Here is a 57,671-nt window from a genome sequence, read left to right on the forward strand (position 1 = left end):
GACTAAGGTCTGGATTGAAATGAACGAACAGATCAGTAACTATATTCGAGGCAAAGTCGTTGAGATATTGATTGTTGGTGGGGTGAGCTATATAACCTTCTTTATTATGGATTTACGTTATTCTTTACTATTAGCAGTAATGGTCGGTTTCTCAGTACTTATTCCGTATATTGGAGCCGCCGCCGTCACTGTACCTATTGCGATTGTCGCCTTGTTTCAATGGGGGTTAACGCCTGACTTTTATTGGCTAGTTTTAGCTTATGCAATCATTCAGGCTTTAGATGGTAATGTGTTAGTACCAGTACTCTTCTCTGAGGCGGTTAACCTTCATCCTGTGGCTATCATTGTGGCTGTCTTGGTCTTTGGTGGGCTATGGGGTTTCTGGGGAGTGTTCTTTGCAATTCCATTAGCGACGTTAGTTAAAGCAGTATGGAAAGCATTACCAGCCACTGAGATTTCTCTAAAAGAAAACGTTTAGTGGTCTCGGTATAATAAAGATAAACAATAAAAGGCGGGCTTTAGAATAAGCCCCGCCTTTATTTAAATACTGAACATTATTTCTCGTTTAAATAATCTAAAACGACTTCATGATGAGTTTTGGTTTTAAACTTATTGAATACGTGCTCGATAATACCTTCTTCATTTATCAGAAAACTAATACGATGTAGGCCATCGTATACTTTTCCCATGACAGAGCACCCTTGAAGATATTCTAAGACGATAACTTTGACAATTTCATAGAAAAATCTTCTTTAACAGTGGTTTAGGTTGATATTTTTCATTTATCAACTACAAATATAGCAGTTGTCATAATTTTTGTAAATTTGGTTATATTTACCGACTTTCCAAGATGAAAATCTGTCATAAAAATCTTAGGAGAGGTATGAAGTGGAGCCACTAGGCCATACGACTGAATCGCTTGGTGATTACACCTGTATGATTGAACTTGTAACTCACTTCTGGAAAAAGATGAGTTGGCGACTCTCATGTTCTCATAAGTGCATTAAATATTGTCTAATATATTACACATTACGGTCATATAAGCGACACTTCGTGATGTTTAAATTGATTTATGTTACTAATAGCAAGAGCCACCTAACTGCTAAATTTTGGTGTGAGCCTTTAGCCTAAAAGAACGGGCATAGAATATATTACTATCTCGTTAATTAAGGTTTGATAAAGGAACACCAAGCCTTAATTCATTCGAGGATAGTTACTGTTGACTATTACTATACTCTGTAAACTTTTTAATACCTTTCTTATTCAACTCTAAGGCCCAGTCGTATTCTCCTTCAGTTGGATTATAATTATGTATGACCCAGTTTTTATGAATACCTACCTGGAACCTGCTACCTTTTGATATAAGGGTCTAACAATGTATATAAATACTCTAGACAACATTGAGTTCAATTTTAATGATTATGAGCGAGGACTAGAGCGAATCATTCGTGCTTATTGGGAACTTCAAATGTTGAGGTTTCATATTGTTACTGATGAATTAGACTCTTCCTTAGTTCATGAAATGAATCGAATTAACAAGTCACTTGGTATTACAGTTATAAGTATTAATCTAAATGATTTTTACATTGAATCTGATGAGATTAACAAGGCAATTGAACAAAATGAATACCCTAAATGGATTTGGTTTTATGGCATTGATGCTTTGAAAGACACTCAATTTTCAGGATGGCTAAGATCACGGTTGACAGTTAGGGCTATAGAAAATATACGAGTTGTATTTGTTGCTGATTCTAAAGAAGATCTTAGTAAGGTATTTGGAGATATTAAAAAGCCGTTCTACCATTCAACGATGCCTTTAGATATCAATTTTAATACAAATATATAGTAAGGCTTCTAAGTTATCTTCACTGCCCTTGATGGATCTGTTTTAGATTGTTCATACTAAGGCGTTTCCGCCTCAGAGCTACTCATGCAATGCCCTCATTACTATTCAGTAACATCTTACTTCAATTGATTAAAAAAAGAGTACGACACGAGAGAAATCAGAGCAACCACTGGCGACAATTGTATGTAGTGGTGTAGGGGCTAGAAGCGGGTTGTTAAGGCAGCTTAAAGTTTGTTAATAGTATTAACTTTTAGCAAGCTAGATACAGTTTCTTGTCCATATTTTGTAATCATTTTTTCTAGGAAATCAGATTCGATAAATGCTGCATGAGCTAATTTCCCGCTCAGCTTTAATGCATCTTCACTCTCTAGAAGATTAAGCGAAAAATGGTGAATTCCTGCTGATATTTTACGTTTTTTCTCTCTACCTAGACTAATGTTGCCGTCATTTGAAAGAGTTATACCTGTAACATGTCGATTATGCCCTTTGGAGGACAAGACCGTTTTTCTTAAGTTAACTTTAAAATTTCCATCATAAAGAATCCCGATAATTCTTCTCACCTTTGCCTGATAAGATAAAAGTACGCCTTTTTTATTTGTTGAGAAAGTAAGATCATCTGCATAACGAGTATAAGTTACTCCCTCCGCATGGCATGCCTTGATTATTTCTTCATCAAATCTATATAAGATAAAGTTAGAGATTAAAGGAGAACTTGGAGCTCCAATACTCAACTTAAGCTGATTTGAGCGTCTTGTTTTCCAAAAAAGAAATCCTTCTAATAAATTCTTATCAATATCTGAAACTTCAATATTATGGTATCGACATTCTTTAAAAAATAGCTCAGGTTTTATGCTTGGGAAAAAATTTTTCAAATCCATTTTCAGTAAATACTTCTTACTAGCATGTGGTAATGCATTGTCTTTGATACTTTTTCCTTTTATATACGCAGTAGCTGCAGAGTGAATAGGAAGGTTTGGTGCAAGCAGAGCTATTATTAATCTTTGGACAAACTTAAGCTCTTTTGAGGGATGAGCGATGAGCCTTGTTTCATCTGAATTTCTCTTGGCTATAGTATAAACTTTGTAGCGATAAGGAGCGGTAGTTGCAAAAGAACGGAGCTCTTTTTCATCCATGAGTAGTATTGTAGAAAGTGACTTGAATAAACTCATTTCTGTGCCTCCTCAAGGATAGTATGAATTTCTTTACCTGCAGCGATTCGTTTTCGAGAAGCGCCATCTGAAATATCCGTGACGTATGACATTTTTAGACTCATCTGTAACTTCTTTTCATCGAATGGAATACCTGTTTTACTTATACCAAATTTAACTCGTGGTTTGTCTCTAATTATCGGGTAGTAATACTTATAACCGCTGTATTCATAAGTATCCAAATAACCAAGTTTGTTCAATAAGTACAGTAAACGTGTCACTTTAGATTTATCTTCATCCAAGTTTAGAGACGCAAGTGCTAGCTCTATCTCAGTCAACAATATAGGGTAAGAGAGTCGAACTACTTCTAAGATCAACAGAGCAACATGCCCTGAGTTGTCAGGAGAATATTTAGGGTGTTTAGGAATATTATCTCGCTTTTCTAGTAGAGAAGCGCACAAATCTTGTAGATGTATATCTGGGTATTCAAGTACTGCTGTGGATGGCCAAGGATATATAGCAACTGACGATGGTTCTTTGCTTCGGATGTGATAAAGAGGACCGAGATAAATGAAAGAATCTTCTTCTTCCGTCTCTTTTCTTGGGGCAATGATAAGTAATTTTTTATAAAAATTTGGTTTGGTACAGAACATACCGAGTTCAACTAGAGACCCTGGGCTTTCAAGAAAAATAACAACGACAGAAGCCACTTGTGCTATGTCATCTTCAAAAGTCAATAAATCACGATATGCGTGTTCTTTAAAATAATCCTTAAATGATTCCGCAAGAATAATTTCGCTTTCAATATGTGGGTGTTTTACAGCAAGATCGCTGATGAAACGCTGACGGAAGCTAAGTGGTATGGTTTCTCTGATGTCAATTTGTCCACCACAAACAAAAATTCGATGGTCTGGATAATTAATTTTAAAATTATTTACATCAAATGACTCAAATGCATCAATTACCGCATTTTCAAATTTTTTGCTCACAGTAGTCCTGTTTTATCAAAAAAGATAGACGGTTCCAAATGAAGAACCGTCTATTGCTTTTAACTCTTTACTCAGAGGCTAGCGTTAGAACTTTTCTGACGCTCCTGAGGCACGAAGGATCGTTAGAAAAGTTCTAACGCAACCCTAAATGCACTCAATAAGTTAGTGTCTGGCGAATCGCCCGACAAGGTGTGATATTTATCAACCCAAACGCTAAAGAGTGATTCGATTGTATGTGACCTGATTACTTATAGCAAGAACTAACAATGGGTTAAGAGAAGCAAGGAACAACATCATGGGATGAATTCAGATAATTCTAGCAATAAAAATCTCATTAGTAGCGTGTGAATGAGTATTTTCCATAGCTGATAAATAGGGTAAAACTATTGTAATTTACCTTGCTTCAACTAATTCATATTTTGAATCACAACGTAAACGATGTCGTTTAATCTGATATTATCGAATATTGTTCTTAATACGCTATGCATATACACGTGCAATTCTTGCGTCAAACCATGAGAGCCGTTAACGAAATGAATAAACACCTCAACCTTTTTAGAACCTACGCAAAGAAAGAACGTACCTACCAATTAGAGAACGACTTAACCCGGGCTCTGGCAATTTGTCTTCAAGAAGATGCTTTATTTCTTCATGAAGTTCTCCAGTTTATTTTTGATGGGGATGCACGCTACAACAAACTTTTTCAAGACATAAATAAACAGCCAGAACTTAATATCTCAATTCAAAAAAATGCCCAAAGTATTGAGGGCTATAAGCACATCTATGCAGTTAGTTTGAGTCAAGCGGAGATGGTTAATTTCTGGGATCAATCGCGAGTGGATGAATATGATCCAATATGTGATTTAGTACTTACTATTAACGATGTTTGTATAGTAGTTGAAGCCAAAAGAGACGGTATTGATTGTACGGCTCAGCTGTATAACCAAATCTTTAATATCCTCCGTAAGGACAATTTATCTCTAACTGAATGCAAAGATATGGTTACAGACAGGGATCTAAATTGGAAGAGGTTAATGACAATTGCTGTGAAAGTATCTAGCTTTGAAAAAATGAGTGGCAACAAAAACCGTTTCTTAGCTGATTTTATTCAATTGGTGCGAGATCATAACCCTGAGTGGCTTCCTGCAACGCCAATTGCTTCTCTAAGCCCTAAAAGTTGTAATGCGATATATAGACGAATTCGTATTGCTGTAGAGGATTTTGAAGCAGCTAGGGGGAACTTGAAGCTCTTAACCTACAATGACCGCCTTGGGACAAACTTTTCTAAGGGATGGGCAGATGAAGTACTTTATGAGGCTTGTCCAGAAACAGGTGATTTGGTGGCCTCAATCTATCCTGGAAATACTAAAACACAGGGATGGCATATCTTTCACAAAGATCCCGAATTTAGCACAGATATACTTTTAAATGGTCAATCTTACCCTCTATCTATTGGCTATCACGTTAAATTTTCAGGGCAGGCTTATGTAAGCGGCCTATGGTTTGATGATCGTAAGATGAAAAAGAACCTATACACTCATGAAATTTTCAAAAACAAGACTGGTCGGTACATGAAAGAAATTTGGTCTGATATTGAAGAATTGCTTGATGAGCATTTATCTTACGATTGGAGAAAGCAATGTGAGTGGCAGACGAAGATTCTAGACTCAAATCGCACGGTTATAAATATGGCGATTGGCTACGTAATTACATTAACAATACCTAAAGAAGCTTTGGATAAGCTCGATACACAAATTCATGATACAACGCAGTTAACAAAGATTGTTGGCGATATCTATGATGCCTTTGAAAATGATTTGATAAAAGACTAGTAGATTATTTCGGCAGTATATGACCAGCTTTCAGGTGTGGATAAATACTGCCGAGTATCAGACGATAAAGATGAAAGTATCGTTTTGACTCTTTGAGTAATGCGTCTAACTTTATTACATGGTAGAAAACGCCGAAATAACCCTCTGCCTAAAAGCTCCAAGCCGAAGCTCATCAAACGTCCCTAGAGTCCCATAAAGAGTGCTTGTACTGCCTGTACCACTTCCCCAAGATACTTTTGAACCAGTATGACTTTGAGGCTCAAACAAAGGCTTTTTATCATTCAAGCTATTTCGTTTATTGGGGAGTTCGGTTTCGATTGGTTTTCCCATATACGCATAAAGACATGACTCAGGAATATCGTGTTCAATTCGTTCTGCAAACTGGATAAGGTTTTGCTCCGCAAACGTAAATAACCATGCGTGTTGAGCCGTGGAAGAGTCGACTCGCAAAATACGCCCTAGCACTTGCCTGAAATACAATTCCGTCTTTACAGAGCTCATATGGCAACACACTTGAAGTCTAGGGATGTCTGTCCCTTCACTTATCATACCTACGCTAACGATCCATTGAGCGTCGCTTTGTCGATAACGATCTATTTCTGCAAGCGGTTCTTCATGTCGATAAGTAACAATCGAAACGGTTTGGCCAAACTTTTGAGAGAGTACTTCTTTGATAGCTTGTGCATGCTGAACTGATGCAGCGACAACGAGTCCACCGGCATTTGGAGAGTCTAAGCGCACTCTTGCTAGTCGCTCACACCCTAAACTTAGTAGATATTCCATCGCTTCTTGGTTGTGAATTACACTCTGGTAAGATGCTTTTGTCTGCTTAAGCATCTCTAATATTGATGAAAAAGATTCCACTTTTTCGCTACTACTAACAGACAAGTGTTCATTATCAATTAACACGATTTTAGGCGATCTACAGACACCATCAGTAATCGCTTGTTTAAGAGTATATTGGTAATCGACAAGAAGCTGTCCGTCTGGATCGCTGTATTCACCCATCACAATAGGTAAAGAGTCTGAGCGCCATGGTGTTCCTGAAAGTGCAAGTGTAAAAGTAGCAAGCCCTTGAATCTTAGTTAGAACTTGCTGCCCCCAAATGTTCGCATTTTCAACCTCAGAGCCAGAGCAGTGGTGTATTTCATCAAAAACAACAAAGACTCTGTGATTGCGTAATGTTTGCCAAAACTCATCATTGAGGAACTGGATAGATTGGTAGGTTAAAGATTGCCCGATAGCTCCCATCCCACCATTAAATGTGCAATTAAGGAATGATGAAAAGGTTCTTTTAATACCATCAGAAACCGTCAACGATGGTGAAAAACACAATACAAGATCCACCATGTCGTTTTGTAGCAGTCTTGATGCAATATTAGCAGCAAGTACCGTCTTTCCAGCCCCAGGTGTAGCTTGGCAAAAAAAATGGGAGCAGTTAGATTGGTATTTCCCCAACGCTCTGTCAGAACATTCACTTTGCCACTCTCTTAACATGCTTCATTTCCTTCATAAAGAGTGTTAAGAACCTTTGTTAAAACGTTCACTTTACCGAGTAATAAAGCTGCGCGCTCCTTAGTCTGCTGATGCAAAGGGGCCAGTTTATTTTCTAGCTCAGGAAATCGGGATATGATCGACTGATACTCGTCAACCTCCCCAAGCACTATCTCTAGTTCGCCCTTGTATTCATTGCGCTCATTGTTCAAAACAGAATAGTCTTGAACGAGTACTTGAGATTTTTTAATCACTTGATTATTCGTGGTTACATTTTCATGTAACTCTTTAAATTGATCAGTTTGAAAGTAACGTTTTGCCCGTCCAGAGCCCTCCGTTCGCAACCAACTTTTCTTTTCAAAGTGAAAAATTGCTCGATATACTTTTTTACGAGCTTCAGTAGAACTGGAGTTTACGTTATTAAGTGATAGCCACAAATCCCTAGCTTCTAGTACGGTGAACCCATTTAACCCATTTTCTATTAATAACTTGTGCATCACCGCACCAATTCTTCGAGATTGTTTCATTTTCAAAATCACACCAACTAAAAACTAAGTATTGCTTAGTATACAAGAATCAATAAAACTAAGACAATCTTAGTTATTAGAGTCTACCAAAATGAAATTTAAGTGTTATTTATTAATCCAATCCCAGAGCGACTCAAACAAGCTCGTAAAAAAGCGAAACTCTCTCAAAAAGCATTGGGAGTGTGCATAGGTATGGATGAAAGTTCAGCAAGCCCTCGAATGAATCAATACGAGAAAGGCAAGCACACCCCTGATGTTCAAACCTTAAAACTCATCGCTGATGAACTAGGTGTGCCGCTTAATTATTTCTTTTGTGAAGATGAAAGCGCAGCCGAGTTAGCGTGCTTAATTTCTCAAATGACTAAGAGCGAAAGAAAAAAACTTATTGCATCACTAAATCAAAGTAAAGACTAAAGAAAAAGGGTATATTCCCCCTAATTTCATAATTCAATTTGCTATGGGTTTCTCTGGAGAATATTAAGCCTCCTTCCCATAACTTAGCCGCTATCAGGACATTCAAAACATGTTTGAACAAGTATTCAAGAACGTTGATGACATCTTCCATAAAGATGCAGGTTGCTCTTCTGAGCTAGATTACACAGAACAATCCTCATGGATGCTGTTTTTAAAATACCTTGACGATCTTGAGTTCACCAAATCCCAAGAAGCGGAAATGATGATGGAGACTTATGAGTACATCATCGAAGAGCAATTCCGTTGGAGCAATTGGGCTGCGCCTAAAGATGCTGATGGTAAGTTTGATCACAACAACGCTTTAACGGGTGATGACCTGATGGATTTCGTTGATGGTCAGCTTTTCCCATACCTAAAAGGCTTTAAGCAACGTGCTGATAGCGCAAACACCATTGAGTACAAAATTGGTGAGATTTTTAGCGAGATAAAAAACAAGATTCAAAGTGGTTATTCACTGCGTGATGCACTTGAAAAGATTGACTCATTACGTTTTCGCTCACAGCAAGAAAAACACGAATTAAGTCATTTATATGAAGCTAAAATTAAAAACATGGGTAACGCCGGTCGTAACGGTGGTGAATACTACACTCCGCGTCCATTAATCCGAGCGATGATCGATGTTGTTCAGCCTAAAATCGGTGAAACCATTTACGATGGCGCAGCAGGCTCGGCGGGGTTCTTGTGTGAAGCCTTTGATTATCTACGTCAAGGTGGTCGCGAAAAAGTGAAGCTTAGCACCACTGATTTAACGACACTGCAAAACGATACGTTTTATGCCAAAGAGAAAAAATCTCTGGCGTATGTTATCGCTATCATGAACATGATTTTGCACGGCATTGAAGCGCCTAACGTATTACACACCAATACACTTTCTGAAAAGCTACAAGATATTCAACCAAGCAGCCAACACAGCATCATCCTAGCTAACCCACCGTTTGGTGGTAAAGAACGTAAAGAGGTTCAAGAGAACTTCCCTATCCAAACGGGTGAAACAGCATTTTTGTTCTTGCAACACTTTATCAAAATGCTCAAACCCGGTGGTCGTGCAGCGGTTGTTATTAAAAATACCTTCCTAAGTAATACTGATAAGGCGGCAATTGCACTTCGTAAGGAACTGCTTGAAAACTGTAATTTACACACCGTGCTTGATTGCCCAGGTGGTACGTTCTTAGGTGCGGGTGTAAAAACGGATCGTGCTCTTCTTTACTAAAGGCGAACCAACGCTTAACACTTGGTTCTATGAGCTAAATGTCGGTCGTAATATGGGCAAAACAAACCCACTAAACGACAAAGATTTAGAAGACTTTGTTAAGCTGCAAAAAGCCGCGATGGGTGATTTGAAAAAAGGGGTTTCAGATAAATCATGGTCATTAGCCATTAGTGATATTGATGAAGCCACTTATGACCTATCGGTTAAAAACCCGAATGTTGAAGAAGCGGCACCACTGCGTGAGCCTAAAGTAATTATTGAGGACATTATTAAACTCGACAAAGAATCTGAAGCAATTTTGGCTAAGATTCAGGAGTTGTTGTAATGATTGAAGCTGTTAACGAGTTATCAAATGGCTGGTTGGAGTCTACTTTAGGGGATGTTGGTAAAGTATCGATGTGCAAGAGGATTTTAAAAAAACAAACCTCTGCTACTGGTGATATTCCATTTTTTAAAATAGGTACGTTTGGTAAAGAGGCAAATGCCTTTATTACTGATGAGATCTACCAAGACTTTAAAGAAAAATATTCATTTCCTAAGAAAGGCGATATCTTAATTTCAGCTTCAGGAACGATTGGACGCAGAGTTATTTATGATGGGAAGCCTGCTTATTTTCAAGATTCAAATATCGTTTGGATCGATAATAATGAAAAAGTAGTATTAAACGAATATTTATATATGTTTTATGGCGCTTGCGACTGGAATCCGTCAAAAGGAGCAACTATTGCAAGGTTGTACAATGATGATTTGCGACGGATTAAAATACAATTTCCTGAAAGCCTAGAAGAACAAAAACGCATTGTGGCATTACTCGACACTATATTTGCCGACTTAGAACAAACACGCGCTAAAACCGAACAAAACCTAAAAAATGCCCGTGAGTTGTTTGAAAGCAAAAAGCTTAATTTGTTTGAAAGTCTTGGTGAATCTTCGAATTTAAGTTCTTTACCATTAGTTTGCGATGATATATTTGCAGGTGGCGACGCCCCTAAAAAAGGTTTATTTTCAAAGGAGCAAACCAAAGAATTTAATATCCCTATCTACGCCAATGCAGTGAAGAATAATGGCCTCTATGGATTTACTGATTACTCTAGAGCCGATGAACCGTCAATAACTATTGCAGCCAGGGGAAGTGGTACTGGTCATATCGAATTGAGAAAAGAACCATTTTTTCCAATTGTGCGACTAATTGTATTAACACCAAATAAAGAAATTATTGGTTTAGAGTATTTGAAGCATGCCCTACAAACACTAGATATTTTAAGAAGTGGGTCGGCTATTCCTCAATTAACAGTGCCTATGATCAAAGAATATTCGGTCCCCGTACCAGATATGATTACTCAGGAAAAGATAGTCAGCGAACTACAAAGTTTGAAGCGATATATTGACAAGATAGAGGTTATTTACCGTAAGAAAATCTTAAAGATAGACGAACTTAAAAAATCCATCTTACAAAAAGCCTTTAGCGGCGAGTTAACGCACGACTAATAGTCGGCCTAAACAGTATACACAAGGTAAGTGTCATGAGTAGAAATGAATCTGAAACCCGTGCTGAGTTAATCTCGCCTAAATTAACGGTAGATGGTTGGGGTAAAGCTGATCACAGCATTATTCGCCGTGAGGTGAGTATTACTGCTGGACGTATTTTAGGTGGCGGTAAACGTGGCTCAAAACTCAGTGCAGATTACGTTTTAGAGTTTCAAGGCCGTAAACTTGCTGCCGTTGAAGCTAAACGTGAAAGCCTAAGTTACACCGAAGGTGTGCGCCAAGCCAAAGACTACGCTCAACGTTTACAGTGCCGTTTTGCTTATGCCACAAATGGTCATGACATTTACCAAATAGACATGCTGACGGGTGAAGAACAACTCGTTGAACGCTATTTAAGCCCTGAAGAGATGTGGGCGATTGCCTTTAACGGTGATGATGGTAAAGCCGAGCCAGCATTTACGAGCACTTGGCGTGAAAACTTTGCAAAAATTCCGTTTGAATGTAAAGGCGATTGGCAACCACGTTATTACCAAGAAAACGCCATTAACCAAGCGTTAGAGGCAATAGCAAAAGGCAAAGACCGTATTCTACTCACACTTGCAACAGGCACGGGTAAAACCTGCATTGCCTTTCAACTGTCATGGAAGCTGTTTAAAAGTCGTTGGAGTTTACAAGCAGCTAAGAATCCAAGTAACGCTAAAAAACGCCCACGTATTCTATTTTTAGCCGACCGAAATGTATTAACCAAGCAAGCCTTTAATGATTTTGGCGCTTTTGGTGAAGATGCCGTCGTGCGTATTACCCCAAGTGAAATCAAAAAAGCTAAGGGTGTGCCTAAAAACGCCAGTATATTTATGGCAATTTTCCAAACGCTAATGACCGATTCTGCAAATAAACACAGCTTAAATGCAGAAGAAGTTGAAGATGAAGAGTTTGAACAAGCGGTAATAACAGATACAAGCAACTGTAACTTCAGACAATACCCAGAAGACTTTTTCGATTTTATCATTATTGATGAGTGTCACCGAGGCGGTGCGAATGATGAGAGTTCATGGCGAGATATTCTGGATTATTTCTCTCCTGCGGTGCAGTTAGGTTTAACAGCAACACCAAAACGTACTGACAATGCTGATAGTTATAAATACTTTGGTGAGCCAGTTTACAGCTATACCTTGAAACAAGGCATTAACGATGGTTTTTTAACGCCATTTAAGGTGTATCCGATAGTCGGCACCATGGATGAGTATATCTATACACCGGGCGATGCTGTTACGTTTAAAGGCAAACCAGAAGTAGGCAAAGTTTACAAAGAAGGTGACTTTAACCGCATCATTGTAATGCCGCAGCGTGAGCAAAAGCGTGTGCAGTATTGGATGGACCATATCAATCCACGTGAGAAAACCATCGTGTTTTGTGCCACACAAGAACACGCAGGCATGGTACGTGACTTAATCAATCAATACGCGGTTAAAAAAGGGTGGACGACTAACCCAAGCTATTGTGTGCGTATTACTGCAAATGATGGTGCAGCAGGCGAAAACGATCTTCGTACATTCTGTGATAATGAAAAAACCATTCCGACCATATTAACTACTTCACGCAAGTTATCGACAGGTGTAGATGCCCGTAATGTGCGAAACATTGTGTTAATGCGTGAATGTAAAAACATGATTGAGTTTAAGCAGATCATTGGCCGTGGTACGCGGATGTACGATGGAAAGTCATTCTTCACGGTGTATGATTTTGTCAAAGCGCATCATAACTTTTCTGATCCTGAATGGGACGGAGAGCCGTTACCGCCAGACGAAAAACCAGAGCAAGAGCCATGTGATATCTGTAATAACAATCCATGTAGTTGCGTATGCGAAACCTGTGGATTTAACCCATGTAACTGTGTCATAGAAGATCCTGACGTGCTTTGTGGCAAATGTTTTCACTCTCCTTGTCAATGTGTTGTAGAGCCTTGTAATAACTGCGGAGACTCGCCGTGTAGTTGTCCTATAGGTGATAATGAAGACGATACGGGTAAACCAGAGAAGATATTCATTACGTTAACCGATGGGAAAGTGCGTCAAATACAGCACATGAAAAGTGTGTTGTTTATGGGAGCCGATGGCGCAATGCTGACAGCCAAACAGTTCGTAGAGCAATTGTTTGGGGACTTACCAAGGTTTTTTGCTAATGAAGATCAGTTACGTGAGATATGGAGTAATCCAAATACCCGTGAAAAACTATTAGCTGATTTATATGAAGCTGGGTACGACGATGAAAAACTCGATAGTATGAAAAATATTATCGATGCCAAAGACAGTGACGTATACGACTTATTATCTTTTGTGGCTTACGCTAGAGATACGCATACACGTAAAGAGCGTGTCGCAATTGCAAAACCTGCTATTTCAAGTCATTTTGACGATCACCAAGTCGCGTTTATAGAGTTCATTCTAGATAAGTATGTTGACGAAGGGGTTCAAGAACTAGCCGCACAGAAAATGCTTCCCTTAGTCGAACTTAAATACAACACGATAAGTGATGCAGCAGAAGTGCTTGGATCACCAATGGCGATACGAGATACGTTTATTGGATTTCAACAGTATTTATATGAGTAGGAGCAATTCTGCCCCTATTCAGTATTGAACTTAATACTAGCTATTTAACCGTTGACTCAATGTCTCGTAAGGTCTTATTGAGAATAGTCATAACATTGGAGTCACTTTGTCCTATATGGGCGATTTTCTGGATAAAGGCCTGTAGATATCCGATCTCATCCTTGACGACTTTTTTGAAAATAGTAATCCGAAGGGGACTAGCTACGGAGCCAGCGAAAGGGCACTGGCTCTATTTGACTTTTAAATACTATTTGTTGTTGAGGTAATCTAGAACAACTTCATGATGGTCTTTGGTTTTGAACTTATTAAATACATGCTCAAGATTCCCAGATTCATCGATAAGGAAGCTTGTACGAACCACGCCCATATTCTCACGCCCCATGAACTTCTTAAGTTGCCAAACACCGTACCTCTCACAAACTTCGTGTTCTTCATCGGCTAACAATGTGAAGTTAAGTTCTTGCTTATTGATAAAGTTAGTCAGTTTTTTTGGTGTGTCAGGGCTCAAACCTAGTACAACGACGTTATGAGCCTCTAGTTCCGCTTTTGTGTCACGAAGCCCTTGAGCTTGGACTGTACAGCCAGGCGTTGAAGCGCGTGGGTAGAAATAGAGTAGTACTTTTTTTCCTTTCAGCTCAGAGAGGGTTACTGGGTTGTTGTCTTGGTCGTTTAATGTGAAATCTGGAGCGATTTGTCCTGCTTCGATAGCCATAGGTTATCCTTACTTTCTTTAATTTACTCTGAATCGAGCTTTCTTATTATTTCAGTGTGTAGTTTTATCTATGCTTGGTGGTGTTGTCTAGTGGTAATTCTAAACTAGGTCTAGTTACTTTCTGAAGTAGCCTTCAACGATGTTATCGGGCCTAGTGTTAACGACTTTATCCATGGCTTTCTCACGCTCACTTTCAGGTAGCATTTCTATTAGTTCTTGAATCATCTTGATGTGATTAGCTGCTTGGGTAGCTAATGCTTGCTCATGACTGCGAGCTAGGTCGAGATAGTTTTTTTTCTTTTTAGTTGCTTGAGTCTTCTCTTGCTTTAATTGCTTAACCTCGGCTTGTAATACATTAATAGGTGACTGGCTTAAATCATCTTGTGCGGCACGAAATTCCAGTGACTTATTCTTCACCATATCCTGAACATCTTTATGTCTGCGCAATGCACCAACAGAAAGCCCCGCTTCTTTCTCGACGCTAAGGTTATTGATTTTTAACTTATTTTCTCGGGCTTTTTTCCTTAGCTCTCGATTTTCTGGCTTACCATCTAACAGTCGCTCTAGGGCTTTTACTAGCTTGCTTTTAGTCGCTTGTGTCATTACGCAGTTACTCCGCAAGGTATCAGCAGCTCTTTAACTTCTTGTGGTAGCTCAATAGGCTCATAGCTGATACCTAAGTCATTCATAATACGCTCAGCAGCTGTTATTTTGATATACGCTTCTGACGCTGTTTGAGGTGTCAATTCATCATGCTCAATATCCCACAGCATATTGATCTCAGCTTCTTTGCGTTTAGCCTCTGCAAAAACGGTATCGACAATGTAGTCGTTCTTACAGTCCACACATTCTAAAAGATTGACTTGTGTGCGCAAGCTACAACCTGTTGAAGTACAGTAAATCCCAGGTGCGACGACATGAATATGGCGCTTTTGATCGCGAACTTGTTTTTTCCAGTAATTGAGCGATAGCATGTCGTAGTCGACTTTATCTTTGAACAAGTTGCGCTTAGCCTTCATCATTTTTTTAGCGAACTCTTTACCCTTACCGCCAGCGACACGCTCTTTATTCGCCAGTTTCTTATAGATGTTTAGGTAGATTTGCGCTTTTTGATCAATTCTTTCTTCATCAATGGCGTGAAGCAAGTTTTGTTTTTGCTTTCTGATTTTCTGGAATTTACTGGCATTCTTGGCGTAATGCCTTGTCATCGCCATCGATACATGGCTGAACTGCTGTTTGAGTTGTGGATACGCGCAAAGTTCAAAGCCGATAAGGTAGTAAGCAAACGATCGCCGAAGTTGATGTCCTGAGAATTTATAGTCATCACCCACATTAAACGAAAGGTTAGGGTCGGAAAGCTTCAAATCAATCACATCGTCATTGGTTAGTGCAAGCATATCAATCATCGTGTTTTCGAACCAAGCGGTAGAATGTTTACCTAGTCCTGCCTTCTGAAGAGCACCACAACCCCATTTTACTCTGTGGAAAAACGCTCGGCTGTCAGGGTGACGTTTTCTTAGTGGTTCATGTAAGGCCTGTAGTATTTCGTAAGCCTTTTTTCCAACCTCTGTTGTGACAAATTCATCTTGCTTTGACTGAGATCCTCTTGTTGTCTTTGAGAGGTCAGCATGAATAACAAAGATTGTTTGTTTAGATATGGTTTCTTCTGCCCATCCATTCGCGGTATGAAGGTGAAATATTTCATCAGCACGCATACCTGTTCGAGACATTAATCCCCAGAGACAACCACCGTTAAGTTCTTTAAAAAGTGATTGAGCCTCTACAAGACCCGTCACATTCCTATTTCCTACTCTTAATGCTCTATCGATGTGGAAATTGTTGATATACTCATTCATAATTTCTGGGTTGTGTTTGTTTAGTAGCTCAATGATTTCAACTTCTGTTGGTGATTTTAGTATTAGATAACCTTTTTTAAAGGCGGTAACTTTTTCTCTTCCCTCTTTAGTTCCTTTAGCTAAATACCACTTAATATTACCATTCTTAAGTTTTGACTTAGCACTAACTAGATATTTAGCATACCCTTGATAAGTATTATCACGGTAGGTTGCAATGTAATTTGATAGTTGAATTAATTCATCACGTATAGGGTACAGTTGGTTAATTAACTCCTCTGATTTTTGTAGCCCAAGATAATACAATCGCTGTGGGATAACCGTATATTGCTTGGCTTCCTTTAGGGATAACCCAAAGTCTGATGCGGTTATTTTTTTCGAAAAGGCAACCTTAAAAGGCAGCCCTTTTGCTTCTGTATATAACTTATTGAGTGCTGTGTAAATATACCCTCTTTCAAACTCTAGTTCAGTGATGCCTGTGAGAACCCAAGTCTCAAGAAGATCAAAACTAAGAGACTCAAGACTGTTGTAGCCTTTATTTAAAAGAGGCGTAATGCATTTTTTTAACTCATTGATAGTGATGTAAATGGTTGAAAAAGAGTGGTCTCTAGGCGATAGCCACATCATTTTCAAAATTAGGGATTTTATTTGATTTCTGAGATTGCGCTCAATCACTTTCCCATCAAGCGTGAAGTCTATTGTATTTGCACAGGTAGCGTTTGGCTCAAAGAAATATTGAAGATTTCGCCAAGCATTATTGTCACCAATTTTACCTAATGACTCCCCTGTGACGGTAAAGCCAATATCTAGTGTTTCAAGCACATCCCAATCTCCCGATTCAATCGCAGGCCTTAATACGTCGCTCAGGTAATTTGTGCAGCCGGCAACGTTATTTTGCGCATTTATGATGGCACTTTGTCGGTCAAGGTCATGCTTAGGTAGCTTTATCATGTCAGACTCCTAATTAACGATATAAAGTCAAAATGGCATGGTCAGTGGATACCCGTGGGTGGCGACCGTCTTTGTCAAACAACGCCAAGGCATCGTCGTACACATCTTGACTTGCCCCGTCCAGGGTAAATTCAAAAGCGACGATCTTTTCATGGACTTCCTCTTTTGCATTGGGGTAGTGGTCTAATGCTTCTTTCAGCACATCAATGAAAGAGATAAGTTTATAGATGGCTTGAACGTCATTAATGACCTGAGCTGACTGGCACTTGTGACACATATCATATTCAGCACAAGGTAGTTTCAAGCCCAATGCATTGTTGGTCTCACGTTGAGTACTTTTACCGCTTTTAATGCGCTGTTGCCCGTTACAAATAATGCCATTTGGGTTAGTTTTGGCGTTTTTTTCCTTATGTTTCTTTTGCCACTCATCATGTGTCAGTATTGGAATACCATGTTCTGCAGCAATCGTTTCTTTCGCTTGTTCTAAGCTTGTATCTTCATCTAGTTGTTCCATCACTTGTATTGCTTCTGAGATGATAATTTTATTGAGTCGAGGATCGCCACAGGCATAATGCTTATCAATGGTTTCAAACAGGTTTTGAAGAATGCTTTGAACACCACTTTTACCAGAAGCTGAATACACTTGGTTGCTGGTTGTCTCTCTCCAACGACTTGATTGGAGTGAAATAAAGTAGTCATTTGGATCAATTGACCAAGTTCTCATTTGATTGGATGTTATAGGGATAATCCCTTCCCAATCTTTTGGAGCTTGCTTTGCATAACCTCTTTTGAGCAGCAACCGTTCGTACGTATTAGATATTTGCTTATCCGCTAGTTTTGTGGCGAATTGTTCAATATCTTGAATTAGTTTCCTTATCCATAGCAGGGATAGAAAAGCAATGGCTAGCACCATTTCGGTATTTGAACGAAACACTGATGTTTCCACTTGAGTCTTTTTCCGAATACGAAAGTGGAAGTAGAATGCCTTTTAGTGGTAAGTCTGTGTAACAAGATAAAATGCAGTAGGCGGCATTGGTTGCACCTTGTGTAGCTTTAGTTTTAGAGCTTGATCGAGCCACTTTGCTTACAAATACTCTACCAAGTCTATTAGTCTTTGTTTTTAATTCGATAACTTGTTGGTTAAGATAGCTATAAAATAACTCTTTTAACCAAGGAATAGTGGATGCTCGATTTGGTGAAATAAGGTTTAACTTTGTGGTTAGGTTCTTGTTTATTTCCATCAAATTGAAGCTCTCATTTTCCTCGCTTTTATTGTTTAGAGTGAATAATAAGGGTGAGCCTTTCTCGTTACTCCCGTACAGCTTTGAGAGTTCTTCAAGCATTTTGATGAACTTCACGCCATCACGCTTATCAACATCAAATTTCTCGTAGTTTTCATTGGTGAGAACTGCATCTATCTTTTTGTCAGCTCGTGCTTTATAGCTCGATACTTTTACAATTTTTAAGCTTTTATCACGCTCATCAGTATGAATTGTGATGGGGTGAGCGGTACCTTTAATATTACTATCATTTAGTGAGGTGAAAAAACACATCAGGTGGTAAGCAGCTCCCATCGCCATGTTAAAAGCAGCGCTGGTTTTAACATGAGTACCATTCTTGCTTCTACTATACGTTTTGGCTTTAAGAGAAGTTTGAATCGGAATGACTTCTTGGTATCTACCCAGCTCAATAGAAACAGGTAATGTCTCGGGTAGTATTAAGCTTTCTTTTTTTGCAGTAATAAGCAGTGGGGCTAATGTAAAAAATAACTCGCTTAAACGAGTGACAAGAAGTTTTTCCTCGGCATCAGAATAGAGTTTGAACTGCGTTGGCTCGTGACTAAAGCCTCGATGCTGGGCAGCCCATGAACCAATAGGTAATCCAGACCATATGAGAGCGGTTCGAAGCATTGAAGCTATATTGGAAGCAGTTGATTCCTTGATGCCTAGCTCATCCTTATGTTGCCTTTCCCATAATCGTTTTGATGGGTCATACTGTTTTATACGATGTCTTAACTCACCATCATTACCCGTGTATTTTAAATAGCCTTTTTCGGAAAAGGGGAGAACTTTCGCAGAATCGCAAAATATAATGAAAGCTCGTAAGTTGTCATAGATACTCACTACGGTACGTGCTGAGTTGCCGTTATCAACGTACTGCTTAGTTTTTTTACAGAAGCTAAGCAGGTAAGGTGTACGGCTTTTAATTTTATCGTTGTTTTTATTAGCACCGAGGTGCAACAAATGCGAGACATCAAACTCTGTGATCGTTCTGTCTCCATGTCCTTTGTATGGAATAGTCAAGCGTAGTGGAACTACATTTTTACTATTTCTAACATGCTTAACAGTCTTTGAGTTTTTAGCTAGTGGTGCTTTTTGCCATGCTACCACCCCCCATTTATTTTGTTGTTTTTACTTATTGCGACTCTCAATTGGTCATCAAGTTTATTTATGAACTTAATGTACTTTTCAGTAATAGAAGTACTTGAGTGCCCCATCAGCTCTTTTAACTCATCCATCAGAAAGTCATAGGCAACCTGTCGCTTTTGAGATTCACTCCAAAGCCAATGAGTGGCAAAAGTTGAACGCAAATCGTGGATGCGGTAGTACCAACCAGGTTCTATTGCTCTGATGCGCTTTTTCAGTACACCAAAATGCACTTCCAGAGTATTTTCTGTGTAAGGTCGTCCTTTGTTGGAAACAAAAAGGTAATCAGTGGTGTCTAGTTCTTCTTGAGAATCAATCTGCTCTTTTCGTCGAGTTAGGTTCTTTTGTCGCTGATTACATTCCTTGTATACCTCTAACTCTTCATAAAGTGCGATAGGGATTTCAACAGTGCGAGGTTTGCTCCCTTTGGTGTGTGTAATGTGAACAGGTACCACGTCTAGCTCACTACAATCAGAGTGACCAATATTGTGTGCAGGGAAGTGCGTAGATTCATCAATTCTAAGCCCAGACTCTTCACATAGTCTAAGCATTAAGCAAACAGCCTTAGGTAATGTCTTTATGTGCCGATAAAATAACTCTTTATGATCGAACGTCATCGGTTTCAGCTTTTGATAAGCAGGCGTTTGATCGTTTTTGGGAAACATCTTCATGATGTTTGATATTTCATAGACTCGCTTTCCGCCACCCTTGGTGTGGGCAAGCATGTCGTGCTGATTAGTGTAGTCTACGTAAGCTTCTACCTTGCTGAAGTGTGTCAATACATGTTCATCATCATTTTTGAGATAGCCGTACTTTTGCATCCACTTATAAAAACCAATCACAGCTCCCATGTAACTTCTAACGGTAGCAAGAGAATAGGCCTCTTCACCTGTTGCATTACCTTTACTTCGGCAATTAGCCAAGAGGCACTCTGCAAACTGCCACAAGGTGCACCTTCTTCCTCATATTTTGTTAAAGACTTATAGGTTAAGTGTTGTGGTGGTATTTCGTTACCGTCATTGTCCAGTTGAGAGATGTGAGTTGAATCTAAGAAGCGAGTAAAGGCCAACAAACCCTTTGCAATTGAGTCGGTGTCTTTAACAAATCCTTCGCCACGAAGTTTGGAGACTAGGTAAAATGATTGTGGGTAAACAACAAGTCCATCGGGTGCAATGATAATATTGGTTTTCTTTAGGCGTGACTTTAGATGGGATGGGGAAAGGTAGGGTGAGTAGGTCACCTCGTCAGAGTCAGCATCGTTGATCTCTGATATTTTCAGTTTTGCTAATGTATCTACCTCTACGGAAAGCAATCGGTAGTCATCATAAATATCAGAATGTTTTTCTTCATGCGTTTCTCTCACAAAACAACCCTCAATATGTTACCCATATATCAAAGATAGATTGTCATAAAAATTTATCAAGTTATTTTGTCATTAAAAATAGTCAAGGGTGAATTTTTTTTCGCCCCAAACACCAAAAGCCTCTGCAGCAGCATGATCTTCATCAGATAACAGAGTGAAGTTCAATTCGTCACGTTCAATGAATTTACCTAAACGTTTAACTGCGTCAATGCTTACACCTAAAGTAACGACATTGTGATCATCTAATTCAGCTTTAATGTCACGAAGACCTTGAGCTTGAACAGTACAACCTGGGGTCATGGCTTTTGGGTAAAAATAAAATAGAACTCTTTTACCTTTTAAATCAGATAGAGATACTGTGTCTCCATTTTGATCAAGAAGTGATACGTCTGGTGCAGGTGAGCCTGCTGCTAATGGCGTGATCATGATATTTCCTTTTGATTGTGCTTTTTTAATTCGTTTTATAAAAATTGATCTTACCGCTAACGCCTAATGTTGAGCATAAGGCTTCAAATTGCTCTTGGATCTCGATGATGTGGCATTCTTGAAAAATTTCGGCGGTAATTTGGATTTGGAAAGTATTTTGATTCTCTCCCTTTTTAAGGGTCTGAGCGCTGAGTGTTTTTAAATCAATATCTCGATTGGCTAAAAAATCAGTGAACTTCTCGGTTAAGCCTGGACGATCTTCTGATTCGATAAATGCATCAATAGTGTAAAAAATATCACGTTCTTGATGAGGAGAGGTGCGTTTCATCATGGTATTCAGATCGTGTTGTTGCCCAAGTAGAGGCAAGGTATTTTCAATTCGAGAAATCGCATTCGCTGTGCCAGACAACAACATGATTAATGTGAATTCACTACCAAATGAGGCGATACGACTATCGATGATATTACAGCTTGATTCGGTAACAAGGCGAGTCACCTTATTAGAGATTCCGGGTCTATCTGTACCGATAGCGGTAATTACAAGGTATTGAGACATAAAAAACTCGTTGTTGAAAAAGATAACCTAATACTAACACGCAAGTGATTGTGTGATAAGCAAGCAATAGTGAACATTCGTCAAAAAAAAGACTCTACAAAACGGTCTCTTATGTAATATCCTTGAGGAATATTGATTGAATGACTCTGCTTATTGCATAGAAGACGAAAACCATAGGCTTTATATATGGTCAAGGAAGATGACTCTTTGCAATGATATTAATGAATAACAGAGATCATTCGTACGTTCGGGCTAAGATAAAAGGGAGAAGGATATGTTCTCAGGTAGCATTGTCGCATTAGTAACACCACTCGATACCGATGGTGAAGTAGATTACACCAGCTTAAAAAACCTTGTTGATTACCATATTGATGCAGGCACAGATGGCATTGTTGCTGTTGGTACAACAGGCGAGTCAGCGACATTAAGTGTGGAAGAACATGTCAAGCTTGTAATGAAGACTCTAGAGTTTGCTGATGGCCGTATTCCTGTAATTGCAGGTACTGGGGCAAATGCAACTCATGAAGCCGTGACATTTAGTAAACTATTTAGAGATTCTGGTGTAGCAGGCTGTTTAAGCGTAACGCCATATTATAATAAGCCAACACAAGAAGGCTTATTTCAACACTATAAAGCCATTTCAGAATCAACTGATGTGCCTCAGATCCTTTATAATGTACCTGGTCGTACAGCGGTAGATTTATTACCAGAGACCGTTGCTCGATTATCTGAGTTTAAGAATATTGTCGCTTTAAAAGACGCAACGGCAGATTTAGATCGAATTGCCATTACTCGTGAACTTTGTGGTGAAAACTTAATCCAATTAAGTGGTGATGATGCCACAGCACTTGAGTTTGTAAAATTAGGTGGAAAAGGTGTTATCTCTGTAACATCAAATATAGCAGCAAAAGAGATGGCAACAATGTTTGCACTAGCTGCTCAAGGTAAATTTGAAGAAGCTGAAGTTATTAATCAGCGTTTAATGCCATTACATAACGATTTATTTGTAGAAGCAAACCCAATTCCTGTGAAATGGGCTACACATCGTTTAGGAATGATTACTCACCCAGATATTCGTTTACCATTAACCGAATTAAGCCACTCAGCACAACCTGTTGTTGAACAGGCTATGATTCGTGCCGGTGTGTTGAAGTAATAGGATTTATAATGAAAGTGAACACTCGCTTTGTTGTTGGATCATTGATGATTGCGGTTTTGTCAGCATGTTCAAGCAGTCCAACAGAGCGTCGCCAAGCTAAACAAGATTTTAAATATTTAGAAACTCAGCCATTAAAAGAATGGCAACAGCCTACTGAGGCAAAGCCTGAGTTTTATACTCAATATGATATTCCTAAAGGGGATTTCAGTGGTGGAGTAGGTAAAGAAGTGGATATTCGTCCTCCTCAACAAGTTTTAGAGTTAATCCCCGGAGCTCGTATTGAAGAGGTTAAGGGAGAAGTAACAGTATGGCTTGTTAAAGAAGGTGATGTCGATAAGCTTTGGCAAACCATGTTAACTTTAATTGAACAACGTAATCTTAGTTTATTAACGCAAACAGATTCTGAGTTAGAAACTGACTGGCTTAAATGGATTTCAGAAGATGAAGACAATGAGTTTGGTGCGCGTTATAAGATCTCAAGGCTGAGTCTGAATAATCGTTCTGGTTTCCAAATATCATTAATTGATTGGCAGGTTGATGGGAAGCAAACTGAAGTTACTCAAGCTAATAAGGCGCGTTACAACATTTTGATGACCAATTTAGTTACATCTGCTTATGATGCTCAATTACGTGAAGAAGCACGTATTCGTGCGGAAGAGTTAGTGAAACTAATCCCTATTTCTATGGGGCAAGATAGAAGTGGTCTTCCAGTTATTATTGCTCGCGCTCCGTATAATATATTTTGGGAACGTCTAGGTGAATTATTGCCAATGATGGGACTTGAAATTGAGGACAGAAACCGCTCTCAAGGTACGATCAAGGTGAAATATAAAGAACCTGATGATGAGTTTTGGCAAGAAATTGGAACAAAACCTCTTTCTTTTGAAGGCAGTACTTATAATCTATTATTGGGTGATTTAGGTAACCGTACATCTATTAATGTGACGGATGCAGGTGGTAAACCTGTAAATGAAGAGATCCTTGATTCTGTCGTTCCAGTATTGGCTGCGATTATTGATAAATCAAATAATATGCCTAAAGTAAAAACGACAGAAGAATAAGCGTTATTCAGAATATTGGATAAATAAGCAAAGGCGTTCATATTATTGAGCGTCTTTTTTTTCATCTTTTTTATCTAATATCTCATCATTTATTTTTTTCATTGTGCTATCGTTTTTATCTTGGTCAGGATCTTCTTGTGGAGCTATTGGTTTTTTAGGTTGACCAAATTTCATATTCGCAGTTGCTTTCAATGCAGCGAGATTACCTATTACTACACTTAAAACAATAGCAATGATGACCCAAGGGTTTGTTAACCATTCCATAGTTAGTCCTTATTAATATTCGTTATATAGCGAACAAATAATGTATCAATATGTTTAATGATAGTGTCCTTTCCTGCTAAATCGACCTCTTTCCAAGCATCGATCAGAATTTCTGGAGTCAATTTTGCCATTAACCCCGTACTTTTCTTTGTATGGCTGATATGCCAAGGCTCAACAGCAACTCCTTTTCGGTCTGTATTGTAAGGGAAAAAGAAACCATGATAAGAGGCATTATCTTTTAACCATAAGCTGAATTGAGCTTGATGTCCGGTATTGTATTCCCAAGGCTCAAGTTGCAGAGAGATCTCACTTGGAAGGGTATTGGAAGCATAAACATCAAGATCGGTCCCCCAATGATGGCGACTGGCACCGGGTAGAGCGGACCAACGCATAATCGCGTGGATCTTTTCTATTGCACTCATATTACTGGTATCAAGCGAGTGCCCGTCTTCCCCTAAAATGGGACGAGTACCATTAAATTTGTTATTCCAAATCATTAACTGGCGTTCAAAATCACGAAAACTACTGGCAATCGTGAGCGTAAAACCTGCCTCTAATGCCGCTTTTTCTAAAGATTTGAAAGATAAAATACAATCGTGGTGAAGTTGACGGTGTTCATTTACAAAAGAAAGGTGCAGGGTTGATAAACCGGTAAGTTCTTGATTATTCATAGAGTACCAAATAATGATAAGAGGAGTTACCCTCTTATCATATACCTAAATTGATTAGGCAAGTAAATTATTAAGTACTTCTTGATACATATCTGTCAGCTTTTCTAAATCATCTACTTTAACGCATTCATTTACTTTATGAATAGTTGCATTGACAGGCCCAAGCTCAATAACTTGAGATCCCATTTGTGCAATGAAGCGCCCATCAGAGGTGCCACCAGTGGTTAATAGTTGAGGTTTTTGCTGATTAACCGTATCAACAGCATCGACAACGGCAGTGAGTAGATCGCCAGTATCAGTTAAAAATGGTAGGCCATTAATGATCCAATCTAAGTCATACTCTAAATCGTGTTTATTTAATGTATCAATAACGCGCTGTTGTAAGCCTTCTACTGTTGATTCTGTACTAAAGCGAAAGTTAAACATTACTTCGAGATCGCCAGGGATCACATTTGACGCACCAGTACCGCCATTGATATTTGGTATTTGGAAGCTAGTTGGAGGGAAGTAATCATTGCCTTTATCCCATTCAGTCGTAGCTAATTCAGTTAATACTGGCATTGCTTGATGAATAGGGTTTCGAGCGATATGCGGATAAGCAACGTGACCTTGGATCCCTTTAACGGTTAGATTACCAGTTAGAGAGCCACGACGACCATTTTTTACAACATCACCCACATGATCTGTGCTTGATGGTTCACCTACAATACACATATCAATAATTTCATTACGCTCTTTTAGTGTATCAACAACACGAGTTGTCCCATTAATGAATGGACCTTCTTCATCGGATGTGATTAAAAAAGAAATCGAACCTTTGTGATCTGGGTGTTCAGAAACAAAGCGCTCAACAGCAACAACCATACAAGCCAAAGAACCCTTCATATCAGCAGCACCACGAGCGTATAGCATGCCATCAATAATCGTTGGTTCAAATGGATTGGTATTCCAGTGATCTAATGAACCAGTTGGTACAACATCGGTATGGCCCGCAAAAGTAAATAAAGGTGCTTCAGTGCCACGGCGAGCCCAAAAGTTAGTGGTATCTTCAAATACCATTACTTCTATTGTAAAGCCAAGTGCTTCTAGTCGTTTTATCATAAGCTCTTGGCAACCAGCATCTTCAGGGGTAACGGATTGACGGCTTAATAGATCTTTAGCAAGCGCTAATGTTGGGGTGTCTGACATTATGTATTCCTTTACTTCTATTTAATGGTGTATCTAAATTAATGGATTCGGTTTAAACGTTAAAAAGCGCGTCATATTGAGCGGGTTTAAAACCTAAATGATATTGATCATTTAAGATAAGAACGGGGCGTTTAATCATGGCAGGCATTTCTAGGAGTAATTCAATAGCACTCTCTTCATTTAAAGAGGCTTTTTGTTCGTCACTTAGCTGACGATAAGTGGTACCACGTTTATTGACAACGTTCTCCCAGCCAAGGTGCTGAACAAAAGTGGTTACCATTTCTTTATCGATACCATCTGTACGGTAATCATGGTAAGTAAAAGTGAGATCGTTTGCTTCAAACCATTTTTTACATTTCTTAATAGTATCGCAGTTTTTAATTCCGTAAATTACAGTCATGACTTTATTCATTCTTCATTATGTTATTAGTTATGGTCTATTTATAACGATTATTGAACAAATACGCCAGAGCTGTAGGCTATTTAGTATTCTATTGATTATTATTTGAAGTGACTCGTCTTTTTCTTCGCCAATATTTTTATCATTGCTGAGAAAATATACACTTTCAAAATAAGATAATTAATAGGAAAAATGATGGGAAATGCAGTAAAAGTTGGAGATATAGGGAGTGATCATGACGGTTTTCATCCTACACCTGTTCTTGCAGGATCTGGAACCGTGAACGTTGATGGGTTGCCTGCCGCAAGAGAAGGTGATCCTTTAGCACCGCATTCAAAACCAAACCATCCTCCTCATGCAAGAGCTATCTCTGCGGGTTCAGGATCCGTGTTTATTGATGGGAAAGCTGCAGCAAGAAGTGGAGATACGATTGATTGTGGTGGTACGGTTAAAGGTGGTGGGACTGTTAACATTGGGTGATTCAATACAAATCAGTAATGATAGTTATGAAAATTAATTACAAAAAATGCAAATATATGTGCATATTGGCGGATTTGTAGGATTATTTTCGTAATTAGTTGATCAATCTCAACATCAAAAATACTGAATGATTAATAATTGTTGTTATTAAATCAGGAGGTATCAATGGAGTTGAATCCAGTGTTTGCCAGACGCTTATATTTGGCGTTATTGGTACATAATTTAGAAAGGCCAAATGTGCCTAAGCTTGTTGAACTAACAGGCTGGCCTCGTCGTACGATTCAAGATGTATTGAAAGCCTTACCTGGCATTGGTATTGAATTGATGTTCATTCAAGATGGACGTCGCCATAATGATGGGTATTATCGTCTATCAGATTGGGGACCTTATGATCCAGAGTGGGTGTGTTCACGAGAAAATGAAATTGCATCAACTTTGTATCATTAAAATAATGATCTTAACAAGGATGATATTTGAATAAAAACGCCAACAAATCTGTTGGCGTTCTTGTTTCTATTCTTTTTTGCTTTAGTAAAATAGGCAAAGGTGGTTATGGGCAATGATAGGCTGAACCTAATAAGGTGACAGAAGTATTAAAAGGCATGGGCGTTTGAACTACAACGGTATTCGCCTCTAACGCATAAGCTTCATTTTTCATGTCATTTACAGCCGATATCATTAACTCTTTGTTTGATATAAAAAAGAAAGTATACCAATGTCCTTCGCTGCCCGTTATTGTCCCTAATTGAGAGCAACCTTTTACGCTATCATCATTATAGTGGAGAGCGATAGTTGTTGAGTCTTTATCTAAGGGCTGCGTTGTTAATGCACAGCCACTTAATAAAAAGAGACTTAGAAAAGCGGTGAACAGGAGTTTTATCATTAAGAGTCCAAATAAATTAAAGTAGCTGCAACTCGTGATTTTACATTCAGTTTCTTTAATAAACTTTTCATATGAACTTTAACGGTAGCTTCAGAGATAAAGAGTTTGTCTGCAACTTGTTTGTTACGCATCCCTTTTGCTACATTTTGTAAGATCTCTAATTCACGAGCGGTTAGAGTTGCCAATTTATCATCGCCGTTATTTTCTTGTTCTAAACAGGCTTTTACTTGTTCAGAGTAAGCTTTCCCGCCTTTCATCGCTTCTTTTAATAATGAAATCAGCTCATCAGGCTCACTGTCTTTCAATAAGTAGCCATCAGCTCCGGCTTTAACTAAGGTTTTGATGTCTTGTTTATTGTCTGAAACCGTTAAGATAACGATTGGACAAGTAACACCTTCATTTCTTAAGGCATGAAGAGTATCTAAGCCTGACATTCCTTTCATGTTTAAATCAAGTAAAACTAAATCAGGTTCATCTTGAGAGATTAGGGCAACGGCATCGGTACCATTACTAGCTTCACCTGTTAATGTAAATTCTTCCTCAAAAGAGAGCAGTTGACCAATACCACGACGCATTAATGGGTGATCATCAACGATTACAACATTCCACATAATTTGTACCTTCTATTCTTTATTGGTTAAGTGGAAACGTAACGTTCACTGTACAACCGTGTTCTAATTCAGAGGATATGGATAAGGTGCCACGAACGCAGGTAGCGCGCTCTTGCATTATTCTTAATCCATAATGATTTATTTTTTCTTTACTAGGGTCAAATCCTACCCCATCGTCTTCAATGTTAATGTAGCCTTGCTCACCTTCTTGAAAACACGTAATGATAATATTATCAGCTTTTGAGTGTTTGATGGCATTTAATGTTGCTTCACGGATTAATTGTAATAAATGAACATGCTGCTGAGCATTTATTGGCAAAGATGGCAGTTCATTATTTACTCTAATGTTTATCTCGGTTTGTGTTGATAATGTGGTGGTTATTTCTTGTAAAGCCTCACCAAAATGGGCTTTATTAATCGTCAACCTAAAAGTATTAAGTAACTCTCTTAGTTGAGTATAGGCACTTTTAAGCCCTTCATCTAATTCTATTAATGTATTGCCTGTATTTTTGCAATCGCATTTCGACAGTTGACGTTTTAATAGGGTGGTTTGAATTTTTAAATAAGATAAAGATTGTGCGAGTGAGTCATGTAATTCACGGGCAATGGCAGAGCGCTCCTCTAAGAGGATCAGTTGGTGTGTTTGTTTCTGTGCTTGGTTATAAAATACACCACGAGCAAGAATGTTTGCGATATTAATGATCAATTTTTGATCAGGGCAAGGAAGAGAAAATTGCCACAGTAAATAGCCGAGTTGTTCTCCATCTATAGACAGCTCTTGTAAGCTCCAGGGAGAGGAGTTTGATTCGCCGCTAGTAATTTCCCAATCACCGCCAGATTCTTCTTCTACAATTAACCGTGCACTGGTAATGCCTTCGATATTAACAAAGGTATCTAAAATATTTTTAAAAACTTGTTCGTCAAGCTGTGAAGCGGATAGTTGCTGAGAGCACTGATAGAGCGTTGTTAATGAGCGATTGGCTTGGCTCAGTTTTTTGGTTTTATCTTCGACTCTGCTTTCTAGCTCTTTATAACTAAGATCAACTTGCTTTGCCATGTGATTGAATGAATCACTTAATAGGCCCAATTCATTATCACTTTTTAAATTGACTTGAACTGAGTAGTTTCCATTAGTCATTGCTTTACTTGCAGCAACTAAATGATGAAGGGGACTCACGATTTTTCGCTGTGTAAAAAAGATAATAAAAACACTTAAAAAGACGATTAACGATAAACCTAGTGCACCTATAAATGATAAAAGCTGTAATTTTCGTTCTGAGAATTCTTGAAGACGAAATACAAAACGATCTATTTCATCAACAAAATTAGAGACTTTATTAAGGTATATATGCTTATTATCACTAAGTAGAGATGGTTGTAGTGAATGCCACTGCAGTCGAATATCTTCGTAATAACCTTCAATGTCATCAGGTACAAACCATTGATCTAATGTTTTAAAAGAAGGGGATTCTATCGATTCAGAAAATTTTTCTAAATGCTCAACAAGCTTTGGAGAGTTTGTTTCAATATCAAAAGCCAATCGATAGCTTTGCATACGCAAAGACCCTGCAATATTTACAGCTTCGGCGTCTTTTAAACTAGAAGATAGCGTCATCAAAGCTAAGCTCGTCGTTACAATGGATATCATGACAATCCATAACATTACTTGAGCAATGGTTTTTGTTAAAATTGAGGTCCTGGTATGTTTCATATTTGTTATGTCTAGCCTATGATTAGTAAAAGGCAAATCAGACCTATTCTGTTGTTTTTATTTATTTTAAAAATTGATCTAGAACAAGTATACCCATTGTTTAACCATTATGAGGTATATCATTAAATATGACAAAACTTAATATGCCACATATAAAAATGTGAATAGGTGAAAGGAGATGTGAATAGATGAGTCAAGAAAATACAGTTGACCATTCTAAACGAGGTCTTTTTCGCCGCTTCTCTAATAAGAAAAAGATACATCCTTTAATACAGCAGCGGTTACCTTGGGTGAGCAACGAAGTAAATTTTGTTTCTCAATGTACTCAGTGTGAAAAGTGTATAACTGCCTGTGAAGAAAACATAATTGTTAAAGGTGATGGTAGTTTTCCCATTGTCGATTTTACAAAGGGAGAGTGTACCTTCTGTGAAGGATGTGCTCAGAGTTGCCCTGAAAACTTATTTGATTTAACTGTTGTTCCAGCTTTCTCTCATAAAGTATCTATAAATGAAAGTTGCTTAGCTAAACAATCGGTTGAATGTCGTAGTTGTAGCGATATGTGTGAAACACAAGCTATTCGTTTTCAATTGGTGCTGGGAAATGTCGCTCAGCCTCAACTTAACTTAGATGTGTGTAATGGTTGTGGGGGATGCGTTGACGCTTGTCCTACTTCTGCTATTAACATGAGACTGGAAGAGCAAAAATAATGTTAGAAAATTTGCCTGAAAATGAAGTTCATATTTCAAGTTTAGTTGTTCATGTTAAACCTGAATTTTTAGAACAAACAAAAGAAAAAATACTGGCACTACCAAATACGGAGATCCATGGAGAAAGTGAAGAGGGCAAATTGATTGTTGTTCTTGAAACAGAAAACCAAGGATACATCACAGATTCAATAGATAAAATAAATGACTTCGAAGGAATTCTAAATGTCGCTTTAGTTTTCCACCAAATCGAGCACTTTGATTCGCAATGTGAGGATGAATCATGAAAATGACAAGACGTGCGTTTGTTAAAGCAAACGCCGCAGCATCAGCTGCAGCTGTAGCAGGTATTACTTTACCAGCATCAGCAACTAATTTAATCGTTAGTTCTGACCAAACAAAAATTAAATGGGATAAAGCGCCTTGTCGTTTTTGTGGTACTGGTTGTTCTGTACTTGTGGGTACTCAAAATGGTCGTGTTGTTGCGACTCAAGGTGATCCAGAAGCGCCAGTAAACAAAGGTCTTAACTGTATCAAAGGTTACTTCCTATCTAAAATTATGTACGGAAAAGATCGCCTTCAAACGCCAATGCTGCGTATGACTGATGGTCAATACGACAAAGAAGGTGACTTTGCTCCTGTTTCTTGGGACGTTGCTTTTGACACAATGGCTGAGAAATGGAAAGCCGCTCTGAAAAAACACGGTCCAACAGGTGTTGGTATGTTTGGTTCAGGTCAGTGGACAGTTATGGAAGGCTACGCAGCCGTTAAATTGATGAAAGCGGGCTTCCGTTCAAATAACATCGATCCAAATGCTCGTCACTGTATGGCTTCAGCGGTAGGTGCGTTTATGCGTACATTCGGTATCGATGAACCAATGGGTTGTTACGATGACTTTGAACACGCAGACTCTTTTGTTCTGTGGGGCTCAAACATGGCAGAAATGCACCCAGTACTATGGACTCGTATTTCAGACCGTCGTTTAAGTAATCCACACGTTAAAGTTAATGTGTTATCTACTTACTACCACCGTTCATTTGAATTAGCAGACAAAGGGTACATTTTTGAACCTCAATCAGACCTTGCTATTGCTAATTTCATCGCTAACTACATCATTCAAAACGATGCTGTAAACTGGGATTTCGTAAATAAACACACGAACTTCAAGCAAGCAACAACAGACATCGGTTATGGTCTCCGTGATACTGATCCGCTACAAATGAAAGCGGAAAACCCTAACTCTGGATCGATGAGCTCAATCAGTTTTGAGGAATATAAAGCATCAGTTGCACCATACACAGCAGAAAAAGCATCTGAAATGTCAGGTGTATCAGAAGAAGATCTGATCACATTAGCTAAGCAATACGCTGATCCAAAAACGAAAGTAATGTCTTTATGGACAATGGGTATGAACCAGCACACTCGTGGTGTTTGGATGAACAGCCTTGTTTATAACATTCACTTGCTAACGGGTAAAATTTCAACGCCTGGTAATAGCCCATTCTCATTGACTGGTCAACCTTCAGCATGTGGTACTGCTCGTGAAGTAGGTACGTTCTCACACCGTTTACCTGCGGATATGGTTGTTAAGAATCCTAAACATCGTGCAATCGCTGAAAATATTTGGAAATTGCCAGAAGGCACTCTAAATGGCAAGCCTGGCGCACACGCTGTTGTTCAAGATCGCATGCTTAAAGACGGTAAGATTAATGCTTACTGGGTAATGTGTAATAACAACATGCAAGCGGGTCCAAACATTAATACTGAGCGTTTACCTGGTTACCGCAATCCAGAAAACTTCATTGTATGTTCTGACCCATACCCAACAGCAACAGCTCAAGCATCGGATCTAATTCTTCCTACAGCAATGTGGGTAGAAAAAGAAGGTGCTTACGGTAATGCTGAGCGTCGTACTCAAGCTTGGTACCAACAAGTACAAGCAAAAGGCGAAGCGAAATCTGATTTATGGCAAATCATGGAATTCTCAAAACGCTTCACAGTAGAAGAAGTGTGGGGTGAAGAGTTACTAGCTAAAGCACCTGAATTCCGCGGTAAAACCATGTATGACGTGCTTTACAAAAATGGCAATGTTGATGCGTTCCCATTATCTGAAGCTCAAGAGCTGAATGACGATGCTAAAGATCAAGGTTTCTACGTTCAAAAAGGTTTGTTTGAAGAGTACGCTACGTTCGGTCGTGGTCATGGTCACGATTTAGCACCATACGATACATACCATAATGTACGCGGTCTGCGTTGGCCTGTAGTTGATGGTAAAGAAACATTATGGCGCTTTAAAGAAGGCTCGGATCCATACGCTAAAAAAGGTTCTGATTGGGACTTCTACGGTAAGCCTGATGGTAAAGCGTTAATTATCTCTGCACCATATGAAGCGCCACCAGAAGTTCCTGGTGATGAGTTTGATATGTGGTTATGTACTGGTCGTGTTCTTGAACATTGGCATACAGGTACTATGACCCGTCGTGTTCCTGAACTTTATAAAGCCGTTCCTGATGCGCTTTGTTATATTCACCCTGCGGATGCGAAGAAACGTAACTTACGCCGTGGTGACGAAGTGTTAATTTCTAACAAACGCGGCGAAGTACGTGTTCGTGTTGAAACTCGTGGCCGTAACCGTCCGCCTGAAGGGTTAGTGTTTGTTCCATTCTTTGATGCTCGCATCTTAATTAACAAATTGATTTTGGATGCAACCGATCCTCTGTCTAAACAGACAGATTATAAGAAGTGTCCAGTTAAGATCACTAAAATTGCTTAATTAATAATAGATAGGTTACTGGCTAAGAAGTGAGTAACCTATTTCAAAGAGTTTGCCTTAAGGCGGAGAAATTAGAATGAAAAAATTCATTATAGCGCTTATGTCAGCAGGACTTTTGTTTGCTGGCGCAGTACAAGCTGAAACTGAACAAACAGCAGAACTACATAATCCGGGTGGCATTGGTGGTGTTGAATCATTACGTGGTGCATCGGAATTAGAAGCAACACGTGCAGCGGATGACTTTAAACGTTTTCCACGAGACCATGCACTAGACAGCGACTATGTGTATCAACCACCGCTAGTACCTCATACCATTCGTAACTATGAAGTATCGTTAAATGCAAATAAGTGTTTATCTTGCCATAGCTGGAAAAACGCAAAAGAAATGGGTGCGACTAAGATCAGTGTAACTCACTATGTAAACCGTGAAGATGCTGTACTTTCAGATGTATCACCTCGTCGTTACTTCTGTCTACAATGTCACGTACCTCAAGCTGATGCTAAACCATTAGTTGAGAATGAATTTGAACGTGTGGACTCATTGCGCTAGTTGATAGGCAATACCGTTAAGAGAGGCTATACATGAAATTTTTAAAAGCATTTTGGAAGCGTTTTTCTTCCCCAAGTAAAGCTGCAGTAGGCGTTGTTCTATTTATGGGTTTTATTGGTGGCTTGCTTTTCTGGGGCGCATTTAACACCGGTATGGAAGCAACTAATACAGAAGAGTTCTGTTCTGGTTGTCACGCTCCTATTGTTAAAGAGATCCAAGAGACAATTCACTACTCTAACCGTTCTGGTGTACGTGCTATCTGTTCTGATTGCCACGTTCCTCATAACTGGACTGATAAAATTGTACGCAAGGTTCAAGCATCTAAAGAGCTGTATGCACATTTTATTGCTAAAACCATTGATACTGAAGAGAAATTCAAAGAGCGTCGCGCGCATCTAGCTGAGCGTGAATGGCATCGAATGAAGAGTAATAATTCTCAAGAGTGTCGTAACTGCCATGAATTTAATTTTATGGATTTCTCAGAGCAAGGCCCACGTAGTGCTAAGCAACACTCAACGGCATTAGCATCAGGAGAGAAAACCTGTGTTGATTGTCATAAAGGTATTGCACATAAACTGCCTGACATGTCTGGCATTGAAGGTTGGTAAGGAGATAACATGAGTACATTAGAATCTGTTATTTGGCATACATTGGGTTATATCGCAATGCCTAGTATTATCCTTGGTGGATTTGCGGTAGTTGCTGCATTATCTATTTGGATGCTGTCGCTAAAAACAGATAAAGAATAGATAACTTAGCTTAACCTGAGTTAGGCCATAAAAAGAGATGAACTGTAACTGTTCATCTCTTTTTTTATATCTATTGTTTGTTAATGTAGAAGTGAAGAAGTTTAGAACCCTAAAACAGTGTAATAAATAAAGGCAGCCCAGCTTATTGCTAGTAAAATCCATGGTAAGTTTTTACTTGATTCTTTTTCTATATGCTCTTGTTGTGCTTGCTTATCAGTAATGTCAGAAGAGTGCGTTTCATGCTGTTTTTGGCGTTGTGTTTTTTTCTTTTGTTTATCTGCTTGCCTTGCCTTTTCTTTTTGCTGTTTTTTATAAAGGGTAATACCTTTTTCGATCCCTTGTGCTATTAACTTAGTTTGTTCTTTTGTTTGTGCTGGTTTTTGTGTAGCTTTAGCTATCTTCATCGCTTCTTGTTGAGACTCTATTGAAGGAGTACTTTTTACTTTGTTTTGATTTCTCATAGTCTATTCTTAAGTTTTCATATTTGAGTTTATCTTTATATATCATTGAAAGTTAAACGATACAAAGTGTGACGGTAATATAGATTTTGATCTCTGAAGTGTATCTAGCTCAAAGTTTTTATTTTATTCAATCGTTATTTTTAATCATTTCAGTAATCTGGACAAGTCTACTGGAATCATTATTAACTAATTTTAGAGCGATTCATTTAAATTTGTTTCGTTAATTAAAGGTAGGTAATGCTGTATTCATTTGATGCGTATGATCAACATGGCTGGTTAAAACCGCCAATGTGGTTGTGGTTTGGTTGGGCAATATTGATTCGTTCTGTGGTTGTTTTTGTTATGGCTGGTGCAAGTCGTGAACAAGGCACTGATTTACTCGCTCTGTTTTATCCAAGCCATACGCATTTTTACACGAGTTTATTTTTAAGTTTACCCATTGTATTTTATATGTGGTTAAGCAGTTTTAAAAAGCCCACAAGACCTTTTATGCTGACACTTTGGAAGCAAGGTCGGTGGCTAACCATTATGATGGTATTAATTGACCTCACAATGTTAATTCAGTCGGTTATTATTAATCGTGGAGAGTTTCAGCCAGGAAGTGCAATCATCATTCTTCTTCTGAGCTGGTTTTTAATATTTTTATTACGCAGTAAAAGAATAAAAATATGCTTTAGTCTGACTTAAAAGGGGGCAGGCAATGGATTTATCAACAAGTGCATTACTATTTAGTGCATTATTAAGCCCGCTAGCAATGGCGGATTGGCAGCTAGATTTAGGGTTAGAGATTAGCCGCCCTAATTTACAACATGTAACTAATTCATCAGCATCATTAGTCTTGGGTGAAGAAACATTAGTTTTTAACTCAGTGGATAGACAGTCCCAAGTGCAAGCGTGGGCAGAGTTAAAAAATATTGATGCCGAAAATGTAGAAATAGCTTTTCGTGTTACCGAAGATGAAGGAGAGGGAAATATTAGAACACTATGTGCACCAACGATTATTACTAAACTAAATAATCTAGAGTCATACATGGTCTCTGACTCATCAGTAAATGAAACAGTAAAGCTTTCTGTTGAGGTTATTTCTTCGTAAACCGTTATTTATTATCAAACAATCTTATGTTTTATTGCATATAATGAACTCAGTTAATCCAATCTAGGAAAGGAACTGAGTTCATGTCTTACACTCCTCAAACCGCATTACTGCCAGAACCTGATCGCTTTGCATTATACGTAACGATAAATATCAACAGTAATCCTCAGCTTGTTCTTGAGCAGTTACAGTCGCTACCATCTTTAATCTCTGAATTAAACCAAGAGCAATCAGACGCAAATTTAAGCAGTGCAATCTCTTTTGGCGCAGACTTCTGGTCTACATTATCTGCCCCTATGCCTTCTGAATTGGCTAAATTTAAGCCATTGGGTAAAGATGACATTATTGCTCCAGCAACTCATGGTGATGTATTAATTCATATTCACTCGAATCGTCATGATTTACACTTTTATATTTTACGTAAATTGATGAATGTGATTTCTGATCATGTTGAAATCAAAGAAGAAGTGTCTGGTTATCGTTTCTTAGATTCTCGTGATATGACCGATTTTATTGATGGGACTGAAAACCCAAAAAATGAAGCGCGTGCAGAAGTGGCATTAATTGCAGAGGGTGAATTTGCGGGCGGCAGTTACATGATGTGTCAACGTTTTGTGCATAAGCTCCCTGCATGGAATCGTTTATCAATATCAGCACAAGAAAAAGTTATTGGTCGTACTAAGCCTGATTCAATAGAGCTAGAGGACGTTCCTGCGGCTTCTCACGTAGGCCGAGTAGATATTAAAGAAAATGGTAAAGGCGTTAAGATCCTGCGTCACAGCTTGCCATATGGCTCTGTATCTGGCGATCACGGCTTACTATTCATCGCATACTGCCATTCTGTACATAATTTCCAGATTATGTTGGATAGCATGTATGGTGAAATCGATGGTAAAACAGACCAGCTATTGCGTTTTACTGATGCTGTTACTGGTGGCTATTTCTTCGCGCCATCACAAGAAATGTTTGCTGAACTAAAAGTAAAATAATTCGGTTCTAAAGCTAAAGTAGGTACCATTAGAAATAATGGTACCTGCTTAATGCCAATTTGATTATTTATGTTAGAACAGATACAAAAAGGCCGCTGTTTTCTTTGAGATAACAGCGGCCTTTTTATTGTCTTATGTAAACTAATACCAATTCCATTAATTATCTGATCATTATTACTGGTTAAATCACTTAATAGTTGCGTTAAAAATTATTATTGTAGAATAACTACTTATAAGAATTTTCGCCTTACTCTTAAGTGATTTTCCTACGTAATAAATAGAACATCTAATTAGTTACATTGGTATAAATCAATCGATTAGGAAAGATTATTTAGTTACTTTAAGAACTGGAGATTCACCAACAGTAACAGCACCAGAAAGCTTAGTAAGCTCTTTGATTTCGTCCATGTTAGAGATAACAACAGGAGTTAGAGTTGATTTAGCGTGCTCTTCTAGGTACGCAAGATCGAATTCGATTACTGTGTCGCCAGCTTTAACTTCTTGGCCTTCTTCAGCGATACGAGTAAAGCCTTGACCTTTAAGTTCAACAGTATCGATACCGAAGTGAACGAAAAGCTCGATGCCATCGTTAGATTCGATAGAGAAAGCGTGGTTAGTTTCGAAGATTTTACCGATTGTACCGTTTACTGGAGCAACCATTTTGTTGCCAGCAGGTTTGATAGCAATACCGTCACCAACGATTTTTTCAGCGAACACTACGTCTGGCACATCTTCGATGTTTACAATTTCACCAGAAAGAGGTGCGATGATGTCGATAGCACCAGCGTCAGCGCTTTCAGAAGAAAATGCGCTTTTAATTTTGTCAAACAGACCCATTGTGTAGCTCCCTAAAGTTTATATTAAATAGCCACTAAAACTTAGTGGCTATATTTAATTCTTTGCAACTATACTATTACTTAGTATTTTCTGCGATAAATTTTTCAACGTGTGCTTCAATTTCTGCTGCTGTAGGCATTTGAAGTGCTTCATCTGCCATTGCTTTTACTGCTGCAAAGTTTGTGTTACGAACGATTTTCTTAACAAGAGGGATAGAAATACCGCTCATGCTGAATTCGTCTAAACCCATACCTAGAAGAAGTAAACTTGCACGTTCATCACCCGCTAGCTCGCCACACATACCAGTCCACTTGCCTTCTTTGTGAGAAGCGTCGATTACTTGCTTAATTACAAGCAGAACCGCTGGAGATAGTGGGTTGTATAGGTGAGAAATCATTTCGTTACCACGGTCAACAGCAAGAGTATATTGTGTTAAATCGTTAGTACCGATAGAGAAGAAGCTAACTTCTTTCGCTAAGTGGTGTGCAATTGCAGCAGCGGCTGGCGTTTCAACCATTACACCGATTTCGATGCTTTCGTCAAATGCTAGGCCTTCAGCTCGAAGTTCTACTTTGTATTCTTCGATTGCTTTTTTCAGCTCACGGATTTCTTCAACAGAAATGATCATTGGGAACATGATACGCAGTTTACCGTGTGCAGATGCACGTAAAATACCACGTAATTGGTCACGTAGAATTTCACGACGGTCTAAACTGATACGGATTGCACGCCATCCTAAGAATGGGTTCATCTCTTCAGGAAGATCCATGTATGGTAGATCTTTATCACCACCGATATCCATAGTACGGATGATCACTGGCTCACCATGCATCGCTTCTGCTACTTCTTTATAAGCAACATATTGCTCTTCTTCAGTAGGAAGTGCATCACGATCCATGAATAGGAATTCTGTACGATACAGACCAACACCTTCGCCGCCGTTACGGATGATACCGTCACAGTCTTTAACTGTACCGATGTTACCGCAGACTTCAACTTGGTGGCCATCAAGAGTGATAGCTGGTAGGTCTTTTAGTTTTGCTAGCTCTTCTTTTTCAGCAATTTGTGCGTCACGAATTTGCTTAGCTTCTGCTAGTTCTGCTTCTGATGGGTTGATAACAATTTTGTTGTTAACCGCATCAAGAATTAGCATATCACCGTTTTTCACTTGCTTAGTGATATCGTTAGTACCAACGATAGCAGGAAGTTCAAGAGAACGCGCCATGATAGAAGTATGAGATGTACGACCGCCGATGTCACAAGCAAAACCAAGAACGTAGTCTAGGTTGATTTGCGCTGTTTCAGAAGGAGTTAAATCGTTAGCAACTAGGATAACTTCTTCATTGATATTGCTTAGCGAAACAATGTTGATACCTAGTGCATTTTTAACAAAGCGGCTACCGATATCACGGATATCTGTAGCACGCTCTTTTAGATAATCATCATCTAAAGATTCAAGAGCACAAGCTTGTTCTTCAATTACAGAGTAAATTGCAAAATCAGCAGCAAGCTTGTCGTCTTTGATAAGTGCTAAGATTTCTTCTTCTAGCTCTTCATCTTCAAGAAGCATTATATGCCCCTCAAAAATAGCTTCTTTTTCTTCGCCGAATGTTGCTAGCGCTTTCGCTTTAACCGCTTCTAATTGCTCAGAAGACTTAGCTCTAGCGTCAAAGAAACATTTAACTTCTGCTTCTACTTGAGATTCAGAGATTGGAGTTTTGTTTAGGACAATTTCATCTTCCTGAAGTAATAATGCTTTACCAAAAGCAATACCTGGAGATGCTAGAATGCCTGAAATCATAGCTTTACCTTAACATTGATCAAATTAGAGAATGAGAATAATAAAGAAAAAGCTGATTAGTGCAGCTCATCCATTAGTTTAACTAGGTGGTCTACTGCAGCTTTCTCTTGAGCGCCTTCAGCAGAGATAGTTACGTTAGTACCTTTAGTTAGACCTAAAGTTTGAAGTTTGAAAAGGCTAGTAGCACTTGCACTTTTACCGTTAGAAGTAACTGTGATTTTTGCATCAAAACCTTTCGCTTCTTTAACGAACTGAGCCGCTGGACGAGTGTGAAGGCCGTTTTCTGCAGTGATTACTACGTCTTGTGAATACATTGTGTATACCCCGATTTATATTTTATGTTGAATTAATGTCGTTAACCAATTCTGTTTATGAATGTACTTTCGCACATCACAGCCTCAGAAACAATCTATCTTAAACTAAATTAGTTAACGACAGTAATTTATACAATTGTTCTTATTTTGTAATATTACATTTGTTTAACTGTCTTACTTTATCAAGGATTGTAATTATTTTACACCTAAAAATAAAGTGACTTGATTATTACTAAGGAGACAAATGAAATCAACAAAAAAACCCCATATGGGGCTTTTTTGGAAGAAATATTGATTTGAACACATAGAATTTGAGGGATTATTGTTCGTTTTCTTGTTCTGTAAACAAACCAGCAAATAACGCAGTACTTAAATAACGCTCACCAGAACTAGGTAAAATCACAACAATTTGCTTACCTTCGAACTCAGGAAGTTCTGCAATACGATTTGCAGCAACTACTGCAGCACCTGAAGAAATGCCCGCTAAAATGCCTTCTTCTTCCATTAAACGTCGTGCCATTTCAATAGCATCCTCAGAAGTAACAGCCTCAACACGGTCGATTAATGTAAGGTCTAAATTTCCAGGAATAAAACCAGCACCAATGCCTTGGATCTTATGTGGGGCAGGTTTGATTTCTTCACCGGCAAGAGCTTGAGCAATAACTGGAGATTCAGCAGGTTCTACCGCGACTGAAAGTACAGCTTTATTTTGTGTATGTTTTAGGTAACGGCTTGTTCCTGTTAATGTGCCACCAGTGCCAACACCTGCTACGAATACATCAATGTTACCTTCTGTTGCTTCCCAAATTTCAGGTCCCGTAGTTTTTTCGTGAATCTCAGGGTTTGCAGGGTTATTAAACTGTTGAAGAAGTAAGTATTTGCTTGGATCGCTTGCAACAATCTCTTCCGCTTTTGCTATCGCGCCACCCATGCCTTTAGGTGCTTCTGTTAATACTAGGTTTGCGCCTAGTGCTTTAAGAAGTTTACGACGCTCAAGGCTCATAGATGCAGGCATTGTTAGTGTCAGTTTATAACCACGAGCAGCCGCAACAAAAGCAAGGGCTACACCAGTATTACCTGATGTTGGTTCTACTAGTTCAATGCCTTCTTTTAACGTTCCTGCTTTTTCTGCTTCCCAGATCATGTTTGCACCAATACGGCACTTAACACTGAAGCTTGGGTTACGGGCTTCGACTTTTGCTAAAACGTTACCTTTACTTACGCGGTTCAGACGTACAAGAGGAGTATTGCCAATAGTTTGAGAATTATCTTCGTAAATCTTTGTCATGATCTGTTCCTTCATTTCACGTAGCGCGTGATTTAATAATTAAATAAATATTTTGGTAACTCATTTTGAGTAACTCGACCTACTTAGAATACGAAGAGTTTCTCAAATGAGAAAGGATCAAAAGGTTATAAGTTATGGATTAACGGTTTGTATGTGTATCACGGTAAATATCAACCCACATAGCGGTTGCTCCGCAAACTGCGATAGGCATAACAAATAGATTTAAAATTGGAGTCATGGTAAATAAGGTAACCAATGAACCAAAAGATAAGCATTTACCACGTTTTGTTTTTAAGTCATCTCGCATGGTTTCAAAAGGGACTTTATGATTATCAAACGGATAGTCGCAATATTGAATGGCCATCATCCAAGCGGTAAATAAGAACCATAAAACCGGAGCAATGCTTTGTCCAATAGCTGGAATAAAGAACAGAATAAATAACCCTAGAGCCTTGGGTAAGTAGTACTTTAGTTTTTGCCATTCACGTTTAAAAATACGAGGAAAATCTTTAAGAGCATCGAATACGCCACCGCTTGGTGCTGGTTGGTTTGTTAGCTTTGCTTCAAGATGTTCAGCAAGTAACCCGTTAAAAGGTGCTGCAATCCAGTTGGCTATAGTACTAAAAAAATAAGAGAAGACCGCAAGAATGCTAATAACGATTAATGGCCATAATAGATAAGAAAGCCAATCTAACCAGCTTGGGATCTGCTCTAAGATTTGCTCAATCCAACCACCAATTTGATTAAATAGATAAAAAAACGATCCTCCTAGTAAAAGAAAATTGATTAATAGAGGTATAAAGACAAAGCGGCGGATACCGGGTGTCATAGCTAACGAAATACCTTGTAAAAAGTATTGCACGCCAGACTGAGTTTGTTTAAATGAATTCATAATTTAATAGTACAGTTTATATATTATGCATTTACTATACTCAAAAATGACTACAAATAAATGATATTACAGAAAATAAAATGGCTCTAAATCGTTCAAATGTAAGATTTATGTCACCACTTTCATTTTGTTATTCAACAATGGGGTCATTATTTGGTACATTAGCAATAAGTAGTGGTAGATTAACAGTTATAGTTAAACTACCTTAATAGTAGTTGGTATAGATATCTCTTTTATCATATGGATTTAAAGAGAATTAAATAAAGCAGAAGAGCAGAGAGTTAGCGATGCAGGAATTGCGATTAGTGTTGATACTTGTTGGAGCATTAGCCATTGCGGCGTTATTGTTTCATGGCTTATGGACAAGTCGAAAAGAAACGAATTCAAAATTTGGGAAAAAAGTAGACATAGATTTTGATTCTGATGAGGACCAACCAACTCCTATGCGTGGTTTTGATCAGCCTAATGAAAATATAGAAATTACAAAAGAGAGAAAAGAACCGGGATTTGCTCGAGAAGAAGCTGCTTTTTCAAATGATCCTTTATTTGATTCAGAAGCATCAACTATGTCATCGAAAGCTCAAGATCCTTTGTCTCAACCTCAAAATCATGTTACTCATCAAGATGAACCACAAGAATTGATAAACGAGCCAACTATTTCTTTTTCTGCTTTAGACAACGAAGAAACAGTAACAGTAGATACGCAAGAAACAGTGCCAGCGCCTCAAGAGGCATTTGTTTTAGATGAACCAATAGTAGAAGAAGAACCAGAACCTCAGGAAGATGTCATTGTTATCAATGTTCATGGTATGGGAAGTGAACGCTTTTCTGGTAATCGCCTTTTTAATAGCCTAGAACAAAATGGTTTAGTGTTTGGTGATATGGGTATTTATCATCGTCATTCAGACTTATCAGGCTCAGGAAAAATATTATTTAGTGTTGCAAATATGGTTGCACCTGGGCATTTTCAATTTCCTGACGGTGAAGATTTTTCGACTCCGGGTATTTCTTTCTTTTTACCTTTGCCTTGCCACGGCCAAGCAGAGCATAATTTTAAATTAATGCTACAAACTGCTCAATTAGTAAGCTCTGAGCTTGGTGGTAATATTTTAGATGAGAAACGCGCTATGCTGACACCAAATAAAATTGATGAATATAAGCAGCGAGCAAAAGTTTTTTGCCGTAAATAGATTATCTACTATAGAATTAGTATTAATGAGAAAGGCTCTTTTGGAGCCTTTTTTTTATTTTTAGAAAACAGAACAAGAAGTTGATGAATCATGAGTATTGAACAGACCTTAGATGAGCTAAGACAACAACTAAACTATCACGCTTATCGTTATTATGTAGAAGATAGCCCTGAGTTACCTGATGCAGAATATGACCGCATGATGCAGCAATTGCTATCTATAGAGTCTGAACATCCAGAGTTAGTGAGCGTTGACTCACCTAGTCAACGTGTGGGTGGTGAGGCGTTGGATGGTTTTACTCAAGTTCAGCATGAGATCCCAATGCTTTCTCTTGATAATGCGTTTAGTGACGAAGAGTTAGAAGCCTTTGAAAAAAGAATGAACGATCGTCTTATCGCTAAACCTGTTTCTCTATTCTGTTGCGAACCTAAGTTGGATGGTCTTGCCGTTAGCCTGCTTTATGTTAATGGTAAATTAGTGCAAGCAGGAACTCGTGGTGATGGTTCAACCGGAGAGAATATTACTGAAAACGTAAGAACGATTCGTTGTATTCCATTAACACTACAAGGTGAAGGTTGGCCAACACGATTAGAAGTACGTGGTGAAGTCTTTATGCCAAAGGCGGGCTTTGATACTTTAAATGAGAGAGCATTAAAGCGTGCTGAAAAACCTTTTGCTAATCCTAGAAATGCCGCCGCAGGCAGTTTGCGTCAATTAGATTCAAAGATCACAGCAACACGCCCACTGAGTTTTTATGCTTATAGCGTTGGTGTGATTGATGGTGGTGAATTAGAAAAAAGTCACTATCAGCGTTTTGTTCAGCTTAAAGGCTGGGGCTTACCTATGTGTGAAGAGACTAAGCAATGTAGCTCTTTAACAGAAGTAAAAGCCTACTATAAAGACATTCTTGAGCGTCGAGATGCATTGAAATATGAAATCGACGGAGTTGTGATTAAAGTTGATGATATTGAACTTCAAGAACAATTAGGCTTTGTAGCTAGAGCGCCACGCTGGGCGATTGCTTATAAATTTCCAGCACAAGAAGAGCTGACAGTTCTTAATGATGTCGAGTTTCAAGTCGGACGTACCGGAGCAATTACTCCTGTTGCTAAACTTGAACCTGTATTCGTAGGTGGCGTCACCGTAAGTAACGCAACATTACATAATGCCGATGAAATCGCACGTTTAGGCGTCCATATTGGCGATACTGTGATTATTCGTCGTGCGGGGGATGTGATCCCACAAATTGTTTCGGTTGTCGAAGCTCGTCGTCCAGAAGACAGTAAAGCTATTATTTATCCTACAACTTGCCCTGCTTGTGATTCTAAGCTTGAAAGAGTAGAAGGTGAGGTGGTAACACGTTGTGGCGCAGGTTTAGTATGTCCCGCTCAACGAAAAGAAGCACTAAAGCATTTTGTTTCTCGTAAAGCACTTGATGTCGATGGTTTAGGTGACAAGGTAGTTGAGCAGTTAGTCGACAAAGAAATGGTCGAAACCCCCGCTGATTTATTTAAGTTATCAGCAGGTGTATTAACGGTATTAGAGCGAATGGGACCTAAATCAGCTCAGAATGTGGTTGATGCACTAAACAAAGCCAAAGCAACGACCTTACCTCGATTTTTATATTCTCTAGGTATCAGAGAAGTAGGCGAAGCTACTGCAGCCAACTTAGCTTTGCACTTTTCTACATTAGAAGCGGTTCAGGCGGCGACTCTTGAGCAGTTAATAGAAGTCAGTGATGTCGGTGATATCGTTGCCAAACATGTTTTAAACTTCTTTGCTGAACCGCATAACCAAGCCGTAATTACCGATTTACAAGTTATGGGTATTCACTGGCCAGAAATTCAAGCTCTTGATGAATCAATACCGCAACCATTAGCAGGCAAAGTGGTGGTTCTTACTGGAACACTTCATAAACTTAAACGTAATGAAGCCAAAGCAGCCTTACAAGAGTTAGGAGCAAAGGTAACCGGAAGTGTATCTAAAAAGACTGATATTCTTTTTGCTGGTGAGGCGGCAGGATCTAAGTTAGCAAAAGCAGAAGAGCTCGGAATAGAAGTGATGAATGAAGAGCAATTGATAATGCTGATTAACTAATTAGTTAATGTATTTTTTAATAAAATAGTAAAGGAGCTGAGAGCTCCTTTTTTTACATCTGTAATTAATAGTGTCTTTTTTATCAGTATTATTAATAAAATCATTTTTTATATCTAAAAAATAACAGTGTTAATATTTTCTAATTTCATCTGTAGTTGTGAGATCTCAGTCGCATTCCCCTTTTTTTTATATTTATAACCTTATGTTTTATATAGATAATAGGTTTTTTTATAATATTTGATCTTTGTAATTTGATCTTAATCACTAATGCGAAAAAAGTTTGCAGTGAGTCATATTTTTTTTATTGGAAATTAAGTTTTTGTTTTATGTTTTTTTTGAACGGTTTAGTATTTACTCCATGGATGCACAAGGTGTATGCAGGAAAAATATAAGGTAATAACAATTTTTAAATTTTCCTTTTCTTATTTAAAAATTGTGTGAATTGGAGATTTATTTACAGTTTTCGGCGGCCAACTTAAAGCTTGTAAATAATGAACACAGCTATATCCATTTTTAGGAGTTTTATTCCATGGAAAACAAATTTTTTAAAGTATCAGCAGTTGCTGCCGCACTAACAGGCGCGTTAATGGCTCCACAGGTTATGGCTCAAGAGGCTGTATCACAAGAATATGTAAACGATACATCTGAATTTTTCTCAGAGTCAACAATTAGCGGTAATGTAAACTTTTTCATGCGTGCTCGTGATCGCGGAAATGTTGATGCTAACGGCAATGATACTAAAAAAACAACTAACCTAGATCACGGTTCAATTTTTGTAAACCTAGGCTTTAATTCAGGTTATGTAGGTGATGTTGCAGGTGCTGACGTTGTTGTTTATTCTACATTTGATATGTGGCAAAACGGCGGTGCTGACCACGAAATGAACTTCTGGGGTGTGAATAACCCATATGATAAAGTGGCTGAAGACAGCAACTGTAGCAATGTCTGGTCTGACTGTACTGATAATGGTGTTTCTTTTGCTACAGCAAACGCTAAATTTAAATTTGGTGAAAACGTAACGGCAAAACTAGGTTACTTCCAACCTTCTGTTCCTAGTTCACTAGGTGTTAACTGGTCATTTGCACCAGGTACTTACCGTGGTGGTGAAATTGGCGGTACATTTGGTGATTTAGCGTTAGGTTTTGTTGTTGCAGACCAATATAAAGCTCCTTGGTTTAAAGAAACATACGAATTCCAAGATGGACAAGGAAATGATGCTGGTGAAGTTGTTTCTTTAGGTGCTCGATATGCTTTGCCTAATGGTATTTCTTTAGATGCAGGTTTTGGTACGCTAACAGACGGCGACCGTTCAAATATGCATTTTAAAGTAAAAGGGACAACTGACGGTGGTTTCTATTGGTCTCCTCAACTTTATGTTGTAAGTGATAAAAATCAATATGATGATGATATTGCTGCACAGTTAGCTTTCCTATCTTCATTTAGCTCAGGCCAATATTCGTTCCGTGCTGAAGCAACCTACACTATGGCTGAGTCAACAGATACTCGTGGTAATGTTGGTAACATGGCTTATCGTTTGACTGAACAGTATGGTGGTTCTAACGGTGCGTATGACGTATGGTGGAATAACCGTTCTGACTTTAACCATGATGGTGAAATCGCAGGCTTTTTATCTGCAACGCGTGATTTCGCAGATATTGGTGGAACAGGGTTTAGTGCTGGTCTAAGTGTTGCTGCAGGTGGCGGTGCTTCATCTCCTGGTTATGATGATTTACTAGAATATGCATATAGCGCATTTGCTAATTACGCGATTCAAGCTGGTGCTCTAAAAGATGCAAACGTTAGCTTCTACTATACTGAATACTTCAATGATTCAGATGCAGGTAACTGGGCTCCATATAGTAATGCTTTCCAAGATGAAACTGACTTTAAACTTATGTTAACTATCCCATTTTCGGTTAAGTAAATAAGATTTAAGTGATTGTTGTTAATTAAGCTGAGCCTAGTGCTCAGCTTTTTTTTTAAACAAAATCGAGGGTGACAAATGAAGAAAATATTTTTGCTATTACCTTTATTATTGAGTGCTTGTACGTCATCGCCTAAAACAGCAGAAGAATATTGGTTTGGGCAAGGTGAGCGCTTTGGTAGTCGAGGCTACAATATAGAAACTGATGGTCTTGAAAAAATGAAAGAAAAAATACCATTTAATCAAGCTGCTTATTCTGAAGGTTATAAAAAAGGAATTAACGACTATTGTGATCCTTTCCAAGCATTTAATAAGGGCATTAGTGGTGTTCGTTATGCTGGTCAGTGTGATTCACAAAAAGAAATAGTAATGATCAAAGCTGAATGGGAAAGAGGTTGGCAAGCTTTTCTTGCTTGGGATATTACGATAAAGTAAAAAAAGTGCGACTTAGTTCGCACTTTTTTTTATTTTAAAATAAAAGGCTCTAATTAATTCTAATTTTAGGGTGATCTTTGTTCTATAACTATGGTCAATACTTAGGTTTTTTGTAGGTTGGATCTCAAAAATTTTAATTTTTATTTTTTCATATATATTGTAACTTGTTGGTTTTTATTATTTTATTGTTTTTATCTTTTTCTGTTTTTGAACAAGATCACTCAATAAATATGACTATATTTTTATTAGAAAAAAAGTTTGTCATAGTCCGCTCCAGACAACAAATCTAATGCACAGTTCATTTCGGCGACCACTTAAATGATTGTGTATGACTTAATAAGTTAAATGAAGGAATTATGACTATGTTTAAGAAAACACTTTTAGGTGCGGCTGTTTCTGCACTTCTACTTGGTGCAACTCCTGTAATCGCTGCAGATGCAGATGCTGATGGCGCGAATGCGGATAATTTGAAAGAAAGCGCAAGTTATGAAGTGTACGGTATTATCGCAATGCAAGCAGCTTATCGTGCCTATGATTCAGGTGTTAATGCTACCGATGATAAATTAGGTGGAATGCAATTTAATAATGAGTCTCGTATTGGTTTCCGTGGTAAAAAGCAATTTGCTAATTTTGGTCCAACATTCATTTGGCAGATTGAAGGTGGATATGTTGACCCAAGTTTTGGTGGTGAAGGCGCAGGTTTAGGTGAGCGTGATACGTTTGTCGGTTTTGAAAGTGACTCACTAGGCCAAATTCGAGTTGGTCGTGTATTAACTCCTATGTATGAATTGGTTGATTGGCCTGCATCTAACCCTGGTTTAGGCGATGTTTATGACTGGGGCGGTGCCATTGGTGGTGCGAAATATCAAGATCGCCAATCAAATACAATCCGTTGGGATACACCAACATATTCAGAGGCACTCTCTTTTGATGTAGCAGCTGGTGCTGGTGATAAAGCAGGCCTTGGTGAAGGCGATGATTACTGGGCAGGCGTTGCAGGTCATTATAAATTAGGGCCAATCCAGTTTGATGCAGCTTATGAAGGTAACCGTAATATTCAAGCTGAAACAACCACGTGGGACAATGACACTTATTTAATTGGTCTACAAGGTTGGTTTGAAAATGGTATTTCTTTCTTTGCTCAATATAAGATGATGGAAGCAACCTCAGCAACTGGGGTTGATGAGTCTCAAAATGCTGTATCGACAGGTGTTATGTATACCAAAGGTGATTGGCAATATAAGTTAGGTTATGCTGCTAACTTTGAGTTAGAGCGTGATGGAAAAACGATAAATGATACTGATGATAGTGTAGTTTCAGCTCAAATTATGTACTTTGTAGACCCATCAGCAGTACTTTATGCTCGTGCTCGTACTCTTGATTTTGGAGATGGTGCTGCAGCAATTGATAACTCTGGTGCTCGTTGGAAATCTGCAGATTATGATGAATTTTCTGTTGGTGTAGAATACTATTTCTAGTAGTAAGTAAAGATTGATTTAACTTAAGGGCGTGTGTAGACATGCCCTTTTTCCGTTTTAAAATTGATATATTTACCCCGTAAAAATGATCATATTTAAAATATAAGGTGAGATTATGTTTTTGAAAAAAGGCTTGTTTGTTGCATTTGCAATGTTTTCTTCTTATGGGTTTGCGAGCCCTACACTTACACTTCAACCAGAAATAGTACCCCAAGTAATTAATGGTAAAAGAGTATTGAGCTCTGACTATCATGCTAAAAATAGTTTGAACTTGATAGAAGGAAGAAATCAATTAGCGATTACTGTTGGACAAATTGTATTTGAAGATGGAAAACGTCGAAAATTTGATTCTCAACCTGTACTAATGTCATTTACAGTTGAAAATGATGCTGTTTTATCTATCCAGTATAATAAATTTCGAACGATGGATGAGGCTAAAAAGTTTGAAGATAATCCTCAATTTACTTTTAAAAATAAAGATAATAGAGATCAACAATATCAATGGGTGCAACTGAATAAAGGGGGGCTGCAAGGATTCCGCGACTACGAAAGAGAAGTTGCTGATTATAATGTTCAACAAGGTAATATTTCTCATACCGATAAAGGTAAAGAGATTTCTCAATCTAATACCACAGAGCTTCAAAATACATTTTTGCAGTTAACAGCAGAGCAGCAACAAGCTTTCATGCAGTGGGCAATGCGAAACTTAAAGTAACTCAATCATTGTAGATTTACCTTATGGTGCTAAAATAGCGCACAAATTATGTGGTGCTGACAGATTCAGCGCAACCTCTTCAAAAAGGTAATAACAATGACGGTTAAAACTCGTTTTGCTCCAAGCCCAACAGGCTACCTTCACGTTGGTGGTGCACGTACTGCACTTTACTCATGGCTTTTTGCTAAAAACCAAGGCGGCGAATTTGTTCTTCGTATCGAAGATACTGACCTTGAGCGTAACTCTCAGGAAGCGGTTGATGCGATCCTAGAAGGTATGCAATGGATGGGTATGGAATGGGATGAAGGTCCTTATTACCAATCTAAGCGTTTTGACCGTTACAACGAAGTTGTAGAGCAACTGCTTGCAGAAGATAAAGCATACAAATGTTATGCATCAAAAGATCTGCTTGATGAAATTCGTGCAGAACAAGAAGAAAATAAAGAGATGGCTCGCTACGATGCAAATCATCCTAAAATTGTAGCTGCTAACGCTGCTGCAAAAGAGGGCGATGCGTCTGTGATTCGTTTCCGTAACCCTAAAGAAGGTTCGGTAGTATTTGATGACCAAATCCGTGGTCGTATCGAGATCTCAAACAGCCAATTAGATGATTTGATCATCCGTCGTACTGATGGCGCGCCAACATACAACTTCGTAGTTGTGGTTGATGACTGGGATATGGGTATTACTCAAGTTATCCGTGGTGAAGACCATATCAACAACACACCTCGTCAAATTAACATCTATGAAGCATTAGGTGCTCCAGTACCAATGTTTGCACACTGTGCAATGATCTTAGGTGATGATGGTGCAAAACTGTCTAAGCGTCATGGCGCAGTATCAGTTATGCAATACCGTGATGAAGGTTACCTACCAAATGCACTAAATAATTATTTAGTACGTCTAGGTTGGTCTAATGGTGATCAGGAGATCTTCTCTCAAGAAGAGATGATTAACTTATTCAGCTTAAATGCAGTAAGTAAATCAGCATCTGCTTTCAACACTGATAAGCTTCTATGGCTAAACAACCACTACATTAAAACATCTGAGCCTGAGTATGTTGCAAAATACCTACAATGGCATTTAGATCAAAAAGAGATCTCTCTTGAAAATGGTCCAGCAATTGCAGAAGTGATTGCATTGGTTGGTGAGCGTTGTAATACGCTGATTGAATTAGCTGAGCAATCTCGCTACTTCTACCAAGATTTTGAAGAATTCGAAGCCGGTGCTGCGAAGAAACATCTACGTGGTGTTGCTAAAGGGCCATTAGAGCTTGCTCTTGCTAAAGTTGAAGCTCTTGAAGAGTGGACAACTGAAAATCTGCACAATGTGATTGCTGAAGTATGCTCAGATCTTGAAATTGGCATGGGTAAAATCGGTATGCCATTACGTGTAGCAGTAACTGGTGGTGGTCAATCTCCATCTGTTGATGCAGTAATGCAATTAATTGGTAAAGAGCGTGTTGTTGCTCGTATCAAGATGGCATTAGAATTTATTGCTGAACGTGAAGCTAACGCTCAATAATATTGAGAAGTAAATTGCATAAAACCGTTGAATACTTAAGTATTCAGCGGTTTTTTTTGCTTATCTTTTACTGCAATTAAGTTATCTCATCCTCTAACGCATTTACAATACAGTTTTTTCCATTTTGTTTAGCTTGGTAAAGTCCTTCATCTAAAATGAAGTATATTTGCTCGATATCTTTCATTTCTTCCTCAAGGTAGGCCCATGAAAAACTTGCGGTAATTGATAACTCTTTTCCATCTAGAGTACTAAAGGTGGTTTTTTCTAAACTAGAACGAGCAGATTCAATCATCTCTAAACATGCTTCTTTTGTTTCATTGTTGAGTAGAATCAAAAATTCTTCACCACCAATCCTTCCTATTTCATGGGGGAATGGCATCGAATTTTGAAGAGTTTGATAAATGTGCTTTAACCCTAAATCACCATTTGGATGGCCGTATTGATCATTCAACTGCTTAAAGTTATCGACATCTAACATAACTAGTGCATTTTTACCGCTAAAATAGGTGAACCTCTTGTTTATAATTTCAAAAATAGAATGCCGATTGTTCGCTGAGGTTAATACATCTTTATGGGCTAAAGTACGGAGTCGACTTCTTGAACGTAAAATAAAATAGATAGTAATAATTAATAATGTAATAACAACTTGAAAGAATAGGCGATATTTCTTTTCTATACTCACTTCAAGATGCTGTCTCTGCCTTGTCTGTAGATCATTAAGTTCGCTTCTTTCTTCTTCAATCAGTGTTTTCCGTAACTCTAAAGCAATATATGCTTTTTTATTGTCGACAGATTGTATTTTATTAACAATCTCTTCATAAGATTTTCGAGAAACTAATGCAGTTTCATAGTTACCAGTATATTCCTGTATTTCAGATTCGATTAAATAAGATATAGAGAGTGCTTTTTGATTTTGTGACTGGATGGATTTATTTTTTGCGATTGTAATATAGCTTAATGCTTTATTTATATTTCCATATTCTAGATAAACTTCGCTGAGAGCTTGGTATATTTTAATTATAGAACCTGAGTTTGATTTTAAGTCATACTGTTTAAGAGCAAGTAGTAGGTACTCTATGCCTTCATCATAATAGCCTTGCGCATTGAGTACCGAACCTAATACAAGATAGGCGCGACTTAATGTATTTGAATTTGAGCTTTCTTTTAATGCGTCAATAGCGAGACTTGCCGAGAATTTAGCTTGTTCATAATTTGATTGTGCTAAATTAATTTCAGCAAGCGTAAGATGTGATTGTGCTATTTTTTGAGTGATCCCTCTTTCTATACGTATTTCTAGTGCTTTTGTAGCATACTCTTTTGCAGAAAGTATTTTCCCCATTTTTAGTAGTAATATACTGATATTATTATAAATGGTATCTTTAATTTCATAGGGTTTAGTTAATGCAAGAGCCTTCTCATTTGCAATTAAAGCTGCGTTATAGTCGGTCACACCTTGATAGCTTAAAGCCAATAAGCGATAGGCCCATTTTATATCAATATAATGGTCAGGATTTTTCTCTAATTGTTTTAGTGCAGATTGACAGTAAAACTCAGCCATATAGTAGTCACCTAAGGCTAATTTAGCTCTACACTGTTTAATAGAAACTAAACTGTTTAAATCTACATCATTAAGTAGTCTGACTTGCTGTTGAGCAATTTTAATATAATGCAGTTCTTTTTTGTAGTCACCTTTATCTTCTAAATCCATTGATAGAAGAATAAAGTATTCAATACTACTATAAATATTAGAACTAGAAGCGGTTGTTCTATGATGGTAATCATCACCACGACGAGTTACAAAGCCATGAATTCTAGTCGCGGTATAGATGCGTTCGGTGGAAGGTTCTAGCGAATAATAGACGTCATAAAGCATCGATAAAGCTTTATCTGGGTTATCTATACGATACTGGTGATATTGTTTTTGCCATGACTCCAGTTCCATAATTGAATTGGCAGATGAAGAAAAGCTGATTAATAGTAAAATACTACTAATAACGAAACGAAATTGTCCTAGCATGATGGCTCAATTGGGATGATGTTCTAATTATGTTTAGAGAAGGGTATCTTAAGAGTGGTATTAAAACGAGGAAAAGCTTCATAAAATGAAGAGGAACTATTAAAAATAATAATTTCTCTTCATAATTAATGATCTGTATCTAAATTTATTGAATGATAGTTTTATGCATTACATCACCAATCTGGATACTATTAATAAGCTGTGGTTGATTAATAAGTAATTCAGAATTCTGTTCATAAACACGATCAACGGTTAATGTTATTTTTGTTTTAGCTACTTTATTTCGTGGCAATCCATTTTGATCGATAAATGAACCAGTATGCCATAACTCTAATTTATCGCCTTTTTGAACACCGTGAATACGGCCAAGATCCATGGTTATATTGTTCTTGTTGATACTAACAACTTGCGGAAGCGTCATTTTACATGCAAATTGATTTTCAAGATCAAGCATCATGTTTCTATTAATTCTAAGTACCATTTCACCATAAGCAGAAGTCCAAAAACGTGCACTTTGAGTATCAACCTCACTGGTTTTAGGGAAATCCCATTGTGCGACTTCTCGATAATTATTGTTATAAATAGTCTGGCCTGTTTTACCATCTAGTACACTAACTTCAATGGCAAATTGACGGTTTATGGTGTCTTTTTTCAGAAGATTTTGTTCAATTGTAGCGCTTAAATCAGTGATGTTGCCTGAGAAAATATATTGAGCTCCATGATCTTCTGCGATCATTTTAGCTACTTCAGGTTGTCGTTGATCAAGGCGAACATTTGTATTCCCTACGGAGATAAAGCTTTGTGATTCTTTATCTAATTGACGTGAAAAAACGGTACTTAGGTCTTCGCCTAGTTTGTAAACTTTTCCCATTACTGCTTGTTGAGGAGCATCTATACTAATTTCACTGGTCATAAAGGTTTTCTTATATTGACCTATATGGCAACTGTTTGCCGAAGGATAGATATCAATACGAGCGGTAATATATAGTTTGCCGTTTCTTTTCTTTTCTTTAACTACCTCAATACTACGAATTTCACTACCACTGAATTGATAGCGTTTTTCATCATTCTCTAAAAAGACTTTGAGATCTTTAAGGCGGCTAATATCCGCCCCTGAAAAGAGCATAGCTTGATAGGCGGCGTCCTCAAGTGCATGAGTTCTTGCCGCATTCTTACTGGTTAGTACACTTGCTGAACCGGTTACTTCAAACCATTCAGCATTTGCTACTTGCGTATAAGTAATTGTTAATATTGAAGTAATTAAAAATAATATTTTTTTCATCGCTGCTATCTGCCAAGTGGGTATGAAATTTGCTTACTAATATGTATTGATTGATAAAAGTACTTACAAATTGCGTTTATTGGAGCTGTTGCAATTTTTGTTCCTAGTTTAAATTTGACGCCTTACAGAAGTAAGTATATTGAACATTATCTGGAGATAATAAAATGAGAGTATTGGTTGTAATTTTACTGTCGGTAATGGTGAGTGCGTGTGCATATTCACCAATTTATAATGGTAAAGAACCTTATAATGGTAGCCCATTCATGTTGTCAGATACGCCACGACATACAATGGATTACTTTATTGAAAGCTTAACAGAACAATTGGTAACCTCGAATACAACGTTGTCAGCTCGTTCACCAATAGCTATTACTTCTTTTGTTGATTTACAACAAATGGATCAAACTAACTGGTTAGGTAACTCAGTAACGGAAGGCTTTATATTCCAGCTGCAACGTCGTGGATTTAAAGTTATTGATTATAAAACAACAGGAAATATCCGAGTGACTCAACAAGGCGATTTCGCTTTTAGTCGTGATTGGAAAGAGCTTGTTCAAGAGCAGCAAGTTGATTACGTATTAACAGGGACAATGCTTCGTCAAGACGGTGGTGTGTTAGTTAACGCCCGAGTTATTGGTATGCAAACACGAGTTGTTGTAGCATCGGCACAAGGTTTCCTACCAGCAGATAGAATTGGTCGTGATTTAGATACGTTAAATACTATGCGTATGGAAGATGGTGTTCTTATTCGCTCTGATGTGAAAAAAGCAGAACGTAATACAATTATCTTACGTCCATAGGAGAAGTTAATAATGAAGCACTGGTTTTTATTGGCACTACTTGTTTTAGTGGGCTGCCAGCCTCTTGGTACCATGCGTGAAAGTGATCAACTAACCGCTGTAGGATATGCAAGTATCAGTGAACAAGCGGGTAAGAATATTGATGAAAAGCGCATTCGAGCAATGCGAGCTTCGAAAGTTGATGCTTATAGAGAACTTGCTGAGCAAGTATATGGTATGCGTATTAGTGGTAAAGTTGAAATGAACGATCAACAACTTGGCGAAGAAAGCACAAGTGCAGGGGTCGATGGTATTATCCGCGGTGCTGAGGTTGTGCGAACTTATCCTGTTGGTGATAGCTATGTTACTGAATTAAAGCTAGATTTGAAAAAGATGGAACGTATGAAAAACCAAGGTCAGGTTTATGATGTCCCATCAACGCAAAGAAAAACAACGCTGTTTTAATTCGCTTGTAAATAGAATACTCTCAGTCAATATTTATAGCTCTTAGTTTACTAAGGGCTTTTTTTATGGGTATCTATCAATAGATAGAATAACCCTTTTTATAGTGAGTATTTTAAATTAAAGTAGGGTGTCTATCTGGAATGTTTGAACATAGACTTTTTAGAAAGGTATTATAAAGAGAAAAGATAAAGAGGAAAAATTTAGGCTTTTACATTTGTACCTAATGTAGTGATATTTCGAGTTTGGCCTTCTGCGGTATACGTCATCCCATTTTTACCACGGCTTTGTTGCATTAAGTTATTTAGTTTATTGAAGCTGAGTTGAGCACGTTGAAGCGCTTCCCCATTCACCACGTTTTCTTCTTTACAATCATGAATGATGGACTTTATTTCAGTCACTTTTTCAGTTAGTGCATTATCTTCAGAAAGAAGCTGTCTTTCTGCATGACTACCTAATAATTGATCATACTGGCGCAGTTGGTTTAGTAAGCTCAGCTTATCATGAGCAATACTTTCCATCTCTGTTGGTTTTCTACTGGCGATAGCTGCTTTCTCTCGATTAAGAACAGTCGAAAGCGAAAGTGCAACGCTACGTTGTAGATCCAATAATTCAGTCAGTGTCTGAGCCATATTGCCTCGATTTTTTAATAAGAAAGTAACCAGCTAGCCTAGGTTATTATAGGCCAGCTAATTCATCTTCAAATTTAATCATATTATCTGCTAGACGCTCTGGGTCAACAGAATAAGAGCCATTTGCAATAGCGGCTTTAATTGCAGCTACTTTATCTTCATTAAAAGAAGGCTCTGTTGCGAGTTGTTGGTGCATTTGGCCAATTTCTTTACCTTGGTTACTTAAAGAAACAGCATCCGTTTTTGCAGACATCACTGGTGTTGAATTTGCCGGTGATGTCTCACTAGCGTCAACACGAGGTTGATTGCGTAATGTCGCCATGGTTTGGCTAGCACGTAATTGGTCAATACTT

55 protein-coding genes and 4 pseudogenes (1 of these 59 running past the window's edge) are annotated in these 57,671 nt (G+C 38.2%); 30 read left to right on the top strand and 29 right to left on the bottom strand.

Annotated features, from left to right (window positions below):
- Window positions 1-478: AI-2E family transporter (locus tag ACU5DF_RS07895; protein WP_446712504.1), on the top strand; the 478-nt coding region annotated here is incomplete at its 5' end.
- A gap of 76 nt (window positions 479-554) precedes the next feature.
- Here ACU5DF_RS07895 and ACU5DF_RS07900 read toward each other — a convergent pair.
- A pseudogene (locus ACU5DF_RS07900) lies at window positions 555-689 on the bottom strand (bacterioferritin comigratory protein); the annotation flags it as partial.
- Window positions 690-1,375: 686 nt separating this feature from the next.
- On the opposite strand from ACU5DF_RS07900, the gene ACU5DF_RS07905 reads away from it, so the two are divergent.
- A complete protein-coding gene (locus ACU5DF_RS07905) occupies window positions 1,376-1,846 on the top strand; it encodes a hypothetical protein (RefSeq protein WP_446712445.1) in 471 nt (156 codons plus the stop codon).
- A 224-nt stretch (window positions 1,847-2,070) separates the two neighbouring features.
- Here the strand turns inward: ACU5DF_RS07905 and ACU5DF_RS07910 are convergent, their stop codons facing one another.
- Complete coding sequence (locus tag ACU5DF_RS07910) at window positions 2,071-3,015, bottom strand: retron St85 family RNA-directed DNA polymerase (protein ID WP_446712505.1); 945 nt, start codon at window positions 3,013-3,015, stop codon at window positions 2,071-2,073.
- A complete protein-coding gene (locus tag ACU5DF_RS07915) occupies window positions 3,012-3,983 on the bottom strand; it encodes a retron St85 family effector protein (RefSeq protein WP_446712448.1) in 972 nt (323 codons plus the stop codon). The genes ACU5DF_RS07910 and ACU5DF_RS07915 overlap by 4 nt, the downstream gene beginning before the upstream one ends.
- A 533-nt stretch (window positions 3,984-4,516) precedes the next feature.
- On the opposite strand from ACU5DF_RS07915, the gene ACU5DF_RS07920 reads away from it, so the two are divergent.
- Window positions 4,517-5,815: a hypothetical protein gene (locus tag ACU5DF_RS07920; RefSeq protein WP_446711289.1), complete on the top strand. Its 1,299-nt coding sequence runs from the start codon at window positions 4,517-4,519 to the stop codon at window positions 5,813-5,815.
- A gap of 114 nt (window positions 5,816-5,929) precedes the next feature.
- Here the strand turns inward: ACU5DF_RS07920 and ACU5DF_RS07925 are convergent, their stop codons facing one another.
- Together ACU5DF_RS07925 and ACU5DF_RS07930 are read right to left on the bottom strand one after the other, a co-directional pair.
- On the bottom strand, window positions 5,930-7,312 hold the full coding sequence (locus ACU5DF_RS07925) for a DEAD/DEAH box helicase (protein WP_446711290.1): 1,383 nt from the start codon (window positions 7,310-7,312) through the stop codon (window positions 5,930-5,932).
- A complete protein-coding gene (locus ACU5DF_RS07930; RefSeq protein ID WP_446712450.1) occupies window positions 7,306-7,836 on the bottom strand; it encodes a VspR family transcription factor in 531 nt (176 codons plus the stop codon). The genes ACU5DF_RS07925 and ACU5DF_RS07930 overlap by 7 nt, the downstream gene beginning before the upstream one ends.
- A 102-nt stretch (window positions 7,837-7,938) precedes the next feature.
- Between ACU5DF_RS07930 and ACU5DF_RS07935 the strand changes: the two genes are divergently transcribed.
- From ACU5DF_RS07935 to hsdR, 5 genes are all read left to right on the top strand, one after another.
- Window positions 7,939-8,250 carry a helix-turn-helix domain-containing protein gene (locus ACU5DF_RS07935; RefSeq protein ID WP_446711291.1) on the top strand — a complete coding sequence of 104 codons (312 nt, stop codon included), beginning with the start codon at window positions 7,939-7,941 and terminating at the stop codon, window positions 8,248-8,250.
- Window positions 8,251-8,359: 109 nt separating this feature from the next.
- A complete protein-coding gene (locus tag ACU5DF_RS07940) occupies window positions 8,360-9,520 on the top strand; it encodes a class I SAM-dependent DNA methyltransferase (protein WP_446712506.1) in 1,161 nt (386 codons plus the stop codon).
- Window positions 9,504-9,845, top strand: coding sequence for an N-6 DNA methylase family protein (locus ACU5DF_RS07945; protein ID WP_446712507.1), 342 nt, complete (start codon window positions 9,504-9,506; stop codon window positions 9,843-9,845). The genes ACU5DF_RS07940 and ACU5DF_RS07945 overlap by 17 nt, the downstream gene beginning before the upstream one ends.
- On the top strand, window positions 9,845-11,008 hold the full coding sequence (locus ACU5DF_RS07950) for a restriction endonuclease subunit S (RefSeq protein ID WP_446711293.1): 1,164 nt from the start codon (window positions 9,845-9,847) through the stop codon (window positions 11,006-11,008). Before ACU5DF_RS07945 ends, ACU5DF_RS07950 begins: the two co-directional genes overlap by 1 nt.
- Window positions 11,009-11,043: 35 nt before the next feature.
- On the top strand, window positions 11,044-13,617 hold the full coding sequence (gene hsdR / locus ACU5DF_RS07955; RefSeq protein WP_446711294.1) for an EcoAI/FtnUII family type I restriction enzme subunit R: 2,574 nt from the start codon (window positions 11,044-11,046) through the stop codon (window positions 13,615-13,617).
- Window positions 13,618-13,864: 247 nt separating this feature from the next.
- Here hsdR and bcp (ACU5DF_RS07960) read toward each other — a convergent pair whose 3' ends face one another.
- The 7 genes and pseudogenes from bcp (ACU5DF_RS07960) to ACU5DF_RS07990 all read right to left on the bottom strand — a co-directional run bounded on the left by bcp (ACU5DF_RS07960) (window position 13,865) and on the right by ACU5DF_RS07990 (window position 21,904).
- A complete protein-coding gene (gene bcp / locus ACU5DF_RS07960; protein WP_446711295.1) occupies window positions 13,865-14,329 on the bottom strand; it encodes a thioredoxin-dependent thiol peroxidase in 465 nt (154 codons plus the stop codon).
- 114 nt (window positions 14,330-14,443) lie between these two features.
- Window positions 14,444-14,932, bottom strand: a complete 489-nt coding sequence (locus tag ACU5DF_RS07965; protein ID WP_446711296.1) for a bacterioferritin comigratory protein — start codon at window positions 14,930-14,932, stop codon at window positions 14,444-14,446.
- Entirely contained in the window at window positions 14,932-17,133 is a 2,202-nt protein-coding gene (locus ACU5DF_RS07970; protein WP_446711297.1) for a site-specific integrase, read from the bottom strand. Before ACU5DF_RS07970 ends, ACU5DF_RS07965 begins: the two co-directional genes overlap by 1 nt.
- A gap of 13 nt (window positions 17,134-17,146) precedes the next feature.
- Window positions 17,147-19,523, bottom strand: a pseudogene (locus ACU5DF_RS07975) (hypothetical protein).
- Window positions 19,517-20,922, bottom strand: a pseudogene (locus ACU5DF_RS07980) (tyrosine-type recombinase/integrase). Before ACU5DF_RS07980 ends, ACU5DF_RS07975 begins: the two co-directional pseudogenes overlap by 7 nt.
- Before the next feature lie 90 nt (window positions 20,923-21,012).
- Window positions 21,013-21,345, bottom strand: a pseudogene (gene bcp / locus ACU5DF_RS07985) (thioredoxin-dependent thiol peroxidase); the annotation flags it as partial.
- 28 nt (window positions 21,346-21,373) lie between these two features.
- Window positions 21,374-21,904: a glycine cleavage system transcriptional repressor gene (locus ACU5DF_RS07990; protein WP_045102694.1), complete on the bottom strand. Its 531-nt coding sequence runs from the start codon at window positions 21,902-21,904 to the stop codon at window positions 21,374-21,376.
- A 274-nt stretch (window positions 21,905-22,178) separates the two neighbouring features.
- Here ACU5DF_RS07990 and dapA point away from each other — a divergent pair, with 274 nt between their 5' ends.
- Both dapA and bamC read left to right on the top strand, forming a co-directional pair.
- Window positions 22,179-23,060 carry a 4-hydroxy-tetrahydrodipicolinate synthase gene (gene dapA / locus ACU5DF_RS07995; protein WP_045102693.1) on the top strand — a complete coding sequence of 294 codons (882 nt, stop codon included), beginning with the start codon at window positions 22,179-22,181 and terminating at the stop codon, window positions 23,058-23,060.
- A gap of 11 nt (window positions 23,061-23,071) precedes the next feature.
- Entirely contained in the window at window positions 23,072-24,124 is a 1,053-nt protein-coding gene (gene bamC, locus ACU5DF_RS08000; RefSeq protein WP_446712508.1) for an outer membrane protein assembly factor BamC, read from the top strand.
- 42 nt (window positions 24,125-24,166) lie between these two features.
- Here the strand turns inward: bamC and ACU5DF_RS08005 are convergent, their stop codons facing one another.
- The 4 genes from ACU5DF_RS08005 to ACU5DF_RS08020 are packed head-to-tail and all read right to left on the bottom strand — an operon-like array spanning window position 24,167 to window position 26,647.
- Window positions 24,167-24,388, bottom strand: coding sequence for a DUF2897 family protein (locus ACU5DF_RS08005; protein ID WP_446712509.1), 222 nt, complete (start codon window positions 24,386-24,388; stop codon window positions 24,167-24,169).
- Window positions 24,389-24,390: 2 nt separating this feature from the next.
- Window positions 24,391-25,059 carry a M15 family metallopeptidase gene (locus tag ACU5DF_RS08010; protein WP_446712510.1) on the bottom strand — a complete coding sequence of 223 codons (669 nt, stop codon included), beginning with the start codon at window positions 25,057-25,059 and terminating at the stop codon, window positions 24,391-24,393.
- A 54-nt stretch (window positions 25,060-25,113) separates the two neighbouring features.
- Window positions 25,114-26,247: a succinyl-diaminopimelate desuccinylase gene (gene dapE / locus ACU5DF_RS08015; RefSeq protein ID WP_446712511.1), complete on the bottom strand. Its 1,134-nt coding sequence runs from the start codon at window positions 26,245-26,247 to the stop codon at window positions 25,114-25,116.
- A 52-nt stretch (window positions 26,248-26,299) separates the two neighbouring features.
- Entirely contained in the window at window positions 26,300-26,647 is a 348-nt protein-coding gene (locus tag ACU5DF_RS08020) for an ArsC family reductase (protein ID WP_446712512.1), read from the bottom strand.
- Between the two features lie 195 nt (window positions 26,648-26,842).
- Between ACU5DF_RS08020 and ACU5DF_RS08025 the strand changes: the two genes are divergently transcribed.
- Window positions 26,843-27,127 (top strand): type VI secretion system PAAR protein, encoded by a 285-nt coding sequence (locus tag ACU5DF_RS08025; RefSeq protein WP_446714208.1) that lies wholly within the window; start codon window positions 26,843-26,845, stop codon window positions 27,125-27,127.
- Between the two features lie 165 nt (window positions 27,128-27,292).
- Entirely contained in the window at window positions 27,293-27,574 is a 282-nt protein-coding gene (locus ACU5DF_RS08030; protein WP_045102686.1) for a winged helix-turn-helix domain-containing protein, read from the top strand.
- Between the two features lie 103 nt (window positions 27,575-27,677).
- Here ACU5DF_RS08030 and ACU5DF_RS08035 read toward each other — a convergent pair whose 3' ends face one another.
- Genes ACU5DF_RS08035 through narQ form a run of 3 tightly spaced genes read right to left on the bottom strand, consistent with a single transcriptional unit; the run spans window position 27,678 to window position 30,332 of the window.
- Window positions 27,678-28,010, bottom strand: a complete 333-nt coding sequence (locus ACU5DF_RS08035; RefSeq protein ID WP_446712513.1) for a DUF4156 domain-containing protein — start codon at window positions 28,008-28,010, stop codon at window positions 27,678-27,680.
- Window positions 28,010-28,621 (bottom strand): response regulator, encoded by a 612-nt coding sequence (locus tag ACU5DF_RS08040; RefSeq protein ID WP_446712514.1) that lies wholly within the window; start codon window positions 28,619-28,621, stop codon window positions 28,010-28,012. The genes ACU5DF_RS08035 and ACU5DF_RS08040 overlap by 1 nt, the downstream gene beginning before the upstream one ends.
- A 19-nt stretch (window positions 28,622-28,640) precedes the next feature.
- Entirely contained in the window at window positions 28,641-30,332 is a 1,692-nt protein-coding gene (gene narQ, locus ACU5DF_RS08045) for a nitrate/nitrite two-component system sensor histidine kinase NarQ (protein WP_446712515.1), read from the bottom strand.
- 188 nt (window positions 30,333-30,520) lie between these two features.
- Here narQ and napF point away from each other — a divergent pair, with 188 nt between their 5' ends.
- The 6 genes from napF to ACU5DF_RS08075 all read left to right on the top strand — a co-directional run bounded on the left by napF (window position 30,521) and on the right by ACU5DF_RS08075 (window position 35,108).
- Complete coding sequence (napF, locus tag ACU5DF_RS08050; protein WP_446712516.1) at window positions 30,521-31,039, top strand: ferredoxin-type protein NapF; 519 nt, start codon at window positions 30,521-30,523, stop codon at window positions 31,037-31,039.
- Window positions 31,040-31,050: 11 nt separating this feature from the next.
- The gene (locus ACU5DF_RS08055; RefSeq protein WP_254052651.1) at window positions 31,051-31,323 is read left to right on the top strand and encodes a chaperone NapD; all 273 of its coding nucleotides are present in this window, start codon (window positions 31,051-31,053) and stop codon (window positions 31,321-31,323) included.
- On the top strand, window positions 31,320-33,809 hold the full coding sequence (napA, locus tag ACU5DF_RS08060; protein WP_446712517.1) for a periplasmic nitrate reductase subunit alpha: 2,490 nt from the start codon (window positions 31,320-31,322) through the stop codon (window positions 33,807-33,809). The genes ACU5DF_RS08055 and napA overlap by 4 nt, the downstream gene beginning before the upstream one ends.
- 76 nt (window positions 33,810-33,885) lie before the next feature.
- Complete coding sequence (locus tag ACU5DF_RS08065; RefSeq protein ID WP_446712518.1) at window positions 33,886-34,359, top strand: nitrate reductase cytochrome c-type subunit; 474 nt, start codon at window positions 33,886-33,888, stop codon at window positions 34,357-34,359.
- Between the two features lie 32 nt (window positions 34,360-34,391).
- On the top strand, window positions 34,392-34,967 hold the full coding sequence (locus ACU5DF_RS08070) for a NapC/NirT family cytochrome c (RefSeq protein WP_446712519.1): 576 nt from the start codon (window positions 34,392-34,394) through the stop codon (window positions 34,965-34,967).
- A gap of 9 nt (window positions 34,968-34,976) precedes the next feature.
- On the top strand, window positions 34,977-35,108 hold the full coding sequence (locus tag ACU5DF_RS08075) for a TIGR02808 family protein (RefSeq protein ID WP_068893167.1): 132 nt from the start codon (window positions 34,977-34,979) through the stop codon (window positions 35,106-35,108).
- Window positions 35,109-35,209: 101 nt separating this feature from the next.
- On the opposite strand, the gene ACU5DF_RS08080 is transcribed toward ACU5DF_RS08075, so the two are convergent.
- Complete coding sequence (locus tag ACU5DF_RS08080) at window positions 35,210-35,569, bottom strand: DUF2956 domain-containing protein (protein WP_045102677.1); 360 nt, start codon at window positions 35,567-35,569, stop codon at window positions 35,210-35,212.
- A gap of 237 nt (window positions 35,570-35,806) precedes the next feature.
- On the opposite strand from ACU5DF_RS08080, the gene ACU5DF_RS08085 reads away from it, so the two are divergent.
- From ACU5DF_RS08085 to ACU5DF_RS08095, 3 genes are all read left to right on the top strand, one after another.
- The gene (locus tag ACU5DF_RS08085) at window positions 35,807-36,256 is read left to right on the top strand and encodes a DUF2919 domain-containing protein (protein WP_045102676.1); all 450 of its coding nucleotides are present in this window, start codon (window positions 35,807-35,809) and stop codon (window positions 36,254-36,256) included.
- A 13-nt stretch (window positions 36,257-36,269) separates the two neighbouring features.
- Complete coding sequence (locus tag ACU5DF_RS08090; RefSeq protein ID WP_045102675.1) at window positions 36,270-36,662, top strand: hypothetical protein; 393 nt, start codon at window positions 36,270-36,272, stop codon at window positions 36,660-36,662.
- 83 nt (window positions 36,663-36,745) lie between these two features.
- The gene (locus tag ACU5DF_RS08095) at window positions 36,746-37,651 is read left to right on the top strand and encodes a Dyp-type peroxidase (protein WP_446712520.1); all 906 of its coding nucleotides are present in this window, start codon (window positions 36,746-36,748) and stop codon (window positions 37,649-37,651) included.
- Between the two features lie 327 nt (window positions 37,652-37,978).
- On the opposite strand, the gene crr is transcribed toward ACU5DF_RS08095, so the two are convergent.
- From crr to cysZ, 5 genes are all read right to left on the bottom strand, one after another.
- Window positions 37,979-38,488, bottom strand: a complete 510-nt coding sequence (gene crr, locus ACU5DF_RS08100) for a PTS glucose transporter subunit IIA (RefSeq protein ID WP_045102673.1) — start codon at window positions 38,486-38,488, stop codon at window positions 37,979-37,981.
- Window positions 38,489-38,564: 76 nt separating this feature from the next.
- Window positions 38,565-40,289: a phosphoenolpyruvate-protein phosphotransferase PtsI gene (gene ptsI / locus ACU5DF_RS08105; protein ID WP_446704497.1), complete on the bottom strand. Its 1,725-nt coding sequence runs from the start codon at window positions 40,287-40,289 to the stop codon at window positions 38,565-38,567.
- A gap of 56 nt (window positions 40,290-40,345) precedes the next feature.
- Window positions 40,346-40,603, bottom strand: a complete 258-nt coding sequence (gene ptsH, locus ACU5DF_RS08110; protein ID WP_045102671.1) for a phosphocarrier protein Hpr — start codon at window positions 40,601-40,603, stop codon at window positions 40,346-40,348.
- Window positions 40,604-40,922: 319 nt separating this feature from the next.
- Window positions 40,923-41,891 carry a cysteine synthase A gene (gene cysK, locus ACU5DF_RS08115; protein WP_446712521.1) on the bottom strand — a complete coding sequence of 323 codons (969 nt, stop codon included), beginning with the start codon at window positions 41,889-41,891 and terminating at the stop codon, window positions 40,923-40,925.
- 139 nt (window positions 41,892-42,030) lie between these two features.
- A complete protein-coding gene (gene cysZ, locus ACU5DF_RS08120) occupies window positions 42,031-42,783 on the bottom strand; it encodes a sulfate transporter CysZ (RefSeq protein WP_446712522.1) in 753 nt (250 codons plus the stop codon).
- A 287-nt stretch (window positions 42,784-43,070) separates the two neighbouring features.
- Between cysZ and zipA the strand changes: the two genes are divergently transcribed.
- The 7 genes from zipA to gltX all read left to right on the top strand — a co-directional run bounded on the left by zipA (window position 43,071) and on the right by gltX (window position 52,146).
- Window positions 43,071-43,973: a cell division protein ZipA gene (gene zipA / locus ACU5DF_RS08125; protein ID WP_446712523.1), complete on the top strand. Its 903-nt coding sequence runs from the start codon at window positions 43,071-43,073 to the stop codon at window positions 43,971-43,973.
- A gap of 90 nt (window positions 43,974-44,063) precedes the next feature.
- The gene (gene ligA / locus ACU5DF_RS08130; RefSeq protein ID WP_446712524.1) at window positions 44,064-46,070 is read left to right on the top strand and encodes an NAD-dependent DNA ligase LigA; all 2,007 of its coding nucleotides are present in this window, start codon (window positions 44,064-44,066) and stop codon (window positions 46,068-46,070) included.
- A 529-nt stretch (window positions 46,071-46,599) separates the two neighbouring features.
- Entirely contained in the window at window positions 46,600-47,994 is a 1,395-nt protein-coding gene (locus ACU5DF_RS08135; protein ID WP_045102666.1) for a hypothetical protein, read from the top strand.
- Window positions 47,995-48,072: 78 nt separating this feature from the next.
- Window positions 48,073-48,429, top strand: a complete 357-nt coding sequence (locus ACU5DF_RS08140; RefSeq protein ID WP_446712525.1) for a DUF2799 domain-containing protein — start codon at window positions 48,073-48,075, stop codon at window positions 48,427-48,429.
- A gap of 356 nt (window positions 48,430-48,785) precedes the next feature.
- Window positions 48,786-49,907 (top strand): porin, encoded by a 1,122-nt coding sequence (locus ACU5DF_RS08145; RefSeq protein WP_446712526.1) that lies wholly within the window; start codon window positions 48,786-48,788, stop codon window positions 49,905-49,907.
- 115 nt (window positions 49,908-50,022) lie between these two features.
- Complete coding sequence (locus ACU5DF_RS08150) at window positions 50,023-50,622, top strand: YccT family protein (protein ID WP_446712527.1); 600 nt, start codon at window positions 50,023-50,025, stop codon at window positions 50,620-50,622.
- A 96-nt stretch (window positions 50,623-50,718) separates the two neighbouring features.
- Window positions 50,719-52,146, top strand: a complete 1,428-nt coding sequence (gene gltX / locus ACU5DF_RS08155) for a glutamate--tRNA ligase (protein WP_446712528.1) — start codon at window positions 50,719-50,721, stop codon at window positions 52,144-52,146.
- A 76-nt stretch (window positions 52,147-52,222) separates the two neighbouring features.
- Here gltX and ACU5DF_RS08160 read toward each other — a convergent pair whose 3' ends face one another.
- Both ACU5DF_RS08160 and flgT read right to left on the bottom strand, forming a co-directional pair.
- Window positions 52,223-54,163: a tetratricopeptide repeat-containing diguanylate cyclase gene (locus ACU5DF_RS08160; RefSeq protein WP_446712529.1), complete on the bottom strand. Its 1,941-nt coding sequence runs from the start codon at window positions 54,161-54,163 to the stop codon at window positions 52,223-52,225.
- Window positions 54,164-54,308: 145 nt separating this feature from the next.
- Window positions 54,309-55,445 (bottom strand): flagellar assembly protein FlgT, encoded by a 1,137-nt coding sequence (flgT, locus tag ACU5DF_RS08165; RefSeq protein ID WP_446712530.1) that lies wholly within the window; start codon window positions 55,443-55,445, stop codon window positions 54,309-54,311.
- Between the two features lie 164 nt (window positions 55,446-55,609).
- Between flgT and ACU5DF_RS08170 the strand changes: the two genes are divergently transcribed.
- Together ACU5DF_RS08170 and ACU5DF_RS08175 are read left to right on the top strand one after the other, a co-directional pair.
- Window positions 55,610-56,245: a FlgO family outer membrane protein gene (locus ACU5DF_RS08170; protein WP_045102661.1), complete on the top strand. Its 636-nt coding sequence runs from the start codon at window positions 55,610-55,612 to the stop codon at window positions 56,243-56,245.
- Between the two features lie 9 nt (window positions 56,246-56,254).
- A complete protein-coding gene (locus ACU5DF_RS08175) occupies window positions 56,255-56,689 on the top strand; it encodes an LPP20 family lipoprotein (RefSeq protein ID WP_446714209.1) in 435 nt (144 codons plus the stop codon).
- 200 nt (window positions 56,690-56,889) lie between these two features.
- Here ACU5DF_RS08175 and ACU5DF_RS08180 read toward each other — a convergent pair whose 3' ends face one another.
- Together ACU5DF_RS08180 and flgM are read right to left on the bottom strand one after the other, a co-directional pair.
- On the bottom strand, window positions 56,890-57,318 hold the full coding sequence (locus ACU5DF_RS08180) for a flagellar protein FlgN (protein WP_045102659.1): 429 nt from the start codon (window positions 57,316-57,318) through the stop codon (window positions 56,890-56,892).
- A 46-nt stretch (window positions 57,319-57,364) separates the two neighbouring features.
- Window positions 57,365-57,671, bottom strand: partial view of a flagellar biosynthesis anti-sigma factor FlgM gene (flgM, locus tag ACU5DF_RS08185; protein WP_045102658.1) — the 3' portion only. The gene runs 5 nt beyond the window's last position; only the last 307 of its 312 coding nucleotides appear in the window; the start codon falls outside the window, past its right edge; its stop codon occupies window positions 57,365-57,367.

It is taken from the genome of Aliivibrio wodanis (assembly GCF_052920805.1).

What these genes read in the sequence shown, in the direction of transcription:
- ACU5DF_RS07905 (WP_446712445.1), top strand. Translation starts at nt 1,376, where the DNA reads ATGTATATAAATACTCTAGACAACATTGAGTTCAATTTTAATGATTAT.
- ACU5DF_RS07910 (WP_446712505.1), bottom strand. Translation starts at nt 3,015, where the DNA reads ATGAGTTTATTCAAGTCACTTTCTACAATACTACTCATGGATGAAAAA.
- ACU5DF_RS07920 (WP_446711289.1), top strand. Translation starts at nt 4,517, where the DNA reads ATGAATAAACACCTCAACCTTTTTAGAACCTACGCAAAGAAAGAACGT.
- ACU5DF_RS07925 (WP_446711290.1), bottom strand. Translation starts at nt 7,312, where the DNA reads ATGTTAAGAGAGTGGCAAAGTGAATGTTCTGACAGAGCGTTGGGGAAA.
- ACU5DF_RS07930 (WP_446712450.1), bottom strand. Translation starts at nt 7,836, where the DNA reads ATGAAACAATCTCGAAGAATTGGTGCGGTGATGCACAAGTTATTAATA.
- ACU5DF_RS07940 (WP_446712506.1), top strand. Translation starts at nt 8,360, where the DNA reads ATGTTTGAACAAGTATTCAAGAACGTTGATGACATCTTCCATAAAGAT.
- ACU5DF_RS07950 (WP_446711293.1), top strand. Translation starts at nt 9,845, where the DNA reads ATGATTGAAGCTGTTAACGAGTTATCAAATGGCTGGTTGGAGTCTACT.
- hsdR (WP_446711294.1), top strand. Translation starts at nt 11,044, where the DNA reads ATGAGTAGAAATGAATCTGAAACCCGTGCTGAGTTAATCTCGCCTAAA.
- bcp (WP_446711295.1), bottom strand. Translation starts at nt 14,329, where the DNA reads ATGGCTATCGAAGCAGGACAAATCGCTCCAGATTTCACATTAAACGAC.
- ACU5DF_RS07965 (WP_446711296.1), bottom strand. Translation starts at nt 14,932, where the DNA reads ATGACACAAGCGACTAAAAGCAAGCTAGTAAAAGCCCTAGAGCGACTG.
- ACU5DF_RS07970 (WP_446711297.1), bottom strand. Translation starts at nt 17,133, where the DNA reads ATGATAAAGCTACCTAAGCATGACCTTGACCGACAAAGTGCCATCATA.
- ACU5DF_RS07990 (WP_045102694.1), bottom strand. Translation starts at nt 21,904, where the DNA reads ATGTCTCAATACCTTGTAATTACCGCTATCGGTACAGATAGACCCGGA.
- dapA (WP_045102693.1), top strand. Translation starts at nt 22,179, where the DNA reads ATGTTCTCAGGTAGCATTGTCGCATTAGTAACACCACTCGATACCGAT.
- bamC (WP_446712508.1), top strand. Translation starts at nt 23,072, where the DNA reads ATGAAAGTGAACACTCGCTTTGTTGTTGGATCATTGATGATTGCGGTT.
- ACU5DF_RS08005 (WP_446712509.1), bottom strand. Translation starts at nt 24,388, where the DNA reads ATGGAATGGTTAACAAACCCTTGGGTCATCATTGCTATTGTTTTAAGT.
- ACU5DF_RS08010 (WP_446712510.1), bottom strand. Translation starts at nt 25,059, where the DNA reads ATGAATAATCAAGAACTTACCGGTTTATCAACCCTGCACCTTTCTTTT.
- dapE (WP_446712511.1), bottom strand. Translation starts at nt 26,247, where the DNA reads ATGTCAGACACCCCAACATTAGCGCTTGCTAAAGATCTATTAAGCCGT.
- ACU5DF_RS08020 (WP_446712512.1), bottom strand. Translation starts at nt 26,647, where the DNA reads ATGACTGTAATTTACGGAATTAAAAACTGCGATACTATTAAGAAATGT.
- ACU5DF_RS08025 (WP_446714208.1), top strand. Translation starts at nt 26,843, where the DNA reads ATGGGAAATGCAGTAAAAGTTGGAGATATAGGGAGTGATCATGACGGT.
- ACU5DF_RS08030 (WP_045102686.1), top strand. Translation starts at nt 27,293, where the DNA reads ATGGAGTTGAATCCAGTGTTTGCCAGACGCTTATATTTGGCGTTATTG.
- ACU5DF_RS08035 (WP_446712513.1), bottom strand. Translation starts at nt 28,010, where the DNA reads ATGATAAAACTCCTGTTCACCGCTTTTCTAAGTCTCTTTTTATTAAGT.
- ACU5DF_RS08040 (WP_446712514.1), bottom strand. Translation starts at nt 28,621, where the DNA reads ATGTGGAATGTTGTAATCGTTGATGATCACCCATTAATGCGTCGTGGT.
- narQ (WP_446712515.1), bottom strand. Translation starts at nt 30,332, where the DNA reads ATGAAACATACCAGGACCTCAATTTTAACAAAAACCATTGCTCAAGTA.
- napF (WP_446712516.1), top strand. Translation starts at nt 30,521, where the DNA reads ATGAGTCAAGAAAATACAGTTGACCATTCTAAACGAGGTCTTTTTCGC.
- napA (WP_446712517.1), top strand. Translation starts at nt 31,320, where the DNA reads ATGAAAATGACAAGACGTGCGTTTGTTAAAGCAAACGCCGCAGCATCA.
- ACU5DF_RS08065 (WP_446712518.1), top strand. Translation starts at nt 33,886, where the DNA reads ATGAAAAAATTCATTATAGCGCTTATGTCAGCAGGACTTTTGTTTGCT.
- ACU5DF_RS08070 (WP_446712519.1), top strand. Translation starts at nt 34,392, where the DNA reads ATGAAATTTTTAAAAGCATTTTGGAAGCGTTTTTCTTCCCCAAGTAAA.
- ACU5DF_RS08075 (WP_068893167.1), top strand. Translation starts at nt 34,977, where the DNA reads ATGAGTACATTAGAATCTGTTATTTGGCATACATTGGGTTATATCGCA.
- ACU5DF_RS08080 (WP_045102677.1), bottom strand. Translation starts at nt 35,569, where the DNA reads ATGAGAAATCAAAACAAAGTAAAAAGTACTCCTTCAATAGAGTCTCAA.
- ACU5DF_RS08085 (WP_045102676.1), top strand. Translation starts at nt 35,807, where the DNA reads ATGCTGTATTCATTTGATGCGTATGATCAACATGGCTGGTTAAAACCG.
- ACU5DF_RS08090 (WP_045102675.1), top strand. Translation starts at nt 36,270, where the DNA reads ATGGATTTATCAACAAGTGCATTACTATTTAGTGCATTATTAAGCCCG.
- ACU5DF_RS08095 (WP_446712520.1), top strand. Translation starts at nt 36,746, where the DNA reads ATGTCTTACACTCCTCAAACCGCATTACTGCCAGAACCTGATCGCTTT.
- crr (WP_045102673.1), bottom strand. Translation starts at nt 38,488, where the DNA reads ATGGGTCTGTTTGACAAAATTAAAAGCGCATTTTCTTCTGAAAGCGCT.
- ptsI (WP_446704497.1), bottom strand. Translation starts at nt 40,289, where the DNA reads ATGATTTCAGGCATTCTAGCATCTCCAGGTATTGCTTTTGGTAAAGCA.
- ptsH (WP_045102671.1), bottom strand. Translation starts at nt 40,603, where the DNA reads ATGTATTCACAAGACGTAGTAATCACTGCAGAAAACGGCCTTCACACT.
- cysK (WP_446712521.1), bottom strand. Translation starts at nt 41,891, where the DNA reads ATGACAAAGATTTACGAAGATAATTCTCAAACTATTGGCAATACTCCT.
- cysZ (WP_446712522.1), bottom strand. Translation starts at nt 42,783, where the DNA reads ATGAATTCATTTAAACAAACTCAGTCTGGCGTGCAATACTTTTTACAA.
- zipA (WP_446712523.1), top strand. Translation starts at nt 43,071, where the DNA reads ATGCAGGAATTGCGATTAGTGTTGATACTTGTTGGAGCATTAGCCATT.
- ligA (WP_446712524.1), top strand. Translation starts at nt 44,064, where the DNA reads ATGAGTATTGAACAGACCTTAGATGAGCTAAGACAACAACTAAACTAT.
- ACU5DF_RS08135 (WP_045102666.1), top strand. Translation starts at nt 46,600, where the DNA reads ATGGAAAACAAATTTTTTAAAGTATCAGCAGTTGCTGCCGCACTAACA.
- ACU5DF_RS08140 (WP_446712525.1), top strand. Translation starts at nt 48,073, where the DNA reads ATGAAGAAAATATTTTTGCTATTACCTTTATTATTGAGTGCTTGTACG.
- ACU5DF_RS08145 (WP_446712526.1), top strand. Translation starts at nt 48,786, where the DNA reads ATGACTATGTTTAAGAAAACACTTTTAGGTGCGGCTGTTTCTGCACTT.
- ACU5DF_RS08150 (WP_446712527.1), top strand. Translation starts at nt 50,023, where the DNA reads ATGTTTTTGAAAAAAGGCTTGTTTGTTGCATTTGCAATGTTTTCTTCT.
- gltX (WP_446712528.1), top strand. Translation starts at nt 50,719, where the DNA reads ATGACGGTTAAAACTCGTTTTGCTCCAAGCCCAACAGGCTACCTTCAC.
- ACU5DF_RS08160 (WP_446712529.1), bottom strand. Translation starts at nt 54,163, where the DNA reads ATGCTAGGACAATTTCGTTTCGTTATTAGTAGTATTTTACTATTAATC.
- flgT (WP_446712530.1), bottom strand. Translation starts at nt 55,445, where the DNA reads ATGAAAAAAATATTATTTTTAATTACTTCAATATTAACAATTACTTAT.
- ACU5DF_RS08170 (WP_045102661.1), top strand. Translation starts at nt 55,610, where the DNA reads ATGAGAGTATTGGTTGTAATTTTACTGTCGGTAATGGTGAGTGCGTGT.
- ACU5DF_RS08180 (WP_045102659.1), bottom strand. Translation starts at nt 57,318, where the DNA reads ATGGCTCAGACACTGACTGAATTATTGGATCTACAACGTAGCGTTGCA.